This window comes from Nocardia seriolae NBRC 15557 (assembly GCF_007990715.1).
In the GTDB taxonomy this organism is placed as follows: Bacteria; Actinomycetota; Actinomycetes; order Mycobacteriales; family Mycobacteriaceae; genus Nocardia; species Nocardia seriolae.
The window spans coordinates 1-48,311 of the sequence record NZ_BJWY01000045.1; the positions used below are offsets into that span (position 1 = coordinate 1).

At 68.5% G+C, this 48,311-nt stretch carries 46 protein-coding genes and 1 pseudogene; 28 read left to right on the top strand and 19 right to left on the bottom strand.

Annotation, left to right across the window (positions count from 1 at the left end):
- Positions 1-4: 4 nt before the first annotated feature.
- On the bottom strand, positions 5-934 hold the full coding sequence (locus tag NS2_RS15875; protein ID WP_033091042.1) for an AraC family transcriptional regulator: 930 nt from the start codon (positions 932-934) through the stop codon (positions 5-7).
- A gap of 147 nt (positions 935-1,081) precedes the next feature.
- Between NS2_RS15875 and NS2_RS15880 the strand changes: the two genes are divergently transcribed.
- Entirely contained in the window at positions 1,082-2,119 is a 1,038-nt protein-coding gene (locus NS2_RS15880) for a saccharopine dehydrogenase family protein (protein ID WP_033091041.1), read from the top strand.
- Between the two features lie 89 nt (positions 2,120-2,208).
- Here NS2_RS15880 and NS2_RS15885 read toward each other — a convergent pair whose 3' ends face one another.
- From NS2_RS15885 to NS2_RS15895, 3 genes are all read right to left on the bottom strand, one after another.
- Positions 2,209-2,880, bottom strand: a complete 672-nt coding sequence (locus NS2_RS15885) for a TetR/AcrR family transcriptional regulator (protein ID WP_155239566.1) — start codon at positions 2,878-2,880, stop codon at positions 2,209-2,211.
- On the bottom strand, positions 2,864-4,009 hold the full coding sequence (locus NS2_RS15890; protein ID WP_033091036.1) for an acyl-CoA dehydrogenase family protein: 1,146 nt from the start codon (positions 4,007-4,009) through the stop codon (positions 2,864-2,866). Before NS2_RS15890 ends, NS2_RS15885 begins: the two co-directional genes overlap by 17 nt.
- A gap of 85 nt (positions 4,010-4,094) precedes the next feature.
- Positions 4,095-4,790: a TetR/AcrR family transcriptional regulator gene (locus NS2_RS15895; RefSeq protein WP_228102810.1), complete on the bottom strand. Its 696-nt coding sequence runs from the start codon at positions 4,788-4,790 to the stop codon at positions 4,095-4,097.
- Positions 4,791-4,913: 123 nt separating this feature from the next.
- Between NS2_RS15895 and NS2_RS15900 the strand changes: the two genes are divergently transcribed.
- The 6 genes and pseudogenes from NS2_RS15900 (at position 4,914) to NS2_RS15925 (ending at position 10,465) form a co-directional block, all read left to right on the top strand.
- Positions 4,914-5,129 carry a hypothetical protein gene (locus NS2_RS15900; protein WP_033091035.1) on the top strand — a complete coding sequence of 72 codons (216 nt, stop codon included), beginning with the start codon at positions 4,914-4,916 and terminating at the stop codon, positions 5,127-5,129.
- Positions 5,126-6,658 (top strand): hypothetical protein, encoded by a 1,533-nt coding sequence (locus NS2_RS15905; protein WP_096490557.1) that lies wholly within the window; start codon positions 5,126-5,128, stop codon positions 6,656-6,658. Before NS2_RS15900 ends, NS2_RS15905 begins: the two co-directional genes overlap by 4 nt.
- Before the next feature lie 117 nt (positions 6,659-6,775).
- Complete coding sequence (locus NS2_RS15910) at positions 6,776-8,236, top strand: SDR family NAD(P)-dependent oxidoreductase (RefSeq protein ID WP_045437807.1); 1,461 nt, start codon at positions 6,776-6,778, stop codon at positions 8,234-8,236.
- A gap of 196 nt (positions 8,237-8,432) precedes the next feature.
- Positions 8,433-9,209, top strand: a complete 777-nt coding sequence (locus NS2_RS15915; RefSeq protein WP_147207197.1) for an O-methyltransferase — start codon at positions 8,433-8,435, stop codon at positions 9,207-9,209.
- 19 nt (positions 9,210-9,228) lie between these two features.
- Positions 9,229-9,609: a DUF2784 domain-containing protein gene (locus tag NS2_RS15920; protein WP_033091032.1), complete on the top strand. Its 381-nt coding sequence runs from the start codon at positions 9,229-9,231 to the stop codon at positions 9,607-9,609.
- Positions 9,610-9,689: 80 nt separating this feature from the next.
- A pseudogene (locus NS2_RS15925) lies at positions 9,690-10,465 on the top strand (O-methyltransferase).
- 23 nt (positions 10,466-10,488) lie between these two features.
- Here NS2_RS15925 and NS2_RS15930 read toward each other — a convergent pair.
- Together NS2_RS15930 and NS2_RS15935 are read right to left on the bottom strand one after the other, a co-directional pair.
- Positions 10,489-11,850 carry a cytochrome P450 gene (locus NS2_RS15930; protein ID WP_033091031.1) on the bottom strand — a complete coding sequence of 454 codons (1,362 nt, stop codon included), beginning with the start codon at positions 11,848-11,850 and terminating at the stop codon, positions 10,489-10,491.
- A 62-nt stretch (positions 11,851-11,912) separates the two neighbouring features.
- Positions 11,913-12,701 (bottom strand): thioesterase II family protein, encoded by a 789-nt coding sequence (locus tag NS2_RS15935; protein WP_045437810.1) that lies wholly within the window; start codon positions 12,699-12,701, stop codon positions 11,913-11,915.
- 281 nt (positions 12,702-12,982) lie between these two features.
- Here NS2_RS15935 and NS2_RS15940 point away from each other — a divergent pair, with 281 nt between their 5' ends.
- The gene (locus tag NS2_RS15940; protein WP_306455133.1) at positions 12,983-14,137 is read left to right on the top strand and encodes a CoA transferase; all 1,155 of its coding nucleotides are present in this window, start codon (positions 12,983-12,985) and stop codon (positions 14,135-14,137) included.
- Positions 14,138-14,327: 190 nt separating this feature from the next.
- Positions 14,328-15,872 carry an MFS transporter gene (locus tag NS2_RS15945; protein ID WP_235263976.1) on the top strand — a complete coding sequence of 515 codons (1,545 nt, stop codon included), beginning with the start codon at positions 14,328-14,330 and terminating at the stop codon, positions 15,870-15,872.
- Between the two features lie 22 nt (positions 15,873-15,894).
- Here the strand turns inward: NS2_RS15945 and NS2_RS15950 are convergent, their stop codons facing one another.
- Positions 15,895-16,467, bottom strand: a complete 573-nt coding sequence (locus NS2_RS15950) for a TetR/AcrR family transcriptional regulator (RefSeq protein WP_033089522.1) — start codon at positions 16,465-16,467, stop codon at positions 15,895-15,897.
- Positions 16,468-16,571: 104 nt separating this feature from the next.
- On the opposite strand from NS2_RS15950, the gene NS2_RS15955 reads away from it, so the two are divergent.
- From NS2_RS15955 to NS2_RS15965, 3 genes are all read left to right on the top strand, one after another.
- Positions 16,572-17,777, top strand: a complete 1,206-nt coding sequence (locus NS2_RS15955) for an FAD-dependent monooxygenase (RefSeq protein WP_033089521.1) — start codon at positions 16,572-16,574, stop codon at positions 17,775-17,777.
- Positions 17,778-17,869: 92 nt separating this feature from the next.
- Positions 17,870-18,901: a nucleoside hydrolase gene (locus tag NS2_RS15960; RefSeq protein ID WP_033089535.1), complete on the top strand. Its 1,032-nt coding sequence runs from the start codon at positions 17,870-17,872 to the stop codon at positions 18,899-18,901.
- Positions 18,898-19,806 carry an amidohydrolase family protein gene (locus NS2_RS15965; protein WP_033089520.1) on the top strand — a complete coding sequence of 303 codons (909 nt, stop codon included), beginning with the start codon at positions 18,898-18,900 and terminating at the stop codon, positions 19,804-19,806. Before NS2_RS15960 ends, NS2_RS15965 begins: the two co-directional genes overlap by 4 nt.
- Here NS2_RS15965 and NS2_RS15970 read toward each other — a convergent pair.
- Together NS2_RS15970 and NS2_RS15975 are read right to left on the bottom strand one after the other, a co-directional pair.
- A complete protein-coding gene (locus NS2_RS15970; protein ID WP_197707802.1) occupies positions 19,746-20,108 on the bottom strand; it encodes a nitroreductase/quinone reductase family protein in 363 nt (120 codons plus the stop codon). The two genes, NS2_RS15965 and NS2_RS15970, sit on opposite strands and share 61 nt — an antisense overlap.
- Before the next feature lie 324 nt (positions 20,109-20,432).
- Positions 20,433-21,245: a ribosome hibernation promotion factor gene (locus NS2_RS15975; protein ID WP_033089534.1), complete on the bottom strand. Its 813-nt coding sequence runs from the start codon at positions 21,243-21,245 to the stop codon at positions 20,433-20,435.
- A 223-nt stretch (positions 21,246-21,468) separates the two neighbouring features.
- On the opposite strand from NS2_RS15975, the gene NS2_RS15980 reads away from it, so the two are divergent.
- Complete coding sequence (locus NS2_RS15980) at positions 21,469-21,831, top strand: DUF1304 domain-containing protein (protein ID WP_033089519.1); 363 nt, start codon at positions 21,469-21,471, stop codon at positions 21,829-21,831.
- Here the strand turns inward: NS2_RS15980 and NS2_RS15985 are convergent.
- From NS2_RS15985 to NS2_RS15995, 3 genes are read right to left on the bottom strand one after another with little or no spacing between them, the layout of a single operon-like run.
- On the bottom strand, positions 21,817-22,812 hold the full coding sequence (locus NS2_RS15985; protein ID WP_033089533.1) for a zinc-binding dehydrogenase: 996 nt from the start codon (positions 22,810-22,812) through the stop codon (positions 21,817-21,819). The genes NS2_RS15980 and NS2_RS15985 overlap by 15 nt on opposite strands.
- Before the next feature lie 11 nt (positions 22,813-22,823).
- Complete coding sequence (locus tag NS2_RS15990; protein WP_033089518.1) at positions 22,824-23,246, bottom strand: organic hydroperoxide resistance protein; 423 nt, start codon at positions 23,244-23,246, stop codon at positions 22,824-22,826.
- A complete protein-coding gene (locus NS2_RS15995) occupies positions 23,243-23,698 on the bottom strand; it encodes a MarR family winged helix-turn-helix transcriptional regulator (RefSeq protein ID WP_147207198.1) in 456 nt (151 codons plus the stop codon). The genes NS2_RS15990 and NS2_RS15995 overlap by 4 nt, the downstream gene beginning before the upstream one ends.
- A 191-nt stretch (positions 23,699-23,889) precedes the next feature.
- On the opposite strand from NS2_RS15995, the gene NS2_RS16000 reads away from it, so the two are divergent.
- The 4 genes from NS2_RS16000 to NS2_RS16015 all read left to right on the top strand — a co-directional run bounded on the left by NS2_RS16000 (position 23,890) and on the right by NS2_RS16015 (position 30,853).
- Positions 23,890-25,074 carry an acyl-CoA dehydrogenase family protein gene (locus NS2_RS16000; protein WP_033089517.1) on the top strand — a complete coding sequence of 395 codons (1,185 nt, stop codon included), beginning with the start codon at positions 23,890-23,892 and terminating at the stop codon, positions 25,072-25,074.
- Between the two features lie 141 nt (positions 25,075-25,215).
- Complete coding sequence (locus tag NS2_RS16005; RefSeq protein WP_045437812.1) at positions 25,216-29,130, top strand: non-ribosomal peptide synthetase; 3,915 nt, start codon at positions 25,216-25,218, stop codon at positions 29,128-29,130.
- Positions 29,131-29,150: 20 nt separating this feature from the next.
- Complete coding sequence (locus tag NS2_RS16010; protein ID WP_186817597.1) at positions 29,151-29,822, top strand: DUF6875 domain-containing protein; 672 nt, start codon at positions 29,151-29,153, stop codon at positions 29,820-29,822.
- A 92-nt stretch (positions 29,823-29,914) separates the two neighbouring features.
- A complete protein-coding gene (locus NS2_RS16015; protein WP_228102811.1) occupies positions 29,915-30,853 on the top strand; it encodes an alpha/beta hydrolase in 939 nt (312 codons plus the stop codon).
- A 55-nt stretch (positions 30,854-30,908) separates the two neighbouring features.
- Here the strand turns inward: NS2_RS16015 and NS2_RS16020 are convergent, their stop codons facing one another.
- The 4 genes from NS2_RS16020 to NS2_RS16035 all read right to left on the bottom strand — a co-directional run bounded on the left by NS2_RS16020 (position 30,909) and on the right by NS2_RS16035 (position 36,708).
- A complete protein-coding gene (locus NS2_RS16020; RefSeq protein ID WP_033089514.1) occupies positions 30,909-31,415 on the bottom strand; it encodes a GNAT family N-acetyltransferase in 507 nt (168 codons plus the stop codon).
- A 4-nt stretch (positions 31,416-31,419) separates the two neighbouring features.
- A complete protein-coding gene (meaB, locus tag NS2_RS16025) occupies positions 31,420-32,418 on the bottom strand; it encodes a methylmalonyl Co-A mutase-associated GTPase MeaB (protein WP_036547805.1) in 999 nt (332 codons plus the stop codon).
- A 113-nt stretch (positions 32,419-32,531) separates the two neighbouring features.
- Complete coding sequence (scpA, locus tag NS2_RS16030; RefSeq protein WP_147207200.1) at positions 32,532-34,790, bottom strand: methylmalonyl-CoA mutase; 2,259 nt, start codon at positions 34,788-34,790, stop codon at positions 32,532-32,534.
- Positions 34,791-34,860: 70 nt separating this feature from the next.
- The gene (locus NS2_RS16035) at positions 34,861-36,708 is read right to left on the bottom strand and encodes a methylmalonyl-CoA mutase family protein (protein WP_033089512.1); all 1,848 of its coding nucleotides are present in this window, start codon (positions 36,706-36,708) and stop codon (positions 34,861-34,863) included.
- A 169-nt stretch (positions 36,709-36,877) separates the two neighbouring features.
- Between NS2_RS16035 and NS2_RS16040 the strand changes: the two genes are divergently transcribed.
- From NS2_RS16040 to NS2_RS16075, 8 genes are all read left to right on the top strand, one after another.
- Positions 36,878-37,576 carry a TVP38/TMEM64 family protein gene (locus tag NS2_RS16040; protein WP_373456092.1) on the top strand — a complete coding sequence of 233 codons (699 nt, stop codon included), beginning with the start codon at positions 36,878-36,880 and terminating at the stop codon, positions 37,574-37,576.
- 75 nt (positions 37,577-37,651) lie between these two features.
- Complete coding sequence (locus NS2_RS16045) at positions 37,652-38,050, top strand: hypothetical protein (RefSeq protein WP_071811856.1); 399 nt, start codon at positions 37,652-37,654, stop codon at positions 38,048-38,050.
- Between the two features lie 140 nt (positions 38,051-38,190).
- Positions 38,191-38,862 carry a response regulator transcription factor gene (locus tag NS2_RS16050; RefSeq protein WP_071811855.1) on the top strand — a complete coding sequence of 224 codons (672 nt, stop codon included), beginning with the start codon at positions 38,191-38,193 and terminating at the stop codon, positions 38,860-38,862.
- Positions 38,863-38,933: 71 nt separating this feature from the next.
- Positions 38,934-39,308, top strand: coding sequence for a response regulator (locus tag NS2_RS16055; RefSeq protein ID WP_033089527.1), 375 nt, complete (start codon positions 38,934-38,936; stop codon positions 39,306-39,308).
- Positions 39,308-40,555 carry a sensor histidine kinase gene (locus NS2_RS16060; RefSeq protein WP_052086750.1) on the top strand — a complete coding sequence of 416 codons (1,248 nt, stop codon included), beginning with the start codon at positions 39,308-39,310 and terminating at the stop codon, positions 40,553-40,555. The genes NS2_RS16055 and NS2_RS16060 overlap by 1 nt, the downstream gene beginning before the upstream one ends.
- A 161-nt stretch (positions 40,556-40,716) precedes the next feature.
- Entirely contained in the window at positions 40,717-41,589 is an 873-nt protein-coding gene (locus tag NS2_RS16065; protein ID WP_081986124.1) for an ABC transporter permease, read from the top strand.
- Positions 41,586-42,644 carry a taurine ABC transporter substrate-binding protein gene (locus tag NS2_RS16070; protein WP_162836616.1) on the top strand — a complete coding sequence of 353 codons (1,059 nt, stop codon included), beginning with the start codon at positions 41,586-41,588 and terminating at the stop codon, positions 42,642-42,644. The genes NS2_RS16065 and NS2_RS16070 overlap by 4 nt, the downstream gene beginning before the upstream one ends.
- On the top strand, positions 42,641-43,432 hold the full coding sequence (locus NS2_RS16075) for an ABC transporter ATP-binding protein (RefSeq protein ID WP_033089509.1): 792 nt from the start codon (positions 42,641-42,643) through the stop codon (positions 43,430-43,432). Before NS2_RS16070 ends, NS2_RS16075 begins: the two co-directional genes overlap by 4 nt.
- A 79-nt stretch (positions 43,433-43,511) precedes the next feature.
- Here NS2_RS16075 and NS2_RS16080 read toward each other — a convergent pair whose 3' ends face one another.
- From NS2_RS16080 to NS2_RS16090, 3 genes are all read right to left on the bottom strand, one after another.
- Positions 43,512-43,847 carry a transglycosylase family protein gene (locus tag NS2_RS16080; RefSeq protein WP_045437814.1) on the bottom strand — a complete coding sequence of 112 codons (336 nt, stop codon included), beginning with the start codon at positions 43,845-43,847 and terminating at the stop codon, positions 43,512-43,514.
- 426 nt (positions 43,848-44,273) lie between these two features.
- Positions 44,274-45,506 carry an SPFH domain-containing protein gene (locus NS2_RS16085; protein WP_033089508.1) on the bottom strand — a complete coding sequence of 411 codons (1,233 nt, stop codon included), beginning with the start codon at positions 45,504-45,506 and terminating at the stop codon, positions 44,274-44,276.
- The gene (locus tag NS2_RS16090) at positions 45,506-45,937 is read right to left on the bottom strand and encodes an NfeD family protein (RefSeq protein ID WP_033089507.1); all 432 of its coding nucleotides are present in this window, start codon (positions 45,935-45,937) and stop codon (positions 45,506-45,508) included. Before NS2_RS16090 ends, NS2_RS16085 begins: the two co-directional genes overlap by 1 nt.
- 189 nt (positions 45,938-46,126) lie before the next feature.
- Between NS2_RS16090 and NS2_RS16095 the strand changes: the two genes are divergently transcribed.
- Genes NS2_RS16095 through NS2_RS16105 form a run of 3 tightly spaced genes read left to right on the top strand, consistent with a single transcriptional unit; the run spans position 46,127 to position 48,231 of the window.
- Positions 46,127-46,951 carry a DUF3097 domain-containing protein gene (locus tag NS2_RS16095; RefSeq protein WP_033089506.1) on the top strand — a complete coding sequence of 275 codons (825 nt, stop codon included), beginning with the start codon at positions 46,127-46,129 and terminating at the stop codon, positions 46,949-46,951.
- 22 nt (positions 46,952-46,973) lie between these two features.
- Positions 46,974-47,783, top strand: a complete 810-nt coding sequence (locus tag NS2_RS16100; RefSeq protein ID WP_033089505.1) for an Rv1486c family protein — start codon at positions 46,974-46,976, stop codon at positions 47,781-47,783.
- A gap of 55 nt (positions 47,784-47,838) precedes the next feature.
- Positions 47,839-48,231 carry a VOC family protein gene (locus NS2_RS16105; RefSeq protein ID WP_033089504.1) on the top strand — a complete coding sequence of 131 codons (393 nt, stop codon included), beginning with the start codon at positions 47,839-47,841 and terminating at the stop codon, positions 48,229-48,231.
- Positions 48,232-48,311: the final 80 nt, after the last annotated feature.

Consider the following 48,311-nt stretch of genomic DNA (forward strand, 5'->3'; position numbering starts at 1 on the left):
AGTACTAGGCGGCCTCGGCGCGGGACCGGAATCGTCCGGGTGCCAGCCCGAATTCGCGTCTGAACGCCTTGGCGAACGCGTATTCGGAGGTGTACCCGGACTTTTCGGCGATCACCCGCAGCAGGGCGTCGGAGTCGCGCAGCATGCGGGCCGCACAAGTCATGCGCCACCAGGTCAGGTAGGTCAGCGGGCCGGTGCCCAGGGTGGCGGTGAAGCGCTGCGCGAACACCGAACGGGACACACCCGCGCGGGCGGCCAGCGACTGCACCGTCCAGGGTGCGCCCGGCTGCTCGTGAATGGCCGACAGGGCCGCATAGATCACCGGATCCCGCAGCGCCGCAACCCATCCGGAGTCGGCCGGGTGGGCCTCGTGCCAGGCGCGCAGCATGAACAGCAGCAGCACCTCCAGCAGCGGCGCGATCGCCCCGGACCCCTCGCTGGTATCGATCTCGTGGCCGAGCAGATCGATCGCGCCGCGCAGCGGACTGTACTGGCCGACCCGGGCGAGCAGGTGGACCACATCGGGCAGCTCGGCCAGCGCGGGATGGGTGCGCGAGGCGTCGAGAGAGTAGGCACCGCACAGCAAAATCGTCTCGGCCCCCGACTCCCCTGGACGCTGCCCGGACGCGCCGCCCGGGCTGTCGCCGCCGTCGGGGCCGTTGCCACCGAGGGCCGGGCGGTCGCCGAAGGCGTGTGGGCCATCGCCGATGGCGTGCCCGCGGCTGCGCGGCAGGAACGCCACGTCCCCGACTTGGAGGTGGATCGGTTCTCCGTCGTCGGGCCGCAGCCAGCACGAACCTTGCAGCACCACATGGAATCCCGCGCTGTTGCCCGACGCCGGGAAGTGGGTGTACCAGGATCCGCGCTGCACGGTGCGGTTGGAATGCGGAATGCCCATCCGCATCGCGGCGACCGCGTCGCTGAGAATGTCCACCATCTCACGGTACCGGCGTGCGCACCCGCGCCGGACGATCGGACATCGGAACCGGATTTCCGAGCATGGTTCGTCCGGGCAGCAGCTCATAGCGTGAATCGCGAGCCGAGTCCCGGCTCCTGCCCTCACCCGATGGAGTTGTCCCCCATGCGTATTGCCGTTCACGGCGCGAGTGGTTTCACCGGTTCGCTCATCGTCGCCGAACTCGTTCGCCGCGATCTCACCCCGGTCCTGGTCGGCCGCGACGCGGCGCGGTTGCGCCGCGTCGCCGAGCGCACCGGTCGCCCCGACGCCGAGGTCCGGGTGGCCGAGCTCGACGACACCGCCGCTCTGGCCGCCTGTTTCGCCGACTGCGACGCGGTGATCAATGCCGCCGGGCCGTTCACCCTGTGGGGCGAACCGGTGGTGCGCGCCGCCATCGCCGCACGCCGCCCCTACCTCGACACCACCGGCGAGCCCGCCTACCTGCGCACGATCCTCGACACCTACGACGAACCGGCGAAACAGGCCGGGATCACGATCATCCCGGCCGTCACCGACGACGGCGTACCCGGCGACCTGATCGCCGCTCTCGTCGCGGCCCGGCTCACCGCGCCGATCACCGAGGTCAGGGTCGCCGATCTACGCCGCCCCGGCGCGGCCTCGCGCGGGACGGCCCGGTCGATGGCCGCCATCGTGGTGCTCGACCCGGTCGAATACCGCGGCGGGGATTGGCAATCGGTGCGCGGATCGGCCTCCCCCGTGCACGAACCCGGAGAGAGCGAGCCGGTGCCGGTGACCGCGCTGGCGCTGCCCGGGGTGTACACCATCCCCCGTCACCTCGACACCCCGGCCGTGCGCGGTCTGATCCGTGCCGAGATGGGCGAGATCTTCGCGGGACTCAGTGGCGAAGTCGCCGAGACGATTCCGGAGATCCCGGACCCGGCCACCCTCGCCGGGTCACGCTGGTGCATGCTGGCCGAGGCCACCGACGCCGAGGGTCACCGCGCCCGCGGCTGGGTCACCGGATTCGACCCGTACACCTCGACCGCGATCATCGCCGTGGAGGCCGCCCGCCGCCTGATCGCCGACGGCGCACCCGCCGGAACCCTGGCCCCCGCACAGGCTTTCGACCCCGCCGCCTTCCTCGACCACCTGCGCACCGCGGCCATCACCTGGCAGGTCGAACAGCTCGCCGCCGTGTGATCCACCGCCCGAACAAGATCAGGGAGTTCCCACCGGGGAAATCTGTCCGATTCCCCTCGCTGGGAACTCCCTGATCTTGACGCACGGACTCAGGTTGCGGCGTCGACCTTGGGGAAGGTGTCGGTCACCAGGGTGAGCAGGGCGTCGGCAAGCAGGTGGTGGACCTGGCCGCGGGTCAGGCTGCCGCGCACGATCCACTCGCGGCCGGCCGCCTTGACCAGGCCGCCGTAACAGCGCACCAGCGCCCGCAATTCGGCCGAATGCAGCGAATCCGACAGGCCCATCATCTGGACCATGCGGTCGGCGGCGGCGTAGTCGGCCTCGTCGAGGATGCGCTGCACCTCCGGATCGTCGCCCACGCCCTCGTGGCCGGTGACCTTGACCCAGGTGCTGCCGTGCTCGCCGATGGTGTCGAGCAGCCAGGCCACACTCGCGTCCACCCGCTCCCGGATGGTGCCGCCGGGCACGACCATGCGCTCGGGGCGCGGCAGGGTCACCATGCGCCGCACCACCGCCAGATACAGGTCGCGCTTGTTGCCGAAGTAGTGGTTGATCAGCCCGCGCGCCACCCCGGCCCGCTGGGCCAGCTCGGCGGTGGACACCGCGGCATACGGGCGTTCGCCGAACATGTCGATGGCGCAGGACAGGATCTGCGCCCGGCGTTCGTCGGGTTCGAGCCGGCGGCGCCGCGACGGCGCGTCCGAGGGGTCCTCGGACGCGGTCGGCTCGATGGTGGTCTCGACTTCAGAGTGAGCGGGCAATGAGATCCTTCATCACCTCGTTGGCTCCCGCGAGGATTCGCAGGACCCGAGCGCCGGTGTACAGCTGGGAGATCGGGTATTCGGTCATGTATCCATAGCCGCCGAAGAACTGCAGGCAGCGATCCACCACATTACCGAGCTGATCGGTCAACCAGTATTTCGACATGGCCGCGGTCGGAATATCGAGCTCACCGCGCAGGTGCTTGGTGATGCAATCGTCGAGGAACACCCGGGCGACCTTGGCGATGGTCGCGCACTCGGCCAGCTCGAACCGCGTGTTCTGCATGGCGAACAGCGGCTTGCCGAACGCCTCGCGGCCCTTGGTGTAGTCGACGGTCAGCTGCACGGCCTTCTCGGTCATGGCAACCGCGAGGATCGCGGTGACCAGGCGCTCCTGGGCCAGCATCTGCATCATCTGATAGAACCCCTGGCCCTCGGCCTGCCCCAGCAGATTCGAGGCCGGCACCCGCAGCCCGTCGAAGAACAGCTCCGCGGTGTCCTGCGCCTTGCCGCCGATCTTGGACAGAATGCGGCCGCGCTTGAAACCGGGCGTCTCGTCCGACACCTCGGCGAAGATCAGCGAGACACCCGAGGCGCCCTGGGTGGGGTCGGTCTTGCAGGCGAGGATGATGCCGTCGCACAACCAGCCGTTGGAGATGAAGATCTTCGAGCCGGTGATCACGTACTCGTCGCCCTCGCGCACCGCGCGCGTCTTGATGTTCTGCAGATCCGAGCCGGTACCCGGCTCGGTCATGCCGATCGAGAGCACCATCTCACCGCTGGCCGCCTTGGGCAGCACGCGCCGCTTGAGCTCCTCGGACCCGAACTCGTGGATGTAGGGCGCGATGATCGAGGAGTGCACCGACATGCCCAGCGAGCCGTCCCCGGCATGGGTCTGGGCCTCGATGATGGCCGCCTCGTGGGCGAAAGTGCCGCCGCCGCCCCCGTATTCGGTCGGGATGGCCGCGCACAGCAGGCCCAGTTCACCGGCACGGTTGTAGAGCTTGCGGTCGGGATGGCCCTGCGCGATGAACTTCTCGGTGTGCGGAATCACCTCCTTCTCGAAGAAGGTGCTCGCCAGTCCTCGTACCGCCTCGACCTCGTCGTCGCTCCATGCGGGGCGTGCCATCGTGTGCTTCCTTCGCTCGCGTGAGGGTGCGCGTCAGCGCCTCGCCCCCAGCCTGCACGCCTATTGGCGGTGTGTCAACAATGTGTCAACGATCGGCCGACCGCGCCTGACCCAGCTCCGCGAAGGCCGTGAAGATCGGCGATTCCCCATCCGCCTCGATACCCTGGCGACGCAGAAACCCATCGATCAAACCCCACACCAGCTCGGCCGCCTGATCGATGAACTCCGCCGTCCGCTCCGGCGAGGGCGCATCCGAATCCGACAGCCACAGATCGGTGATCGACACCACCGCCCCGATCAACGCCCGCGACAGATAATCCAGACCCCGCGTATCCAGGGGCACCGCCTCGGCCACCGAACGCGCCAGCTTCTCCAACCGCCGCGCCGCATCCCGGCCCAGATCCAGTTGCAGCACACCGGCACCCGACTGCTGCAACACCGGAGCCTGCCCCAGATACCGGAACACATTGGGATGCTCCAGAATCCCGTTCGCATACTCGGTGAAGATGCGCCGCAACGCCTGCCGCGGCGGCTGCAACATCAAAGTCATATCCGCGCCCGCCGCCGCGAACGCCTGCCGCGACATCCGCGCCGCGATCTCGGTGAACAGATCACCCTTGTCGGCGAACTGTCGATACAGCCGCGGCTTGGTGATCTGCGCTTCCCTGGCGATGTCGTCCATGCTCGGGCGCGGGCCAGCCCGATCGATCACCCGGATCGCCGCGTCCACGATCTCCTCACGGGTCACCATCCGCGCCGTCCCGGCACTGCTACGAGCCACCCGCGCAGCATACACGTACCGTCGGTACGGCTCGTTTCGACGACAATGCCACTTGATTTCCGACAGAACGTACTGCCAGTATCAATCAACGTACCGGCAGTACGCACAACCGGAAAGCAGCCGATGTCAGACGCAGCACGCCAACTCAGCGACACCCTGCGAGCACCCCTGCCCGCAGCATTCGACCAGCTCAGCGACACCGCACTGGCCGAACTCGACCGCCTCCTCAACGACGCGCTCGTGCGCCACGGCGCAAACCTCGACACCGCCATCGGCCACTCCCTCGAGATCGTCCCGCGCCTCATGCGCCCGGCCATCAAGAAAGCCCTGGGACTATGAGCGACCACCTCGCCGCCGTCGCGGAAACCACCAAACTCGCACGCGTCCTGGGCATCTCCGACCCCATCGAACTCGACTTCCTCGTCGACCTGCCACCCGCGGCCATCCGCGAATACCGCGAACGCGTCACCGACCGGCTCTTCGACCGCGACACCAAACGCCTGCGCGGCATCGCCGCCGCCAGCAAGATCGTCCCCGTCGCCCTCAGCTCCAAAATGGCCGAACGTGCCTTCGGACCCGTCCTGTGCGCCGCCGTCGCCAGCGCCGTCGAACCCCACCGCGCCGTCGACATCGCCAAACACCTCAACGCGACCTTCCTGGCCGAATGCGCCGTCCAACTCGACCCCCGCCGCACCGCCGACATCATCGCCGCCGTCCCGGCCAAAATGGTCACCGACGTTGCGCGCGAACTACTCTCACGCGGCGACCACATCACCATGGGCCGCTTCGTCCACGTCGTCCCCGAACCCGCCCTGCGCGCCGCCGCCCCCGTCATGAGCGACCCCGACCTGCTCCGCATCGGCTTCCTGCTCGAAGACAAAACCGCCATCGACCGCGTCCTGCACATCGTCGCCGACCGCGTCGCCGGCGTCATCCGCTCGGCCTACGACCAGAACATGTGGGCCGAAGGCATCGACCTGCTCGACTCCATCGCACCCCACAACCGCGCCTGGATCGGCGACATCACCGCCGGACTCGGCGGCGAAGTCCTCGACGCCCTCATCAACGCCGTCGCCGAACTCGACGCCTGGGCCACCCTGCTGCCCATCACCAGCGCCATGAGCCACGACAGCCTGCGCCTGTTCGCCGAACGACCCGCCGTCCACGGCGAAACCACCCTCGCCGCCATCATGGACGCCGCCCTCGACGGCGGCCAATGGGTCAACCTGCTACCGCTGGCCTCCCTGCTCCCGCCCGCACAACTCGCCTTCATCGCCGCCCGCGTCGGCGACCAGAACGACGACCGCCTCGGCGAACTCATCCGCGACGCCCACGCCGCCGCCCTCTGGGCCGCCATGATCCCGGTCGCCCTCGCCCTCACCGACGACAACCGCCGCCGCTTCGCCGGACTGCCCATCATGACCGAACCCGAAGTCCTCACCGCGATCATCACCGCCACCGCCGACCACGACCTCTGGTCACAGGCCCTGCCCCTGGTCGACGCACTGCCCGAGGACACCAAACCCACCCTCGCCGCCCTCATCGGCGACCTCACCCGCGAGCAACTGCTCGCCGCCGTCCTCACCGCCTCCCGCGGCGACAACATCCACACCCTCGTCGACATCGCCCTGGCCCAGGACCAGCCCGGCCGCGCCCGCATCCTCCAACTCATCGACGGCATGGACGACATCGAGGAATTCCTCTCCGCCCTCACCACCGACACCCCGGACGTGGTGTGGCAGGCCCTCATTCAGGTCCACGACGAAATCCCCGCCCGCCTGCTCGCACAGCTCGCCGAACGCGCCCGCGAACTCGGACGCGACGACGACGCCAACAAACTCGAACCCGTCCCGGCCACAACGCAATAAGGGGTTCCGACCCAACGCGCGCTCTCGGGGGCTTCACCCCTGAAACCCCCGAGAGCCGCGCAATGGGAGAATGGGCCGGTCCAAACACCCCCGCACGAAGGATCGACACCCTCCCCGATGGCCGACCAGACCACCCCGGCACCACCGACCGACACCCCGGCCATCGACCCCGACGAGCTGGCCATCTGTCTGCGCGTACTCGAGCAGGCCGGACAACTCGACAAGCAACACCCCGACTCCCTCACCGTGCAGCGCGCCGTCGGGCACATGTTCAAGAAGTTCAAGCAGACCAAGCGCCTCGCCGCCCGCGACGCCGTCTCCGCCGCCGACCGCGAAGTCGTCGCCGCCACCGCTACCGGCTCGCCCAATCGCATCGACGACGAAACCGCCGGGATTCCGATCAGCTCCACCACCGCCGACGGCAGCGCCGGTACCCTGCTGCGACCGCGCCCCTGCTACATATGCAAACAGCGCTATACCCGCGTGGACGCCTTCTATCACCAGCTCTGCCCCGAATGCGCGGCCAAGAGCCACGCCAAACGCGATGCCCGCACCGACCTCACCGGACGCCGCGCCCTGCTCACCGGCGGCCGCGCCAAGATCGGCATGTACATCGCGCTGCGCCTGCTGCGCGACGGCGCACACCTGACCATCACCACGCGCTTCCCCAATGACGCCATCCGCCGCTTCGCCGCCCAGCCCGACAGCGCCGACTGGCTGCACCGACTACGCATCGTCGGCATCGACCTGCGCGACCCCGCCCAGGTCGTCGCACTCGCCGATGACGTTGCCGCACAAGGCCCGCTCGACATCCTGATCAACAACGCCGCCCAGACCGTGCGCCGCAGCACCGGCGCCTACAGCGCCCTGGTGGAAGCCGAGAACGGGCCGCTGCCCGCGGGCGAACTGCCCGACGTGATCAGTTTCGGCAAGACCATGCAGGCCCACCCGACCGCGCTCACCGCCTCGCTCACCCCCGACCTCACCGCCGCCGACATCACCGACCTCGCTCTGGTCGCGGGATCGGCCACGCCCGAACGCATTTCGCGCGGCGTCGCCATCGACGCCGGCGGCCTGGTCCCCGATCTCGCGCACACCAACAGCTGGGTGCAGAACGTCGGCGAGGTCGACGCCACCGAGCTGCTCGAAGTCCAGCTGTGCAACTCGGTCGCCCCGTTCATCCTGATCTCGCGGCTGCGCCCGGCCATGGCCGCCGCGGCCGCACCCCGCAAGTACGTCGTGAACGTCTCGGCCATGGAAGGCGTCTTCGCGCGCGGCTACAAGGGCGCGGGCCACCCGCACACCAATATGGCCAAGGCCGCGCTGAACATGCTGACCCGCACCAGCGCCCGCGAAATGTTCGAGTCCGACAAGATCCTGATGACCGCCGTGGACACCGGCTGGATCACCGACGAACGCCCGCACTACACCAAGATCCGCCTCGCCGAGGAGGGCTTCCACGCACCCCTCGATCTGGTCGACGGCGCGGCCCGGGTGTACGACCCCATCGTCCGCGGCGAAGCCGGAGACGACCTCTTCGGCTGCTTCCTCAAGGACTACGAACCCTCCAACTGGTAACCGAACCTTCCGAACCCTGCTCCCTCCCCTCTATGTGGTTTTTGAGGTGAGGGAGCAGGGTCGTAATAATGTCTGAAATAGGTGACTCATGTTTAGATGCGCATATCTGCGTACCAGTATGTTTGTTTCTGCTTTCCCTGGCTCCGAAGCGGGCCCATAATCGACCCACCCCCAACACCGAGGACAGGGGAATCCAATGGCAACCAGATCACTCGCCACGACCTTGCGGGACCGACTCCCCTTCCTGCGCTGGTCGATGCTCCGATTCCTGCTCAGCGGGCGGACCTTCAACCGGACCGGGCAGGTCGGCGACGGACGGGAAAGGGCGGCACGGGATTTCGTGCTCGCAAACTCCCCCGCCGGCGATCCGGACAAGGTGCTCGCGGCCTTCGACGACTTCGCCCGCAACCACAGCATCCTGGTGAACATCGGCGACGAGAAGGTCCTGATTCTCGATGCCGCGCTACGCAAGACCGCGCCGAAGCTGCTGCTCGAACTGGGCGGCTACTGCGGATACAGCGCGATCCGCACCGCCCGGCTGCTCGGCGACGACGCCCACCTGGTCTCGGTCGACATGAATCCCGACAATGCCGATATCGCACGCTCCCTGCTGGCCCATGCGGGTCTGGCCGACCGGGTGACCGTGGTGGTCGGAACCATCGGCGACGGCGGCCAGACCGTCAAACTCCTGGCCGACCAGCACGGATTCGGCCCCGGCACACTCGATTTCATCTTCCTCGACCACGACAAGAGCGCCTACCTCCCGGACCTGAAGACCATCGCGGACGCGGGCTGGCTGCATCCGGGCAGTGTCGTGGTCGCCGACAATGTCGGCATCCCCGGCGCCCCGGCCTACCACGCCTACATGCGCGAATCCGAGGGCACCACCTGGCGCACCACCGAGCACCGCACCCACACCGAATACCAGTCGCTGTTCAAGGATCTGGTCCTGGAATCGGAATACCTGGGCTGATCGCTCCTATCCTGGGTGCATGGGATACCGGCTGCTCGCCGATGCGACCGCGGTCGTGCATTTCGCGTTCGTGGCCTATGTCGTGCTGGGCGGATTCCTGGCCTGGCGGTGGCGGCGGACGATCTGGCTGCATGTGCTGGCGTTCGGGTGGGGGTTCAGCACGGTGCTCTTCAAGGTGGAGTGCCCGCTGACGAATCTGGAGAACTGGGCGCGGCACCGGGCGGGTGAGGCGGGGCTGCCGTCGAGCGGGTTCATCGACCACTACATCACCGGCGTGCTCTACCCGCGCAGCGCGCTCGAGGAAGTGCGGGTGCTGGTGGTGGTGTGCGTCGTGGTGTCGTGGGTGGGGTGGTATCTGCTCGAGCGGCGGCGCGCCGCCAAATCCACTGCCGCCAGCTGATTTTCAGCGAACACCGAGTGGCACCCGCGGTGCGGGGCGGGCATAATCGCGTAGCTGTCAATGCGATTGAAGGGGTATTCATGGGTGGCACATCGATCGGTGCGGTCCTGCTCGAGCGGGTGGTTTATCCGGTGCGCGCGGCCATAAGCACCGTCCGGGGTATCGGGAACTTCACCCGCACCGGGCAATTCGGTGACGGTCGCGAGGCCGCGGTCCGCGACCACGTGCTGGCCGATGCCGAGCAGGGCGATCCCCAGAGCGTGCTGGACGCCATCGACCGATTCGCTCGCACGCGCAGCAATCTGGTGAACGTGGGCGACGAGAAGGGCCTGCTGCTCGATGCGGCCGTGCGCCGGGCGAACCCGAAGCTGGCGCTGGAGCTGGGCACCTATGTCGGGTACAGCGCGGTGCGCACGGCGCGCGCCCTGCCCGAGGGCGCGCGGCTGATCTCGGTCGAATTCAGCGCTGCCAATGCCGAGGTCGCGCGCGCGATCATCGCGCACGCCGGGTTCGCCGATCGGGTGACCGTCGTGGTCGGGACCATCGGGGACGGCGGTGAGACCGTCGAGCGTCTCGCGGAAGAGTACGGAATCACTGCGGGCTCGGTCGATTTCATCTTCGTCGACCACGACAAGTCCGCCTACCTGGCCGACCTGAAGACCATCCTGGAAGCGGGCTGGCTGCACCCCGGCACCCTCGTGGTCGCCGACAATATGCGCATCCCGGGCGCGCCGACTACCTGGCGTACATGCGCGAGGCCGAGGGCAAGACCTGGCGCACCATCGAGCACGACACCCACATCGAGTACCAGTCCCTGCTCAAGGACCGGGTACTCGAGTCGGAATACCTCGGCTGAGACTCGGCTCGGGGCAGAGCGTTTCAGCGACGCCGCAGAGTCAGGGGCAGATCGTCCTTCGGCAGCGGCGTCGCACTCATGTCCAGGGGCATCACGTAGTCCTGCGGCACCTCCCACTCGTAGGCGCGCAGCAGCTGGTGCACGATCGTCTTGATCTCGAGGCCCGCGAAATGCTGGCCGATGCACTTGTGCGCGCCCGCCCCGAAGGGGGCCCAGGCCACCCGGTGGTTCTTGTGCTCGGCGCGCTCGTCGGAGAACCGCTCGGGATCGAATTCGTCGGGCTGCGACCAGATGTCGGGGCGGCGGTGGTTGACGCTGATGGGCACCACCACGAACGATCCCTTGGGCACGAAGTACCCGCACACCTCGGTGTCCTGCTGCACGGCGCGCGGGAAGATCTGCACCGGCGTGCACAGCCGGGTGGTCTCCTTGATGATCCAGTCCAGCTCGGTCAGCTCGGCGAGCTCGTCGTAGCCGAGTTCGAAGGGCAGCTCCAGGGACCGCTCTCGGGCGCGCTTCTGCCATTCCGGGTATTTCGCCAGGTTGTAGACGACGCCGGAGAGCGTGGTCGTGGTGGTGTCGTGGGCCGCGGCCAGCAGGAAGATCATGTGGTTCACGATGTCCTGATCGGTGAACTTCTCACCGTCCTCGCTCGCGGCCTGGCACAGCATGGACAGCAGGTCCGTGCCCGGGTTCGCACGGGACTCGGTAATGCGCTCGGCGAGGAAGGCCGCCATGGTCTTGCGCGCCCGCATGCCCCGCCACCACCGATTGCCCGGAATCGCGACGCGCACCATCGCGCCGCCGGCATGGAGAATGTCCATGGTCGCGCCGCAGATGCGTTCGGCCTCCGCGCGCGGCAGCCGTGCGCCCATGAACACCTCGAGCACGATGTCGAGGGTCAGGCGCTGCAGGTGCCGGTGCACGAGCACCGGATTGCCCGCGGCCACACTACCTTCGGGCAGCTTGCTCAGGTGCCGGTCGGCGATCTCGTGCATATCCTTCAGATACGAGACGAGCGCGCCGCGGCCGAAGGCCTGCTGCATGATCGACCGGTGCGCCCGGTGCTCGTCGAAATCCAGCCGGACCAGACCGCGATCGAAGAACGGTCCCTGCAGCGGGGCCCAGGCCGGACCGTTGGCGAACACCCGGTCCTTGTTCATCAGGATCCGCTGGGCGGCTTCGGGACCATTGGCGATGATCCACTTGTCGCCGAACATGTTCAGCACGTACAGCGGACCGTAGGCCGCCTCGTCCTCGCGGGCCGCGCCGCTGGGGTCCTTGCGCTGCCGCAGCAACTGGCCGACCCAGTGCGTCGCCGGTCCGCTGATCCGCTTCAGCTCGCTGCCCGGCGGCGGCGCGGCGACGAATTGTGTTCTGGGCATGGGAAACCCCCTCCTGCTACGAAGACGCAACGGAGGAAGCTACCCGCACGCACGCGAGGTCCTCAACTCGAGCGGCCCGGCACCGTCCCTGCCAGCGTGCGAGTGATCAAATCGACTATCGCCGTCAGGTTTTCGGGCAGATCCAGGTAGAAGTGGCCGCCCGGGAAGGTGGCCAGGTCGAATCCGGCCGCGGTGTAGTCGCGCCACTCCCCCGCCTGCGCGGCCGACGTGGTGGGATCCGAGCTTCTGACCAGCGCGGTGATCGCGGTCCGCAGGGGCGCGCCCGGCGCGTGGCGGTAGGTCTCCACCGCGCGATAGTCGTTGCGCACGGCGGGCAGCACCAGTTCGGCCAGGCCCGGCTCGTCGCGCAGGATGCGCACCGATTCCGGATCGTTCGACAGCCGTTCGAGTTCGGCGATGAGCCCGGCGTCGGGCCCCTCGTGCACCCGCGAGGTCTCCTCGAAAGCCGGTGCGGGACGGCCGGACACGAACAGGTGGCTGACCGCGCGCCCGCCCGCCTCCACCCGGCGCGCGGTCTCGTAGGCGACGGTCGCGCCCATGCTGTGCCCGAAGATGGCCAGGCGCACATCCCGCGGCCAGGCCAGCAGATCCGCCGCGGCCCGCTCGGCCAGTTCGGTGAGCACCGGCACCGGCGCGTCGGCGAGGCGATCCAGACGCCCCGGATACTGGACGCCGAATACCGCGGCGCCCGAACCGAAACGCTGGGCCAATGCCCGATAGGCGGTGACCGAGCCGCCGCCGGGCGGGAAGCACACCAGCACGGTGCGTGCGGCGGGATCGGACTTCAGGGCTCGCAGCCAGGCGGTTCCGGGGAGATCGGTGACGGTCACCCGAACGAGTATGCCGTGAGAAATGCCACCGCGGTCGGTCCCCGCCCCGGTATTAGAGTCGGACGGTGGCTACCTACGACGAGCTGGTCCGCGACTACGAAGCCGGTATCGGGGTGCGCGGCGAGCCGCTGCCACCGGTGGATCCGGGCGCGAATCTGGCTGCGGCGCTGCCGGTCTGAGCGCTGGCGGGCGGCGCGGTCGCCGCCTTCGCCACCGCCGCGGACCGCTGGCGCGCGAGCCTCGGCCTGCCGCCGGAACGCAGCCGGATCGAGCCGGGCCGGGTGGCGGCCGCCTTCGCCAGCGAACGCCTGTTCCGCCTGGATGGGCAACGGCCCGACGTCTTCGCAGAGCTGTCCGGCTTCTTCAGGACTGCGGACGCATGGGTGCGCACGCACGCGAACTATTCGCACCACCGCGCGCGGCTCCTCGCAGCATTGGATCTCTCCGCCGAAACCGCCCGCGACGAATTCGCCCGCCGCGCGGCCACTCTCGGCGCGGCGGATATCGAACAGCGCGCCGCCGAACACGGCGCCATCGCGGTCCGGGTGCGCACCGAGGGAGAATGGGCCGACAGTCCACAGGGCAAAGCGGCGGCATCCGGCCCGCTGGTCGCCATCGAGCCGCGCGGCGATCGGGGTGAGGTCCGATCACCCGGTGCCGCAACCCGGCCGCTTCCGCTGCGCGGGGTGCGCGTACTCGATCTGACCCGGGTGATCGCGGGGCCGGTGGCAACGCGGGCATTGGCCCTGCTCGGGGCCGATGTGCTGCGCGTCGACCCGCCACGGCTACCCGAAATCGGCTGGCAGTTCCTGGACACCTGTCAGGGGAAGCGCTCCACTGTAGTCGATTTGCGTACCGATCTTCCTGTTTTACGCGAATTGATCAGCAATGCAGACATAATCATCTCGGGTTACCGACCGGGCAGCTTGGAACGCCTCGGAGTACGGCCGGGTGAAATTCGGCCGGGAATTGTGCACGGGCGAGTTTCGGCCTGGGGTGAATCCGGGCCGTGGGGCGATCGGCGAGGTTTCGACAGCATCGTACAGGCAGCTTCGGGAATTTCGCTCATCGAAGGCACACAACAAAATTCGCACGATCAACTGCCGGTCGGCGCGCTCCCGGTACAGGCCCTCGATCACGCGAGCGGGTATCTGCTCGCGGCGGGTGCATTGGACGCACTGCGGGACGCCAGGGCCGACAGCCAGGGGCGCGATGTCCGGGTCGCCCTGGCCCGCACGGGATCCTGGCTGCTCAGGGCTCCGGGACGGACCCCGGATCACCCCCCGGCACCGGCTCCCGCGGCCGGATATGCCGTGACTCACGGTGCCGTGACGACCGCCGCGCCCGCGCTGGCCGAGTATTCGGATCATCCTTGGCCCGCTCCGGATTACGGTTCGGGCACCGCCGAGTGGGAAGTCCGACCAGACGGTTCGTAGCGCGCTCGAATGTATACAACCCGATGCACGTACACCCGTAAGCACATCCGCGAAAAAGGCCAATTCGCCATGTAATTAAGACCTTTCGACACGCCGCGCTTGTCCCCCGCGTTGCGTTAATAAATGAGACCCTGAAAACGACACCAATATTGTCGGCTCCTATGTCGACATGCGGATGGAGGACGTCATCGTGGACACACCTGCTCCCTTGCTCACCGCCGCCGACGATGCCGGTACCGCGGTAGGGCGCAGGGAATGGGCCGGATTGGCTGTGCTGGCGCTCGCCTGCCTGGTGTATTCGATGGACCTCACCGTGCTACATCTGGCGGTGCCGCAGATCAGCGAGGTGCTGCGCCCCACCAGCTCCCAATTGCTCTGGATCATCGACGTCTACGGGTTTCTGGTGGCCGGGTTGTTGCTCACCATGGGCACCATCGGCGATCGGATCGGCCGCAGACGACTATTGATGGTCGGGGCCGCCGCCTTCGCCGCGATCTCGGTGATCGCCGCCTTCGCTCCCTCGGCCCCGGTCCTGATCGGCTGCCGCGCCCTGCTGGGCGTTGCCGGAGCAACCCTCGCACCCTCCACACTCTCGTTGATATTCACCATGTTTCGCGATCCGGGCCAGCGTTCGGTCGCGGTCGGGGTCTGGGTGGGGTCCTATTCGGTGGGCGGTTCGATCGGGCCGCTGGCGGGCGGGATCATGCTCGAGCACTTCTGGTGGGGTTCGGTGTTCCTGCTGGCCGTGCCGGTCATGGTGCTGCTGATCGTGCTGGCCCCGCGGGTGCTGCCGGAGTTCCGCGATCCCGACGCCGGGCGACTGGACCTGGTCAGCGCGGCGCTGTGCACGACCGCGGTGCTGCTGGTGGTCTTCGGCATGAAGAAGGCGGCCCAGGACGGACCCGGGCCGGCCGCGCTCTCGGCCTTGACGGCGGGTCTCGGCATCGGCGCGGTCTTCGTGAAACGCCAGCTCGATACGCCCGAGCCGATGCTGGATCTGCGGCTGTTCCGGCTGGGCAGCTTCCGCACCGCGCTGACCATCAATATGGTCGCCATCTTCGTGGCGTTCGGGTACGCGCTGTTCGTCGGCCAGTATTTCCAACTGGTGCTGGGCATGTCGCCGCTGCGGGCCGGGATCGCCACCATCCCGGCCGGATTGGGCTTCATGGTCGGCTCGCAGCTGGGGCCGCGGATCATGAAGGTGATGCGGCCCGCGTACATGATCGGCGTGGGCATGGCCATGGCGGCGGCCGGGCTGCTGCTGCTGACCCGGATCACCGCCACCGGGGGCGTGGAACTCACCATCGCCGCCTCGCTGCTGGTGTCCTTCGGTCTGGCACCGGTTTTCGGCATCACCACCGAGCTCATCGTCGGCACCGCGCCGCCGGAGCAGGCCGGGGCGGCCTCGGGGCTCGCGGAGACCGGCGCCGAATTCGGGGGCGCGCTCGGCATTTCCATTCTGGGCAGCATCAGCATCGCCATCTACCGCAGCCAGCTCGACAGCCATCTGCCCTGCGGACTGGAGGACGGCGACGCTCACGCCGCGCGCGACACGCTCGGTGCGGCAATGCAAGTCGCCAAGACCCTGCCCGGCAAGGTGGGCGGGGCGGTGGCGGAGGCGGCCAAGCACGCCTTTCTCGCGGGAATGCATCTCACCGCTGCCATTGCCGCCGGGGCCGCGCTGCTGCTGGCCGTCATCGCCATGACCCGGCTGCGCCACGTGCCGCCGGGCTGAGTTCGGTTGCCGCGCAGGGGGTTCACTTACCGCGCAGGGTCGCCACTGCCGTCCGCAGCGCATCGCCGTCCAGCAGTTCGGCGGTGGGCGCGATCAGCTTCTGCACCGCGAGCCCCTGGAACAGCAGGAACAGCAGCTGCCCGACCGCGGCCGCCTCGTCCTCGCTCAGCTCCGGATGGGACTGCCGGACGGTCGCGGCGATATCGCGGTGCGCGATCGCGCTGGCCTGGGCCATGAAAACCTGTTGCTCGGGATCGCGGGCGATCTGTATACCGTTCTCGGTGCTGAGCAGTATTCCGTCCCGATTGCGGTGCACCACTTCGACGAATCCGTTCCACGTATCGGCCAGCGACTCCCACAGGGTCCGGCCCTCCCCCGCGTCCCGGATGGCCGCCTCCATACCGTCACCGATCTCCGAGCCGACCCCGATGGTGATGGCCTCGGTGACCAATTTGTCCTTCGAGCCGAAGTGGTAGCCGATTGCGGCCAGGCTCACCCCGGCGGCCGAGGCGATGTCACGGGCGGTCACCTTGGCGAGACCGCGGGCCAGCACGGCCCGGCGAGCACCCTCCAGCAGGTCTTCTCGATTTCCCATAACCCCACCCTACCTGTGTATTAGACATTTGTTCTAGACAGTCGTGTCAAAGTCTGTTAGACATATGTCTTAGACGGACGTACACGCCTCAACCGGGAGTTCCCATGACCACCACCCCCCGCATCCTCGTCGTCGGCGGCGGCATCGCCGGCAATACCGTTGCCCTGCAGCTGCTTCGGGCCGGCATCTCCACCACCGTCGTCGAGCGGGCCACCGCTCCCCGGCCGGGCGGTCAGGCGGTCGATCTGCGCACCGCCAGCCGTGAGGTCGCCGAGCGCATGGGCCTCATGCCCGGCATCCGCAAGCTGCAGGTGCACGAGCACGGCTGGGCCTATGTCACCGAGAGCGGCAAAACCTACGCCCGCATCGATGTCGCCATGTTCGACGGCGAGGGCCCCGCGGCCGAGATCGAGATCTCCCGCGGTGACCTCAACCAGGTGCTGCTGGATCAGATCGCCGAGGTCGGCGGGCCGCTGGACTATCGCTACGGCGACTGGGTCGAGCACATCGACCAGGACGCCACGGGCGCCGAGGTCACCTTCGCCTCCGGCAGCACCGAGCGCTTCGAACTGGTCATCGCCGCCGACGGCGTGCACTCGGCCACCCGGCGCATGGTCTTCGGTCCCGAGGAACAGTTCACCTCGCACCTGGGCGGCTACATGGCCTTCTTCACCATGTCCACCCCCGCCGACGCCGAGCAGGGCTGGCTGACCGGATGCTCGATTCCCAGCGCCTCCTTCGCGATTCGCCCCGATCGAGACCCGGCCACCGCCAAGGCCATCATCACGCTGCGCCAGGACTACGACCCGGCGCTGCGCCGCGACCCGGCCGCCCAGCAGGCCCGGATTCGCGAAACGCTCACCGGCGCGGGCTGGAAGGCCTCGACCATCCTCGCGGCCATGACCACCACGCCCGACTTCTACTTCGATCAGCTCGCCCGCGTCGACGTGCCGGACCTGTCCGCGGGCCGCGTCACCCTGCTCGGGGACGCCGGGTACTGCGGTTCCCCGCTGACCGGCATGGGCACCGCCATGGCCATCGTCGGCGCGTACGTGCTGGCCGGCGAAATCGCCGCCAGCCCGGGCGATCTCGGGCGCGCCCAGGCCCGTTATCAGGAGCTGGTCACGCCGTTCCTGGACAAGGCCAAGGAGCTGCCCGGCGGCGGCATCAAGATGATGCTGCCGACCTCCAAGCTGGGCACCGCCATGGCGCGGGTGAACTGGCGGGTCATGACTTCCAAGGTGATGCTCCCGCTCACCAAGAAGCTCTTCGCGCCCGGCACGGCCGACTACGTCCTGCCGAACTACTGAGACCGGGTGTGCCGCCGATGCCGCTGGCACCCTCTGGAGTCGGTGCCAGCACCGTGCCGGTTACCCTCGAACCCGTGCGGCAGAAGATCCTGATGGACAACGACACCGGCATCGATGACTCCCTCGGCCTGCTCTACCTGCTCGCCTCCCCCGAGGCCGAGATCGTCGGAATCGCCTCCAGCGCGGGCAATGTGCCCGCGCCGCAGGTGGCCTCCAACAATCTCGCGCTGCTGGACCTGGTGCGGGCCCCGGACCTCGAGGTGGCCCAGGGCGCGCTGACCCCGCTGGCGGTGCCGCTGCGCACCACCGAGGACACCCACGGACCCCAGGGCGTGGGCTACGCCGAATTGCCGCCGACCGCCCGGACCCTGTCCGACCGGTCGGCGGCACAACTGTGGGTGGACCTGGCCCGCGCGCACCCCGGCGAGATCGTCGGCCTGTGCACCGGCCCGCTCACCAATCTCGCGCTGGCGCTGCGGATGGAACCGCAACTGCCGCAACTGCTCCGGCGGCTGGTCATCATGGGCGGCGCGTTCAACCATCCGGGCAATACCACCCCCACCAACGAGTGGAACGTGCACGTGGATCCCGAGGCGGCCAAGGAGGTCTTCGACGCCTTCTCCGCCGCCCCCGCGGACCGGCGGCCCATCGTGTGCGCGCTCGACATCACCGAGACCATCGAGATGAAGCCCAAACACCTGGCGTTACTGGCCGAACGGGCCGAGAGCACGCCGGTGGAGCTGGTCACCGAGAACGATCCGCCACACGCGCGCTCGGCGGCGAGCAATCCGCTGGTGCGGTTCCTGACCGATGCGGTGCGGTTCTACTTCGACTTCCACAAGCTCTACGACCAGGGCTATCTCGCGCACATGCACGACCCGTTCGCGGCCGCGGTGGCGCTGGATCCGAGCCTGGCCGTCACCAAACCGGCAACGGTCGACGTAGAGCTGACCGGCACCCTCACCCGCGCCACCACGGTCGCCGACTGGGCGGGCATGTGGGGGCGCGAACCCAATGCCGACATCGTGGTCGCCACCGACCCCGAACAGTTCTTCGAGCGGTTGATCGGCCGGGTCGGGGATTACGCGCGAACGGTGTTCGCGGAAGGGGATGCCGAGCGGTGAGCGGTGCGCACGATATCGACTACGTGACCGCTTTCCGTGATCGCCTCGGTCTGCCCGGGATCATCGATGTCCATACGCATTTCATGCCCGAGCAGGTGCTGCGCAAGGTGTGGGGCTACTTCGACGCGGCCGGGCCGCTGATCGGCAATCGGGAGTGGCCGATCGCCTACCGCGACGAGGAGCAGGTGCGGCTGAAGACCCTGCGCGGCTTCGGTGTTCGCGCGTTCACCTCGATGGTCTACCCGCACCAGCCCGACATGGCCGCCTGGCTCAATGCCTGGTCCGCCGATTTCGCCGCCCGCACCCCCGACTGCCTGCACACCTCGACCTTCTATCCCGAGCCGACCGCGCCCGCCTACGTGCGCGCCGCGATCGAGGGCGGTACCCGGATCTTCAAGCTGCACATCCAGGTCGGCGGCTATCACCCGGCCGATCCACGGCTGGCCGAGGTGTGGGGCATGGTGCAGGACGCAGGCGTGCCGGTCGTCATCCACTGCGGATCCGGTCCCGCCGCCGGGGAATTCACCGGCCCCGAACCCATTCGGACATTGCTGCACAGATTCCCGCGACTACGCCTGATCATCGCTCACATGGGCGCACCCGAATACAGCGAATTCCTCGACATCGCCGAGTCCTTCGACGACGCGCGTCTCGACACCACGATGAACTTCACCGACTTCTTCGACGCCGGTGACTTCCCGGCCGCCGAACTCCCCCGTGTCCGTGATCTCGGCGACCGCATCCTGTTCGGCAGCGACTTCCCCAACATCCCGTACCCGTACGGTCATGCCCTGCACGCCCTGGAACGCCTGGATCTCGGCGACGACTGGCTGCGCCGGGTCTGTCACGACAATGCGGCCGACTTGTTCGACATCGGGTCGGGCTCGATCCGGAATACCGGGTAATCGGCCGCGATTCGCTCGTAGTCGGCCGGAGCCGCGTCGAGTCCCACCGGGAAATGCGGCCGCGCGCCGGGCGCGACACGCAGGTACTGCCACAGGATGGGTGCGCGCTGCTCGGTCGCGACCTCGGTCAGACGCACCTGCTCGCGACGCCCGTGCCGCAGCACGGCCTGTCCCTGGGCGGCCTTCAGATTGCGCACCCAGTTGGTGTGCGGCCCGAGCATCGACACCAGGTAGCGGCGGTCCTCGAATTCGGTGAGCACCACCGGAAACCAGATGGTGCGGCCGGTGCGCCGGCCGCGCACCCCGAGGGCGGCGGCGCGCCGGGGCTAGAGGCCGACGGCGAACATGGCCGCGCCGAGCCGATTCTGCAAGCGCGCGAACAGGTTCGGCCGTCCGGTGCGGTACATCCAGCGTATGTAATCGTCATAGGCCCGCATGCCGGCCGCCTTCCGATGAGCTGAGCGAACTGATTCCGACACAGTAGATTTCACTCCGCGCCGGAGATCGATTCCAGAGCCTCGGGTCCGCACCCGACGGGACCGCGGTCCCCGGGTCGGGGTCCGAAGTCCCCTTGTCTCCCGAATCGGGCGGGCGGCAGGGTCCTGAGACCCTGCCGCCGAGCCGATTCAGGCCGCCGGGGTCACCAGGCCGTAGTGGCCGTCGTAGCGGTGGTAGAGCACCCGGCCACCACCCTGTTCGCTCTCGCGGAAGAAGACGAACGGCCAGCGGGTCAGCTCGAGACGGCTGATCGCCTCGTCCACGTCGAGGACGGGCGCGCCGAGCGGGCTCACCGTGACGGCCAGCGCGCCGTGGGTGACCGCGTCCGGGTGCGGATCGATCTGCGCCAACCGGAATTCGCCGTTGCCGGTACGGTAGAGCACGTTGTCGATGCCGCTGCCGGACTCGGTGAACAGCTGGAACCCGTAGTCCATCACCTCCATGTCGAAGGCCGCTTCGTCGCAGTTCGCCCCGGCCAGCGCATAGGACTTGTGGCGCAACACCTCACGCTGTTCGACCGGGCGCGGGAAGTACGGCACCCGCTCACGCGGCGCCGAACCGTGATGCCATTCGTGTGCGCGCGACTCGCTGCGGCCGCCGCCGCGCAGCGCCTCCCAGTGCCGCGACAGCCGCTCCAGCCGGGTCCGCAGCCGCGCCGCCAGCAGATCGATGGCCTCGCGGGTGCTCGCGGCCGAGACCTGGGCCCGGACCGGGCGGCCCGCCATATTGATATTCGCCTGCGCCACGATCGGTTTCACCACGGCCGGGTCGCGATGCCCGGTCAGGCGCACGCGCGCGGAGAGTATCGGTTCCGGGGCATGATCCAACGCCTGGCCGATCTTCGTGCGGGCGTATTCGGCGCCGGCGCCCGAAACGTGGTGGCCCACCGAGATCTCGAGCACCGAATCGGCCGTAGGCGGGTGCGGTGTGTGCGTAGTCATGGTCATGACACTCATGTCACGCGTTCGGCTCGGCTCCGGCCAGGGCCGGAGATCCTCGTTCCCGGAGGCCCATCGGCACTCACCGGAAGGGACCGGGCAACGGCCTCGGCCGCGACACGGAAGCGCCGAATCCGGGATCGCGGTCGCGACGCGCCGGGGTCTGTCACGATGAAACGCCGCGGTGTTCGCCGGCGGCTCGGACCCCAGGGAAGGCGGATTCGTCATGCGGTTGGTCGCGGAGATCCTCGTCGGGCTGCTCGCCGCGTTGCACGTCTACATCATGGTGATGGAGATGTTCCTGTGGACCACGCCGCGCGTGCGCGCGAGCTTCGGCTCCACGGCCGAGTTCGCCGAGGCGACCAAGGTGCTGGCCGCGAATCAGGGCCTCTACAACGGCTTTCTGGCCGCGGGCCTGGTCTGGGCGCTGATCGCGTCGGATCCGGTCGGGCAGGCCGCGAAGATCTTCTTCGCGGCCTGCGTGGTGGTGGCCGGGCTCTACGGCGCGGCCACCGCCAGCCGCCGGATCCTGTTCGCCCAGGCGTTGCCGGGCGCGATCACGCTGGCCGCGGTCCTACTCGCCGGATAGCGCCGGCGCGCTGAGCGCGATCTTGGCATTGCGGCCCGGGCGCTCGCTGGCCGCTGCGGCCTCGGCCGCCTGCTCGAGCGGGTAGGCGGTCTCGACCGCGAGGTCCAGCACGCCCTGCGCGGCCAGGGTGACCAGCTCGGTGATGAGGCGGCGGCGTTCCTCGCCGCCGATCTCCTCGGCCCGCTTGGAGCCCCAGAAGCCCTTCACCACGGCCTGTTTGAAGATGATCGGCCCCGGATTGAGCACCAGCGGCTGACCCGAGAGCGCGCCGAAGGTGATCAGCTCACCGCGCGGTCCCAGCACCGCCAGCAGGTCGTCGGCCGCCTTGCCGCTGACCTGGTCGACGGCCCGCACAATGGGTTCGCCGCCGGTGACCTCGGCCGCCCGCTGCTGCCAATCGCCGGACTCGGTGTCGAGCACCGGCTCGAAACCCAGCTCCCGCAACGACTTCGCCGCCGCCTCGCTGCGCACCAGGTTCAGCACCTTCACCCCGCGGGCCCGGGCCAGCAGGTTCAGCAGCCGTCCGACCGCGCCATTGGCGGCATTGATCGTGATCCACTGGCCCGCTTCGACATTCAGATCCTCGAGCAGCATGAGCGCGCTCAGCGGCATGGCCAGCAACTGGCTCGCGGTGGCGTCGGATACCGAGTCCGGCACCGGCACCACCCCGGCCGCCTTGGCCACGAAGTACTCCGCCCACGCGCCCTGCACACCCGAAACGGTCACGCGCTGACCGACTTCCAGCCCGGTGACGCCCTCTCCGAGGGCATCGATGCGGCCGACGGCCTCGGTGCCAGGGACCGCGGGCAGTTCCGGCCGGTATCCGTAGACGCCGCGAATGATCGCCAGATCGTGGTTGTGGATCGGGGCCAGTGTGGTCGCGACCCGCACCTCACCCGGACCGGGCTCGGGCACCGGCCGCTCACCGGCCGTCAGCACATCGCGGGGCTCGCCGAACGCTTCGATGACTACCGCACGCATGTTCATTCCTCTCAGTCCTCGACCACGATCACGTCGACATCGATGTTTCCGCGGGTGGCATTGGAGTACGGGCACACCTGGTGCGCTTTGTCCGCCAGCGCCCGCGCCTCGTCCGGGGACACGTGCGGCAGCGACACCTCGAGGGTGACGGTCAGGCCGAAGCCGCCGGTCTCATTGGGGCCGATGCCGACCTTCGCGCCCACGGCCGAATCGGCCACATTCGCCTTCACGCTGCGCGCGACCAGTTGCAGCGCGGAGTGGAAGCAGGCCGCGTATCCGGCGGCGAAGAGCTGCTCGGGGTTGGTGCCGATCCCGTTGCCGCCCATCTCCTTCGGAATCGACAGGTCGAATTCGACCTTGCCGTCGTCGGTGCGGACATGCCCGTTGCGGCCTTCGCCGGTCGCGAGGGCTTCGGCGGTATAGAGCACGCTCATGCGGGGTTCTCCTTCGATCGAGTGTGGTGGGTCAGCGCCGCGGTGAGGCGGTGCAGCGTCTCCCGGAGTTCGGACAGTTCGGTCAGGGACATGCCGGTGATCTCGGCCGACTGTCCCGGGATGTGGCATGCGGCGGAGCGCAATTCGCGTCCGCGGTCGGTCAGGGTGATCTCCACGCGCCGCTCGTCGGCGGCCGAGCGGCGGCGAGCCACGAAGCCCGCGGACTCGAGCCGCTTGAGCAGCGGTGAGAGCGTGCCGGAGTCCAGCTCCAGCGCCGCGCACAGATCGCCTACGGTGCGCCCGTCGCGCTGCCAGCGCGCGAGCAGGACCAGGTACTGCGGATAGGTGACGCCGAGCGCGTCGAGTTTAGGCCGGTACATGCCCGTCATCGCCCGCGAGGCCGCGTAGAGCGCGAAGCACAGCTGGTTCTCCAGCGCCTGCTCATCTGTCACGTACAACACGGTAGCCAACAATTAGATTGTGCACAATCTATCGCCGAGTCTGCTCCGTCACACCGGGGTTTCGGCGACGGCAAGCCCCGGTACCGATGATTGGGAATTTCCCTCGCGGACAGCCGAATCGGCGATACGTTCGACTAGAACCCGTTCCAATAGGGGCCACATCGACGCAGTGGGAGTTGCCAATGACGCACGAGGTAGTGAGCCGGGTTCAGGAATTGTCGGGACAGCTGGCGGCGACCGCTGACGAGACCGAGCGGCTGGGGAAACTGTCCGACGAGAGCGTGAAGCTGATCCGCCAGGCCGGGGTGATGCGGCTGCTGCAACCCACCGATTTCGGCGGCTACGCCGCGCATCCGCGGGACTTCGCCGAGGCGGTCATGGCCGTGGCCCAGCACTGCGGGTCGACCGGGTGGGTGTGCGGGGTCGGCGGGGTGCACCCGTGGGAGATGGCGCTCATGGATCGGCGGTTGCAGAACGAGGTATGGGGCGAGAATCCCGACACCTGGATCGCCTCGCCGTACGCGGCCCAGGGCGTCGCGACCCCGGTCGACGGCGGGTACACGCTGCGCGGGCGGTGGCAGTTCTCCTCGGGCACCGACCACTGCGATTGGATCTTCCTGGGCGCGCTGACCGGTGACGCCGAGGGCAATCCGATCATGCCGCCGAAGGTGCTGCACGTGGTGCTGCCGCGCAAGGACTACACGATCGTGGACGACTCGTGGGACGTGATCGGGCTACAGGGCACCGGCCGCAAGGACATCATCGTCGACGGCGCGTTCATCCCGGCCTATCGGACCATCGAATTCGAGGCCGTCGCCGAGGGCGAGATCGCCGCCGAACGCGCGGGCCGCACCGAGACCGTCTACAAGCTGCCGTTCTGGGCAATGTTCCCGCTGGGCATCACCGCCGCCGTGGTCGGCATCGCCGAGGGCGCGCTCGCCGCGCACCTGGACTACCAGCGCGACCGGGTCACCGCCATGGGCACCCGGATCAAGGACGACCCGTACGTGCTGTCGGCCATTTCCGAGGCGGCCGCCGATATCGCCGCCTCGCGCACCCAGCTGCTGGACGGCGTGAGCCGCCTCTACGACCTGTCCGAGGCGGGCAAGGAGATCACCTTCGCCGACCGTTCCCTGGTGCGCCGCAATCAGGTTCGCTGCGCCTGGCGGGCGGTATCGGCGGTGGACGAGATCTTCGCCCGCTCGGGCGGCAACGCGGTGCGGCGGCAGAATGTCATGCAGCGGTTCTGGCGCGATGCCCACGTGGGATTGCAGCACGCCATCCACACCCCCGGATCGCTGTACCACTCAACGGCATTGACCATCATGGGCGTGGAGCCGGAGGGCCCGCTGCGCGCCATGATCTGAAACGCCCCCGGGTCGCCCGTATTCGTTCCGATACCTCCTGCCATGCCGATCGGCCCTGCTTACGGGCCGTGCCGGAGGGTGATGCCGTAGGTTTGCCTGCGGACGATTCCTGGCAGGCGGTTCGGGAGGCGAGGAGGCGCGGTGACGCGGGCCGACGACGGCGGTACGGCGGTCTGCACTGACCTGCCATTGTCAACGGCCCAATTGCGATGGTGGGTGGCACAGCAGCTGTTCCCGGCTGTGCCGAACACCGTTGCCATGTATCTGGAGATCACCGGTTCGCTCGAGCGAGAGCTGCTGCAGGAGCGCGGGGCGCGGGCGGCCCGGGAGCTCGAATCGCCGCTGCTGCGCTTCCGGTTGGCCGAGGGGTATCCCCGGCAGTATCGGGATCCGGACGCGTTCCGGCCCGCGCCGTTCGTGGACCTGACCGATCGGGCCGATCCACTTGCGGCAGCGGTGGAATTGATGGACCGCGACCACGCCACACCGCTGGACCTCCTCGAGGATCCGCTGACCGTCGCAACGGTCTACCGGCTCGGACCGCAATGGCATCTGCTGTACCTGCGCAGCCACCACATCGTTCTGGACGGGCTCGGGGCGGCGGCGTTACTGCGACGCACCACCGAGCTGTACAGCGCCACACTGGATTCGAACACCTCCGCCCATGTCGATCCGGTCTTCCTGACCGTCGCGGACATGCTCGACGACGAGCGCGCGTACCTGACCTCCACCCGGGCCCGCGGCGATCGCGAGTACTGGTCGCTCGAACTCGCGGGAATGGGCGAACCCGCCCGGCTGGCCGGACCACCCGCCGCACCCGCGCCGCGGCCGCATCGGGTGGCGGCGGAGGTGCCCGAGGCCGTCGCGGCCCGGCTGCGAGAGTTGCGGCAGGACCCCGGAATCGCGTTTCCCGAGGTCACCATCGCGGCATTCGCCTGCTATCTGGCCGGGATGACCGGGGCCGAGGAGATCGTGCTGTCGCTGCCGGTGCCCGCACGGCCGACCGCGGCGCTGCGGCGTTCGGCCGGAACGGTGTCGAATGTGGTGCCGTTGCGGCTGTCCGGGATTCGCGCCGCCACCGGCGCCGAGGTGATCGAGCGGGTCCGGGCCAAGGTGGTCGGGGCGCTGCGGCACCAGCGCTACCGCTACGAGGACATGCTGCGTGACAGCGGCGAAAACCTCACGGTGCGGGGCAGTTTCGGCCCGGTGGTGAACATGCTGCAGTTCGTCGAGCAGCCGCGGGTGGGGCCGCTGAGCGCCGAGGTGCGGCTGCTGTCGCTGGGGCCGGTGGAGGATCTGCTGGTCAACGGCTATCAGCTCGGGCCCGACGAGCGCACGATCACCATTGATATGCAGGCGAATCCGGAGTTGTACAGCCGAGAGACGCTGGCCTGGCACCACGGGCGGTTCCTGGAATACCTGGAACGGTTCCTGACCGAACCGCAGCGGCAGGTGCCCGGCATCGAGTTGCCACCGGCCCGGCCCGCCGAGTCGAGCGCCGGGACCTACCGACTCCTGCCTGACCTGTTGCGTACCGGTCTCGTTCGCGCGTCCGGTGATCCCGGGGCGGTGGCCCTCCAGGACGGAGCCCGCGCCCTGACCTATCGGGAACTCGACGAGCTGTCCTCGCGGTGGGCGCGCGTGCTGATCGAATCCGGTGTCGGGCCCGGCGATTTCGTCCTGGTGGCGGTGCCACGCTCGGCCGAATCGGTGCTGGCGGTGTGGGCGGTCGCCAAGTCCGGGGCCGCGTTCGTGCCGGTGGATCCGACCGATCCGGCGCGGCGGTTGCAGACGGTCGCGGCGGATTCCGGTGCGCGGGTGGGGATCACCGTGTCATCGGTGCACGCCGATCTGCCTGACGGGCCGATCTGGCTGGAGCTCGACGACCCGCGCCTGGGCGCTCCGGTCGCGCAGCGGTCCGCGGCACCGATCGTCGACGGCGATCGAACGGGCCGGTTGCGGGCCGAGCATCCGGCGTACCTGATCTACACCTCCGGGACCACCGGGACAGCGAAGGGCGTCGTGGTGACCCATCGCGGGCTCGGCTCGCTCACCGATTACATTGTCGAACACTATGGGGTGGACGCGGATTCGCGTGTCCTGCACGCGCACGCGCCTTCGTTCGACGCGCATCTGCTGGAGCTGCTGGCCGCCTTCGCGGCCGGAGCGCGACTGGTGGTCGAACCGCCCGGCGTCGTCGCCGGTCCGGACCTGGCGAAACTGCTGAATGCCACCCGGATCACCCATTTCCTCACCACACCGGCTGTCTTGGCGACGCTGTCCCCCACCGAGGTCCCGACCTTGCGGGTCGCGGTGGTCGGCGGGGAGACCTGCCCGTCCGACTTGGTTCGCCGCTGGTCGCCGACGCTGCGGCTGTGCAACGGTTACGGCCCGACCGAAACCACCGTCATGGCAACACAATCGGATGCCTTGGCCCCCGGCCGCCCGGTCACGATCGGCCCGCCCCTGCCCGGTGTGCGGGCCCTCGTGCTGGACGCCCGGTTGCACCCGGTGCCGCCCGGTGGCCCCGGCGAGCTGTATCTGGGTGGCCCCGGCGTGGCCCAGGGCTATCTGCATCGGCCCGGACCCACCGCCGAACGATTCATCGCCGATCCGTTCGGGTCCGGCGAGAGGATCTACCGCACCGGCGATCTCGTGAGCGCCGAGGTCGAAGGGTCCCTGGAATTCCTGGGTCGGGCCGACGATCAGCTGGCCGTGCGCGGGCGGCGGGTGGAAGCGGGCGAGATCGCGGCGGCACTGCTGACACTCCCGGAGATCGCGCAGGCCGTCGTCACCGCCGAGGACGCACCGACCGGGGTGCGCCTCATCGGCTATGTCGTTGCCGCACCGGATGTTCGGCTCGACACCACCGCGCTGGTCCGGCGATTGCGCACGCTGCTGCCCGCCGCACTGGTGCCCGCGCAGCTGGTCGAGCTGGAGCGTCTCCCCATCACCGCGCACGGCAAGGTCGACCGTGCCGCCCTCCCGCCGCCGCCCGCCGTGCACCGCCCGTACCGAGCTCCCGAGGGCGAGTGGCAGCGTCTGGTCGCCGAGCAATTCGCCGCAGCCACCGAGACCGAGCAGGTCGGACTGGACGACGACTTCTTCGAGCTGGGCGGTAATTCGCTACTGGGCGTCGCGGTTTCGGCCGAACTCTCGGCGGCGACCGGCGTGCCGGTGACGGTCCGCTGGCTCTACACCGCGCCCACCGTCGCCGAACTCGCGCAGCGACTGTCCGACCACGATGGCCACACCGCCACCGATGACGCCCTGGGTGCGGTGCTCACCCTGCGGCGCAACGGTTCTCGCACTCCCCTGTTCTGCGTGCATTCGGCGTTTCCGCTGGCCTGGTGTTACGCGGGGCTCGCACGGTATGTGCGGGACCGGCCGGTCTTCGGCTTGCAGGCCCTCACTCCCGCCGGTGATCCGCAGGCCGCCCGCAGCATCGACGAACTCGCGGCCGGCTACGTCGAGGAGATGCTGACGGTGCAGCCCGAGGGGCCCTATCACCTGCTGGGCTGGTCGCTCGGCGGGCAGATCGCGCACGCGATCGCGGTGCGGCTACGCGCCCGCGGCGCGCAGGTCACGACGCTGGCCATGCTGGACAGCATCGTGTTCCCCGACGACATGCCCCCACCGCCCAGCCCGCGCATGCGTGATCTGCTGACCCACCTGCTCGGCGACGAACCCGAGGACGCCGACCAGCTCCCGGAGGTGACCGCCGACCAGGCCGCCGCCGAATTGGCCACGGCGGCAGCCTCGTTCGGCACCGGCCTGACCGCCGAGCAGCTGACCAGGCTGCATCGCGGTTACGTCGACGGCGTGCTGCTCTCCGCCCGATACCGCCCCGCGGTCTTCGACGGGGACCTGCTCTACTTCTCGGCCACCCGCGGCATGACCGAGTCCCTCGACGCCGGACTGTGGCGGCCCTACGTCACCGGCGCACTCGTCGAGCACCCGGTCGCCGCCACCCACGCCCAGCTCACCAATGCCGATGTCGTCGCGGTCATCGGCCCGATCCTCGCCGCGCACCTCGACCGTGAGGGCAGCGAATGAGGGCTGGATCGCGCACGGGTGTGCGATGGTTCAACGTCTACCAGGATGAGCGGCAATGGGAGTCGCAAGGCGATGCGGCCGGAGTTCTCACGCGGTGGGTGCGCGATCACCTCATGCGCCCGCACCCGGACCTCGGACGACCCGGACCGGTCTGTCCCTTCGTTCGGCACGGGGTGACAAGGCAGCTGATCTGGGCCGGGCTGGCCGACGGGGACGACATTTCCGCCGAGCGAATGAATCTGATCGTCGATGACGCCTTCGAGCTGTATCGCGGGTTGCGGCAGGAATTTCCGGCGGAGGCGCGCGGATCGACATTGGTCACCGTGTTTCCCGGCCTCACCCGCTACGACGTGGTCGACGCCGTGCACCGGGAGCGCAATCCCGAGGTGGTGTCCCAGGGCCTGATGCTCGGCCAGTTCTATCCCGGCTGCACGGTTCCGGGTCTGTGGGACAGCGACTTCCCTCCCCTGGATTCGCCGCTGCCCATGCTGGTCCTGCGGTCGATGATGAGCACCGACTTCCCGTTCCTGGCCGCCGAGGCCGACTGGCTCTACGCCTACTTCACCCAGCTCGCGCCCGACCTGCCCCGCAACCTCCGCCGATCGATAGCCGAGAGGATGCGGGTGTCCGAAGCGGAGGCGGGTGAGATCACCGCACTGCGGGCACATTCCGCCGACGAACACGCGCGGTGATAACCGAAAAAGCACCCCGACGGCGAGATACTCCAGTAATGCATCGGCTATCACGCTCCCTCGTTGCCCTGATCGCCACATTTGCTGCCCTTGTGCCAACCGCCGCCCTGGTGCCCGCGACCGCCTCCGCGGAGGGTGGACCATCCGCCATCCTGGACGTGCGGCCCCTCGGCGGCCGCCAATACGAGGTCACCGTTTACTCCGCGGCCATGAACAAGACCATCCCCGTGTGGGTTTCCCACCCCGACTTCGCCGCCCCCGCCCTGTACCTCCTCAATGCGGTCGACGGCGGCGAATCCGGCGGGCCCTGGACCGGCCGCACCGACGTGGCCCAGTTCTTCGCCGACAAGCCGGTGAACGTCATCACCCCGATCGGCGGCCGGGCCAGCTTCTACACCGACTGGGTTTCCGACGACCCCCCCTTGGGCCGGAACAAATGGTCCACCTTCCTGATTCACGAATTGCCGTCACTGCTCGAGCCCCGATTCCAGATGACCGGACGAAACGCGGTAGCGGGCGCATCGATGTCGGCGACCTCGGCACTGGATCTCGCGATCGACGCACCCGGCATGTACCAAGCGGTCGGCTCCTATAGCGGCTGCCCGCGCACCAGCGACCCGGTCGCTCGCAGTTACGTACGGTCCGAGTTGGGGTTGTTCGGCGGGAATGCCGCCAATATGTGGGGCGGCGACGACAATCCGGCCTGGAATGCCCATGATCCGGTGCTGAACGCGGATCGCCTGCGTGGCGTGGCCCTCTACCTTTCGGCCGGAAACGGCGCGCCGGGAGTGCACGAAGGTCTGGGCGACCCGTCCATCGCCGGGGATGCCGCCCGGTTGGCGGATCGCATCGCGGTCGGCGGGGCCATGGAGTCGGTGGTACGAAGCTGCACGGATTCCCTTGTCGGACAATTGGGATCATTAGGAATTCCCGCACAGGTGGCCTACCGCAACGGAACTCACGCCTGGCCCTATTGGCAGGATGACGTTCACGATTCCTGGCCACTATTCGCAGCAGCTCTCGGCGTCTGATCTGAACTTGTTGTAGACACGCCTGCAATGCGTCAGCCTGGGCGCGGCATCGACATCACGCCTGTGACCAGGCAATTTCCAGCTCGGGAAGTTCGAATCCCTGGGGGAAGCGGGCGATTCGGGGTCGGCTGGGCCGTCCACCATGGCGCTCATAGAAGGCGATTGCGGGTGTGTTGGCCTGTAGCACTTCCAGGTATACGGGGCGGCCCGGGTATTCGGTGGCGGCCCAGTCGAATCCGTGGCGAAGCAGCGTCCCGCCGATTCCGCCGCGTTTGAGGTTGGGCCGGACGTGCAGGTTGTCGATCAGGATACGGCCGTCCGGCTGTGGCGCGAGGTAGATGAATCCGACCATTTCATCTTCGGATTCGGCGATGAACAGGCTGCCCGGGGAGACGTCGCCGGAAAAGCGTGTGTGCCAGAGGATCTTGTGATCATCTGCCAGCGAGCCTTCGAGGTATTCGGCGGGCATGATGCCCGCGTAGGCGGTGCGCCAGCTGGCGGTGTGCAGCGTGGCGACCGCTTCCACGTCGGATTCGGTGCCGGGGCGGATTCGGACGGTCATGGGGTCAGTCCCGTTCGTCGAAGGCCCGGAGGATTTCCTCGGCGGCCAGGGCCGGGGTCAGGGAGCCGTCGCGGACCTGCTCTTCCACCTGGGTGCGCAGGGATTTGACGTGCGGGTTGTCGGTGAGGCGGCGGAGCAGGTTGTCGTGGACCATGGTCCAGGTCCAGTCGACCTGCTGGCGGCGGCGCTTCTCGGCGAATTCGCCGGCCTCGGTCAGGACACGGCGGTGGGTGAGGACCGTGTCCCAGAAGGTATCGAGGCCGGTGCCGTTGAGGCCCGACATGGTGAGAACCGGTGGACGCCAGAGGGATTCGCGGGGGTGGATGAGGCGCATCGCACCCTGGAGTTCGCGGGCGGCGGCCTTGGCTTCCAGTTCGTGCCTGCCGTCGGCCTTGTTCACGGCCACCAGGTCGGCGAGTTCGAGCACGCCCTTCTTGATGCCCTGCAACTGATCACCGGTACGAGCCAGGGTGAGGAAGCAGAAGACGTCGACCATATCGGCGACGGTGACCTCGGACTGGCCGACACCGACCGTCTCCACCAGGATCACGTCGTAGCCCGCCGCCTCCAGCAGCACGATGGTCTCGCGCGTCGCTTTCGCCACGCCGCCGAGGGTTCCCGCGGTCGGTGACGGGCGGATGAAGGCATCACGCTCCACCGACAGTCGCGCCATGCGGGTCTTGTCGCCGAGAATCGATCCACCGGTGCGGGTCGAGGACGGGTCCACCGCCAGCACGGCCACACGATGGCCCTGTCCGATCAGGTACATGCCCAGCGCGTCGATGAACGTCGACTTGCCGACGCCCGGAACACCGGTGATGCCAACCCGATTCGACACCACCTTGCCCGCTTCGGGGGTCAGCTTCAGCAGCAGCCGCTGCGCCAGCTCCCGATGGTCCGCGCGGGTGGATTCGACGAGGGTGATGGCGCGGGCCAGTCCGGCCCGCTCCCCCGCCCGCACCTGCGCGGCCAGCTGGTCGACGTCGATCACCCGGCGCGCCACCGGGGTGGCGGGCCGGGCGCCGGGGGTGGCCGCGTCGGCGGGCAGTCCGACCCCGGCGGTGGTGCCGAGCCGAGGGTGGGTTCCGCCACCCTCGGTCGCGCGTGCGGCGTCGCTCATTCCGTTGCGCCGGTGCCGATCTCGTGGCCCAGCTGTGCGGCCAGCTTCTGGATCAGATCGATGGCGGCGTCGGCGATGATGGTGCCGGGGCCGAAGATGCCCGCGGCACCGGCCGCGTACAGCTCGTCGTAGTCACCGGGCGGGATGACGCCGCCGACGGTGACCATGATGTCGGGTCGCCCGACATCGGCCAGTGCCTGCCGCAGGGCGGGCACCAGCGTGAGGTGGCCAGCGGCCAGCGACGAGACGCCGACGACGTGCACGTCGTTGTCGGCCGCCTGCTGCGCCACCTCTTCCGGCGTCTGGAACAGCGGGCCCACATCGACGTCCATGCCGAGGTCGGCGAAGGCGGTCGCGATCACCTTCTGGCCTCGGTCGTGGCCGTCCTGGCCCATCTTGGCGATCAGGATGCGCGGGCGGCGGCCCTCGGCCTCACCGAACGCCTCGACCAGCTCGATGGCCTTGCTGATGTTGCTCACCTTGCCGGCCTCCTCCCGGTAAACGCCGGAGAGCGTGCGGATCTCGGCCTGGTGGCGGCCGTAGACCTTCTCCAGCGCGTCGGAGATCTCACCCACGGTGGCCTTGGCGCGCGCGGCATTGATGGCCAGGGCGAGCAGGTTGTTGTCCATGCCGCCCTCGGAAGACGCGGCGGCCCGGGTCAATTCGGCCAGCGCCTCCTCGACCTCGGCCGAATCGCGTTCCGCCCGCCGCTTTTCCAGCTTGGCGTTCTGCTCGGCGCGCACGCGCGAGTTCTCGACCTTGAGCACCTCGATCGGGGTGTCTTCCTCGACCAGGTACTTGTTGACGCCGATCACCGGCTGCTGCCCGGTGTCGATGCGCGCCTGGGTGCGGGCCGCGGCCTCTTCGATGCGCAGCTTCGGGATGCCCTCCGAAATCGCCTGCGCCATTCCACCGTGCGCCTCGATCTCGGCGATGTGGGCGCGGGCGCGCTCGGCCAGCTGGTGGGTCAGCCACTCCACGTAGTACGAGCCGCCCCACGGGTCGGCCGGACGGGTGGTGTTGGACTCCTGCTGGATGAGCAGCTGGGTGTTGCGGGCGATGCGCGCGGAGAAGTCGGTCGGCAGGGCCAGTGCCTCGTCGAGGGCGTTGGTGTGCAGCGACTGGGTGTGGCCCTGGGTGGCGGCCATGGCCTCGACGCAGGTGCGCGCGACATTGTTGAACACGTCCTGCGCGGTCAGCGACCAGCCGGAGGTCTGCGAATGTGTGCGCAGCGCAAGCGACTTGGTGTTCTTGGGCTCGAACTTGGCGACCAGCTCGCTCCAGAGCAGTCGTCCGGCCCGCAGCTTGGCGACCTCCATGAAGAAGTTCATGCCGATCGCCCAGAAGAACGACAGTCGAGGCGCGAACTTGTCGACCTCCATGCCCGCGTCCAGACCGGCCTTGATGTACTCCACGCCGTCGGCGAGGGTGTAGGCCAGCTCCAGGTCGGCCGTGGCTCCGGCCTCCTGAATGTGGTAGCCGGAGATGGAGATCGAGTTGAACTTCGGCATCTTCGCGGAGGTGTAGGCGAAGATGTCGGAGATGATCCGCATCGAGGGCTTGGGCGGGTAGATGTAGGTGTTGCGGACCATGAACTCCTTCAGAATGTCGTTCTGAATGGTTCCGGCCAGCTGCTCGGGCTTGACGCCCTGCTCCTCGGCGGCGACGACGTACAAAGCCAGGATCGGCAGCACCGCGCCGTTCATGGTCATCGACACCGAAACCTGGTCCAGCGGAATCTGATCGAACAGCTCCCGCATGTCGAGGATGGAGTCGATGGCGACACCGGCCATGCCGACGTCACCGGTGACGCGCGGGTGATCGGAGTCGTAGCCGCGGTGGGTCGCCAGGTCGAAGGCGACCGACAGGCCCTTCTGACCCGCCTGGAGATTACGGCGGTAGAAGGCGTTGGAGTCCGCGGCGGTGGAGAAGCCCGCGTACTGGCGGATCGTCCACGGCTGGTTCACGTACATGGTCGGGTACGGGCCACGCACGAACGGGACCACACCCGGCACGCTGTCGAGGGGGTAGCCCGCGGCGGCGATGGCGTCCCGGTCGGCCTTGGTGAACACCGGCGGCACATCGATGCCCTCCGGCGTCGACCAGGTGAGCTGTTCGGGCGCATAGTGATTGGCGCTCGCGGCCTCGGCGACGAACTCCTCGACCTGCGCGGCGCCGACCTCGGCGGGCGCGGTCGCGCCCTCGCTCAGCGGCACCTCGGCGAAATTGCCGATGCGATGCTTGATATCGCTCATCTCTGTGTCCTCTCCGCACGACCGCGGCCCTGCGTGGTTACGCTTCGCTGCCGCCTCCGGGCCTGACCGTTCATGCGGGGGCTCCCAGCTTTTCGAGCAGGCCGGTCAGCGCCGCCACGGCATCCATGCGCGCGGTCACGAAACCATCCGGGCGATCCGCCCCGGAAAGCTCCGCGACCGCCTTCTCGGGTCCGGCCAGCAGCACGGTGGTCACCCCGGCCGCCCGCAATTCCGCCACCGCCGCGGCGGCATCGCTGCCGTAGCGGGTGTCGGAGCCACACAGCACGGCGATCGACGGACCGGCCTCGGTGACCGCTTCGATGCCGCCGGAGGCCAGCAGATTGGTGGTGAAGGTGACACGAACATTGTTCTCCGACACCGGGCCCAGCGGAACCAGCCGCACCCGCGGGCGCGCGCCCTGGGCGGCCAGGTAGGCGTCGGACCGGTTGCGCAGCGCCTCGAAGGCCGCGCCGTAGCGGACCTCGGACGCGGCGGCGCGCGCGGCCTCCGACAGCGGCTTCTCGCCCAGGTGCGGGAACTCGTTGACGCCGGTGACGGCCGTCTTACGGTGCGCCACATCGGAATCGCGCGCGGCCTTGGTCGCACCGATGCGCTCGGCGAGCAGGCCCGCCTGCAGCGCGGCCAGGTAACCGCCCGCCGTCTCGATCTCCTGCATGAACTCCCACGCCTTGGCGGCGAGCTCATCGGTGAGCGAGTCGATGTACCAGGAGCCCGCACCCGGGTCCTGCACATGGCCGAGGCGCGATTCCTCGAGCAGCAGCAGCTGGGTATTGCGAGCCATGCGCTCGGAGAACGCCTTCGACACCTCGAGCTCCCCGCCGGGCAGCGCGGCGTCGAACGGCAGCACCGTGACGATGTCCGCGCCGCCGACACCCGCGCCGAACGCGGCCAGGGTGGTGCGCAACATGTTCACCCACGGATCCCGCTGGCTCATCATGGCCGCGGAGGTCACCGCCTGCTGCGGCGCATTGCCGAAGGCCGGGGCCCCGCACACCTGCGCCACCCGCGCCCAGAGCTTGCGCCCGGCACGGAATTTGGCGATGGTCTCGAACTGGTCGTCGGTGGCGGCGAAGCGGAACTCCAGCTGGCCCAGCGCATCCGCGATGTCGGCACCGGCGTCGGTGAGAGCGCGCAGGTACTCGAGACCGGCGGCCACGGCCGCGCCCAGCTCCTGGGCATCGGAGGCGCCCGAGTTGTGGAAGGCCACGCCGCACACGGTGATCGCCCGCACGGTCTCGGTCCGGGCCACCGCCTGCTGGGCCAGCGCGACCGCGCCGTCCAGATCGATGGCCTCCGAACCGGCGAACAGGCTCGTCAGCGGGGTCGCGCCCAGCGAAACGCGAATATCCTTGCGCTCCGGGGCCGAATAGCCGTCGAGCAGCGAGAACAGCTGAGCGGCAGCCTCGTTGGCGGCCGGACCGGCGTCCAGGGTCAGGGGGGCGAGTTCGTAGAGGAAGCCCTTCAGCGCGGCACCCAGCCCCTCGACCGGCACGCCGCGCTCGGCGACGCCCAGCCACACCGCGCTCACGCCGTTGTCCAGCGCGAACAGGATGTCCTCGTTGACAGCCTCGGCGTCCGAGCCGCCACGGTGCTGAATATCGGCTCCGCCGAAGCGCTGGCTGACGAACCAGCCGCGATGCACGTCGCGGGTGGCGTCGCCACCGCGCACGTAGGGGAACTGCCCGGGCAGAGGCTGCTCGGGCAGTTCGTCGCGGCGCGTGTAGAGCGGGTTGACGGTCAGGCCGTCGTAGGTGGTGACCGCGAGCAGCTTCTCCGGCTCATCCGGCAGTTCGCTCGCATCCACCCTGCGGGCCTTGGCCAGCACCCCGGCGACACCCTTGCGCCAGGTGGCAAACTCGGGCACCGGTTCGGTGTCCGAGTCGGAAGCAATCGGCATAGCTGCTGTTCCTTCTTCCACTCCCTGACCGGATGGTCGTTTTTTCGGGGAATCCCCCAGGTCAACGGCCACTTTGGTTAACGAGCATTCATGGTCTTTCCCCTGATGCTAGCGGGAGGCATTCGATTACCTGCTCCGGAGTCTCACTACCAGCGGGTAACCTGGCGCGGTGCCAACAACCCTGCGCGCACCGCGAGAGCGGGTATCCGCGCTGCTCAACCGCCTTCGCCAACCTCGGAATCTGGCCCTGCTGATCGCTTGCGGGCTGCTGTTCGCGCTCGCGGCGTTCGCGCCGCACCCGGCACCCCAGCAGATCCGGCAGTGGGCGGACTCGGTCGGCCCGATGCTGCCGCTGGTGTTCTTCGCGGTGCACGCACTGGTCTGCGTCGCGCCCTTCCCGCGCACCGTCTTCACGCTCAGCGCGGGCCTGCTGTTCGGGTCGCCGGAGGGTCTGACACTGGCGATCACGGCCACGACCGTCAGTGCGGTGCTGGCGCTCTGGCTGGTCCGAGCATTGGATCACGAACGGGTGCGGGCGCGGCTCACACATCCGAGCGTGCAGGCCGTCGACGCGCGCCTGGCGCGGCGCGGGTGGCTGGCCATCGGGTCGCTGCGGCTCATCGCATTCGCCCCGTTCTCGATCGTGAACTATTGCGCGGCACTGTCTTCGATCCGGTTCACGCCGTACCTGATCGCCACCTTCGTCGGCATCATGCCCGGAACCGTGGGCACGGTCCTGCTCGGTGACGCCCTCACCAACCGCACCTCGGCGGCGCAGTGGATCGTCACGGGAGTCTGCCTGGCGGTGGGCGTGACCTGTCTGGTGGTGGACACGCGCATGGCGGTGGACCGCACCTCCCAGATTTGAAATGCCCAGTGTTCTAATCTCTTGGTCGATCAGACAGGCAGGAGCACTTATTCGACCATCGGAGGTGTGAGCGCTTTGAGCGATCCAGCGTCACGAGCGGGCGGAAACAACCACGTCAGCGCCTGGTTGGCACTGATCAGACAGCCGCTGCCCACACCCTGCCTGGTGGCGATCGGCCTGATATCGCTGCTGCCCGCCCTCCTCACCGGCGGCCCGATCGTGGCCGCGGTGGCCATCTGGTACCGCGGCGGCGGCCGGGACGGCTGGTGGTTTCCCCTGTTCCTGGCGGTCATGGTAGTGATCGGCATGTTCGCCTCCGCCGCGATCTCGCTCGGCACCGCATGGCGACGCTCGCGTGCAGACCAGGTCACCGTTGCACAGCGGACGTCGGTGGCCGCCCCTGATCCCCGCAGCCCGGCGTCGGACGGCGGAATCCCCTCCGTCCCACCGTCCGACCATTCGATACTCGGCTAGCACCCCACCCGCGAGGCAGCCTGCCCATACCACTCCTGGACGTGGTGTGTACACCCCCCGCTCCCGATTTGCGGGACAGCGGAATTCGGGTAGCCCGGTACCCGTGCGAACCCGGCGGGTGCGGAGGATCCTCTAGAACTGTGAGTACCACGGGGGTCACGGTCGTGGTGGCCGAGGACTCGATGCTGATCCGCGACAGCGTATTACGGGTCCTGGCGACCGATGACACCATCGAGGTGGTCGGCATCGCCACCGACTACGACGCCACGGTCGAACTGGTGCACCGGCACGAGCCGAATGTGCTGATCACCGATATCCGCATGCCGCCCACCGGAACCGACGAGGGCATCCGGCTGGCCCGGCAACTGCGCGCCACCCAGCCGCGCACCGGTGTCATCGCGCTGTCGCACTACGCCGAACCCGCGTATGCCACCGGGCTGCTGCACGGCGGCTCGGCCGGGCGCGGGTATCTGCTCAAGGAGCACATCGCGCGATTCGACCAATTGCTCAGCGCCGTGCACGTGGTCGCGGGCGGCGGGTCGGTACTCGATCCGGTGATCGTCGAAACCCTGCTGAACCGGCGGCGCGACGACGATATGGTCGGGCGGCTCACCGCCCGCGAACGGCAGGTGCTGGCCGAGATCGCCGGGGGCGGCAGCAATCGCGTGGTGGCGCAGCGGCTTTCGCTCACCCAGCGGGCGGTCGAGAAACACATCAACTCGATTTTCGCCAAGTTCGGTCTCACCTCCGATCCGACACTGGATCAGCGGGTCACCGCGGTGCTGATGTTCCTTGCGGCACATCCCGACTGACCACGATCGAGACCCAGCTCGGGGTGTGTGCACCCTTTCCGGATCCGGGCCGGGGTCGCACCATGACATTCATGACGGGACAGGTGCAGGTGTGGATCGTCGACGACCGGCCCGCCTTCCGCCGTGCGGCCGCCGCCATGGTCGCGGCCAGCGCCGGATTCGTGCTCGCGGGCGAGGCCGACAGCGGCGAGGCGGCCGTCGAGTTGACCCGCGACGCCGGCATCGGACTGGTGCTCATGGACATCAATATGCCCGGCATCGGCGGCATCGAGGCCACCCGCCGCATCCGCTCCGGCCATCCCGGCGTGGCGGTGCTGCTCATGTCGACCTATGACACATCCGATCTTCCCCGCGAGGTATCACAGTGCGGCGCAGCAGGTTACGTGCACAAGGAGACGCTGAGTCCACAGCTGCTGCGGAGAATCTGGAGCGAGCTGACACCGTAGTGAACGCGGACGGGACGGGCTCGCTGGCCCGTCACCGGCTGCGCCAGCTGATCTTCGCGCTGCTGATCGGGAACTCGGTTCTGATCGGATTGAATCTCGCCGCCGCCTGGTGGCGGCCCACGGTGTGGGTCTTCTCGATGCTCGGCCTGCTGATGCTCGAGACGCTGGTCTTCGGGGTGGCATTGCGATCCTCGGCGCGCGATCCGCTGGAGCGGCCGGTCGCAATCATCTCGGTGGTGATCTGGTCGGGCGCGATGATCGCGTCCTGGCTGTCACCGTTCACCCTGCCGATTCATGTGGTGGCGGTGCTCATTCCGGCGATCAGCGCGGTGCCCTACGTGCCCCGCCATCATCTGCCGCGCTACTTCCTCGCCACCCTGGTCAGCGCCTTCGTCTGCGCCGCGCTGGCACTACCGCTGATCGCCTCGGTGTCCGCGCCGACCCCCGTGAAATACCTTGCCACCCTGGGTCTCCCGGCTGTCACCACGCCGATTCTGCTGGTCGTCTGGCACACCGCCGCCACCATGCGCGATATGACGGTCATCGCCCGCCGCAATGCCGATGCGCTGCGGTCCTCGCAGCGGCTGCTCGCCGAGCGCGCCGACCAACTCACCTCCTCCCGCGCCCGCCTGGTGGCCGCCACCGACGCCGAACGCCGCCGCCTGGAACAGGATCTGCACGACGGCGCGCAACAGCATCTGGTGGCCATCGCCGTCACGCTCGGGCTGGCCCGCCAGACCGCGGACTCGGATCCGGGCACCTGCGCCGAATTGATCGGTGAGGCAGGCGAACTGCTACAGACCGCCATCGCCGAGATTCGACGGCTCGCCCAGGGCATCTACCCGCCGCTGCTGGCCCGCGACGGGCTCCTCGCCGCGCTGCCCGCCGCGGCCGCGCGCGCCACCGTGCCCGTCCGGGTGCGGGTCGACCGCGTCGGCCGCTACCGGCCCGATATCGAAACCGCGCTCTACTACTGCTGTCTCGAAGCGATCCAGAACAGCGCCAAACACGGCGGGCCGGGCACCGCGGTCACCATTGCCGCCAATCAGTACGGTTCCACCCTGCTGCTCACCATTACCGATACCGGCTGCGGGTTCGATTCGGCCACGGCCACCGAGGGTTCCGGGCTCACCAATATGAAGGACCGCCGGTCGGTGATCGGCGGCACCCTCACCGTCGACTCCGCGCCCGGCATGGGGACCCGGCTCACCGCCGCCGTGGCCACCCGGCCGCTGCCGGTGAGTTAGCCCGGGCGCCTTCGAATCACGCTGATCGTGGCGCTGTTCGGGAACGCGCGCCCGCGACAGGATCTGGCCGGACGGTCTCGGTTTCGCACCGGGCCGCCGGTTCATCCGTCGAGAGGAAAGGCACTTCGCGTGAGTCCCCACCGCGTGCTCGGAACCACCACATGATCAATATCGGCGCGACCCGCACGGCGAACGCCACCGCAGACCGGGCCCGATTCATCCTGCCCGCCGGGCCTGTGCGCGGACTCGCGGTGCGGGTGCTGTCGCTGGCGGGAGCCCTGGCGCTGTGGTGGGCGATGGCCGCCGCGCGAGTGGTCGACCCGCAGTTCCTGCCGGGGCCGCACGCGGTGTGGAATGCGTTCGTGCGGGCCAACAGCTGGCATCAGCTCGCGCCGGGCGTGCCGCGCCGGGTGCCCGGGGAACAGAACTACTTCCTCTGGGAACACCTGGTGGCGAGCCTGCAACGCATCGCCGTCGGTGCGGGCGCGGCCGTAATCCTCGGTCCCCTAGTGGGTTTCGCGCTCGGCACCTCGAAAACCCTCGCCGCCGTCGTCGGCCCCTACCTGAACTTCCTGCGCACCCTGCCGCCGCTGGGCTATATCGGATTGCTCATCGTGTGGTTCGGCATCGGCGACACCTCCAAGATCTGGCTGCTGTTCCTGGCCGCGTTCCCGCCGGTCATGGTCGCCACCATCGCTGGTGTGCAAGGGGTTTCGGCCGACCGCGTCAACGCTGCCCGATCCCTCGGCGCGAACCGGATCCAGGTCGTCACCCGCGTGCTGCTGCCCGCCACCCTGCCCGAGGTGATCGGCGGCATCCGGGTGGCGGTCGGATTCGCCTGGACCACCGTGGTCGCCGCCGAACTCGACAATGGCACCCCCGGCATCGGCGGGCTCGCCTTCCTGGCCGGTCAGCAGCTCAATACGCCGCTGACCATGGCCTGCATCATCGTCATCGGTCTCACCGCGCTCGCTCTGGACGCGGTCATCAGCTGGATCGGCACGCTGGCCGTGCCATGGAAAGGCAAGGCATGAAACGCGCTTTCGCGGCGGCGGCACTGGCCGGACTGCTCACCGCGTCCCTGACCGCCTGCGTCCGATCGGGGCGCACCGATCAATCGCGAGCGGGCGGGGACAAGCCCTCGTGCCCGGTCGCGGTGGACGAAAGCTTCACCGGGACGGTGCGACTCGGGTATCAGGACATTCCGAACGGCGACCTCGTCGTGAAGGATGCCGGACTGCTCGAGACCTGCCTGCCCGAGGCCACCATCACCTGGAGCAAGTTCGCGTCCGGGGCCACGGTGATCCAGGCCTTCGGATCCAATTCCCTCGATCTGGGCCTGCTCGGCAGCGCGGCCGCCGCCCGCGCGCTGTCCGCGCCGCTGAACATCGGCATGACGGCGGTGTGGGTGCACGATGTGATCGGGACGGCCGAGTCGCTGGCGGTCAAGGATCCGGCCATCACCACGGTGGCGGGATTGCGCGGCAAGAAGATCGCCGTGCCCTTCGCGAGCACCTCGCACTACAGTCTGCTCGCCGCGCTCACGGCCGCGGGCATCGAACGCGACGTGAACCTGATCAATATGCAACCCGACGCCATCGCGGCGGCCTGGCGCGGCGGCGATATCGACGCGGCCTTCATCTGGGAACCGACACTGTCGGAGCTGCTGAAGAACGGGCACGTGGTGACCACCGCCGCCGAGACGGCCAAGGCGGGTAAGCCGACCTACGACCTGGAAGGGGCGCGCGCGGACTTCGTCTCGAGCAACCCGAGGTTCCTCGCGGTGTGGACGGCGGCGCAGAACTGGGCCGTCAACCTCATCAAGACCGACCCCGACACCGCGGCCACCCGCATCTCCGCGCAGCTGGGCGTCCCGGTCGCAGACATCCGCAAGCAGCTCGGCGAATACGCCTACCTGAACGCGGCCACCCAGGCCGGGCCGGGATATCTGGGCAGGCAGCTGGGCGCGGCTCTGAAGTCCTCGGCCGATTTCCTGTTGAGCCAGGGCGAGATTCAGGGTCTTGCCACCCCCGAGATCTACGCGGGGGCGGTGTACGCCGAGGCCGCGGGCACGGTGGCCGCGAAATGACCGTGGCCCTGCGCGACCGCGTGGTGCTGACCGAGGTGTCCAAGACCTATGACACCCCGACCGGCAGCACGGTCGCGCTCTCCCCTACCGATCTGGTCATCGAACCCGGCGAGTTCGTCAGCGTCGTCGGGCCCTCCGGCTGCGGCAAAACCACACTGCTGCAACTGCTCGGCGGGTTCCTGCCGCCCAGCAGCGGCTCCCTGCTGGTCGGGCAGGACCACATCGACGGGCCCGGTCCCGAGCGCGGCGTGGTCTTCCAGACCCCGACCCTCTACCCGTGGCTGTCGGTGCGCGGAAATATCGAGTTCGGTCCGAAATGTCGTGGTGTGGACCGCAAGACGCGGCGGGCGGCGGCCGAGCGAATGCTCGCACTGGTCGGGCTCGTCGAGTTCGGGGGCAAGCGGCCCTACGAGCTGTCCGGCGGCATGCAGCAGCGGGCGCAGATCGCCCGGGTGCTGGTCAACGATCCACGCATCATCCTCATGGACGAGCCGTTCGGGGCGCTGGATCAGCTCACCCGCGAGCGCCTGCAGGTGGAACTGCTGCGGGTGTGGCGGGAGGCGGGCAAAACCATTGTGTTCGTGACTCATTCGGTGGAGGAAGCGGTATTCCTGTCCACCCGGGTACTGGTCATGAGCGCCCGTCCGGGCCGCAGAATCCTCGACCGGCGGATCCGATTACCGGATGATGACGACGCGGGGGTGCGGGAGCTCGCCGTCACCGCCACGCCCGAATTCCAGGCGCTGAAAACCGAATTGGCGAAGGCGATCTACGAGGCACACAGCTGATTCCGGAAATACGACAATGGCCCTTGCCGCTCATTAGCGGAAAGGGCCATCGTTATGTTCTCGCGGACGCGGAACCTGATTACAGGTAGGCGCCACACACGGGCCAGGCGCCCGCGCCCTGACCGGCGAGCACGTTCTCCGCGACGCGGATCTGCTCCTCGCGGCTGGCGTTGGCGGCATTGCCCGCGCCACCGTAGGCGTTCCAGGTGCTCTGGGTGAACTGCAGACCGCCGTAGAAGCCGTTGCCGGTGTTGGCGGCCCAGTTTCCGCTGGCCTCGCAGTTGGCGACGGCATCCCAGTTGTGCCCGGCGGCCGACGCGGTCGCGGTGGACAGCGCGAACGGGACGGACACGAACGCGCCGATGGCCGCGGTGGCGGCGAGCATGCGGGTGGTGAGCTTCCGGTTGCGATGCATAGGTTGTTTCCCTGCCTGCGCCCACCGTTCCGCGCTGTCAGCTGCGGTGCCCCGTCCCCAGGGTTCTCGGTTGCCCTCGGATCGCGGGACGGGTTTCCGGTGTTCGGCGATTCGAGCGGGGGACCGGTCGAATCCGAGCCGAGAACGACGGTAACGGATCAATCACGGTGAATCACGTGCTGATCACGGGCAGTTGACAAAACAATATCGACGGTACTCGAAACGTTTTCGCAGATAGCATCGGAGTGTCGCCGAATTACATATTCGATATTTACGCGCTAAATTGTGACCGAGGTCACGCAAAAATGGTGACCCCGATCGCGTAATACAAGCTCGACACAAAACGATGTGGGCCGGGACAGGTCGAAACAGCACGAGGCCCTCTCGACGTCGGTCGAGAGGGCCTCGTTCGCGCTTACGACGCGGTCAGCGTCCCAGGGGGCGGGGCGGGGGCGGGTTCTGCCAGCGCTGGTCCGGCGGTTCCTGGCGGTACTGCGGCTGCGCGGGCGGTTGCTGCGGGTGCTGTTCCAGGTGCGGCCGCGAGGTGGGCGGGAGACCCACCGGCTCGACCGGGGTCCGAGCATCGGCCTCCGCGGCGCGCACCGCGCGCTGGGTGGCCGGGTCGGTGGCGGTGTCGAACCAGTCGGCGACCTCGTCGGAATCGTCGTCCGGCGCTTCGGCCGCACCGCCGTCCTCGGCCGGTTCGTAGCGGAATACGCCGTCCGCGCCCTGCTTGGCGAAGCCGCGGGCGAAGCCCTCGAGGGCCTTGCCGAAATCGCTGGGCACCAGCCACACCTTGTTGGCGTCGCCCTTGGCCACCTGGGGCAGGGTCTGCATGTACTGGTAGGCCAGCAGCTCGGGGGTGGGCTTGCCGTTCTTGATGGCGGCGAAGACCTTCTCGATCGCCTTGGCCTGGCCCTGCGCCTGGAGATACGCGGCGGCGCGCTCACCCTGGGCGCGCAGGATGCGGGACTGGCGCTCACCCTCGGCGGACAGGATCGAGGCCTGTTTAGAGCCCTCGGCCGCCAGGATCTGCGCTTGCTTCTGGCCCTCGGCGGTCTTGATCGACGCCTCGCGCTGGCCCTCGGCGGTGAGGATCATGGCGCGTTTCTCACGGTCGGCCTTCATCTGCTTCTCCATCGACTCCTGGATCGACGGCGGCGGATCGATGGCCTTGAGTTCGACCCGCGAGACGCGCAGACCCCAGCGGCCGGTGGCCTCATCGAGGACGCCGCGCAACTGGGAGTTGATCTGGTCGCGCGAGGTCAGGGTCTCCTCCAGGGTCATGCCGCCGACCACGTTGCGCAGCGTGGTGATCGTCAACTGTTCAACGGCGGCAATGTAATTGGAGATCTCGTAGACCGCGGCCTGCGGACTGGTGACCTGGAAGTAGACCACCGAGTCGATCTGCACGGTCAGGTTGTCCTGGGTGATCACCGGCTGCGGCGGGAAGGACACCACGCGCTCGCGTAGGTCCACCTTGGCGCGCACCCGGTCGGCGAACGGCACCAGGAAGGTCAGCTGACCCGACACGGTGCGCGAATACCGGCCCAGGCGCTCGATTACTGCGGCCTCCGCCTGCGGCACCAGCGCCACCGACTTGAAGGTCACCACTATGGCCAACAGCACGATAACGACGGCGACTATTGCTACTGCCATCACGGCCCTTTCATGACGACGGCGTGGGCGCCGTCGATCCTCATGATGTACACGGTCGAACCGACGGGGTAGGACTCCGACGCGTCATAGGGGCGCGCGCTCCATACCTCGCCGCCGAGCTTCACCCGGCCGCCGTGCTCATCGACGGTCTCGAGCACCTTGGCGGTCTTGCCGGGCAGGGCGTCGACCCCGGTCTGATGCGGCGGTGGAATCGCATAGCGCCGCAACAGGAATGGACGCACCAGCGCCAGCAGGGCAATCGAGGTGACACCGAACACCACCGCGTCGAGAACGACCGACTGCCCGGTGAGCGCGCTGACGCCCGCGGTGATCAGAGCGGCGACACCCAGCATGATCAGGACGAGACTGCCCGTGAGTATCTCGGCCGCCGCGAGCAGGATGCCCGCGACCAGCCAGACTATTGCGGCCACGAAAACAACAGTAGTCGTTCAACGGCCCCGAGACCCGATATCCCGCGCGGACCAAGGTCATCGAAAGCCGCCGGATCGCTCGCCCGACCACGGCCGAAGGACCCTTGCCGAGGTGACCTCCGCCGCAAACTGCGCCGTCGGCCGCGTGGTGCCGCCGGATTCCGCTGTGGCGGCGGTACCTTCGTTCGCGTGAGCGGGCGTGAGCGATACGGCGACATCTATTCCGGGCACCCGAGGACTCGCAAACGGGAGATACCGCGTGTGGTCGCCGAACGGGACCTCGTCGCCGAGGACGCCGCCACCGGATTCTGCGGTGCCGTAGTGGGATTCGACCGGAGTTACGACGGGGAGTTCGTCAAGCTCGAGGATCGCGGCGGGCGGGTGCGGCTGTTCGCCTTGCGGGAAGCCGCGTTTCTGATCGACGGGCAGCCGGTGACCTTGGTGAAGCCGGCCGCTGACGCACCGAAGAAGGAGATCCGATCGGCGTCGGGGTCGACTCGCGTCGAGGGCCTGAAGGCTCGGGTCGCGCGGGCCAGCCGGATCTGGGTCGAGGGTGTGCACGACGCGGCCTTGGTGGAACGCGTGTGGGGGCACGATCTTCGGGTCGAGGGGGTGGTGGTCGAGCAGCTCGAGGGGCTCGACCATCTGGGAGCCAAGCTCGCGGAGTTCCAGCCGGGGCCGACTCGGCGGGTCGGGGTGCTCGTCGATCACCTGGTCACCGGGTCGAAGGAGACCGGGCTTACGCAGGGGCTCGGGGCGCACGTCCTGGTCACCGGTCACCCGTACATCGACGTGTGGCAGGCGGTTCGGCCCGCCGCCGTCGGCATTGCCGCCTGGCCCGACGTGCCGCGCGGGGAAGACTGGAAAACCGGCATCTGCCAGCGGCTTCGGTGGGGTACACCGCAGGACGGGTGGCGGCGGGTCTACAACTCCGTCAACTCCTACCGGGATCTCGAGACACCGCTCATCGGCGCGGTCGAACGACTGATCGATTTCGTCACCGAGCAGGAGTAGACCTCCAGTTATCCTCGAATGCATGAGTTCCCCGAGTGCATCGTTGACGGTCTGGGCCGGGTCATGGCTGGCCGGGCGCAGCGCCCCCGACGACGTGTTGGACGCGCTGCGTGCCTGGGCTCCCCGCCAGACGGTGGCCGCGGGAGATCCTGTCACCGGAGGGCACACCGGGTTGCCGTGGGCGTCGGATGACGAGCCGGACGCGGTGGCCGGGGCGGGGATCATGGTGCTGCTCAAGCTCATTCGCGAGGCGATGAATGGGCCCGAGGCGCAGGTTCGCCTGGTCCTGCCGATACCGGGCGACGTGCGCGGCGTGCCGGTGGGGACCGAATTCGCTGTTGCCGCAACCGAAGCCGAGGAAGGGTTGCTGATCGGAACGCCCGGTTCCGACGGCACGGGGCTGGTCCCGGTCTGGACCGACGACGACGCCTTGCAGTGGCGCGTCTACTCGACTCCTATCCCTCTGACCCTGGCGCCCGAAATGCCTCTGGGCGAAGCCGAATACACGATGCGCGAGGCCGTTCGTGACGCCGCGGACGCGTTGCAGCAGTTGCAGACCACGCGGCTCGGGTCCGGGGGTGTCGGACCACGCGAACTCGTCGAAGCCGAACTGGCCGGACACACTCGTCACAAATACCCGGAATCGATGCCGCTGCGAGCTCGGCGGATCCTCGACACCGCGGACCAGGTGGCGGCAATCCTCACCGTCGCCGAGCGCGAACCGGCTTCCGCGCCCACCTCCGCAACCGCCGTCGCGGCGCAGGAGGCATTGTTGCGCCCCCTCTGGAACGCGATTCGAGCCGCCAGGCTGGCGGCCGTGCACGCCCGGTGACCACTGTCCGATTTCTTCAAGACGTTCCGACCGGCGTGCTCCTACCGTTCTCCCCATGATTATTCGACTGAACGTCATCGGGATCGTGGTCTCCGACATGGCCGCTTCCCTCCGGTTCTATCGGCGATTGGGCATCGACTTCGCCGACGGTGCCGAGCAGCAGCCGCACGTCGATGCCGACCTCGGCGGAGGTATCAAACTGATGCTCGACACCGAGGACACAGTTCGATCCTTCCGCCCGGACTGGGCCGCACCCCGCTCACCCGGCCGCCTGGGGCTCGCCTGCGAATGCTCCTCACCCGCCGCCGTTGACGAGAAGTTCGAAGAGTTGGTCGCCGCCGGGCACCCCGCGGAAATGAAACCGTTCGACGCCTTCTGGGGCCAGCGCTATGCGGTAGTACTGGATCCGGACGGCAACAGCGTCGACCTCTACGCCACATCGAACTGATCCAAGACCAAGAACTCGAAAAACGAAGAGCCAAAAGAAGAAAAGACAAGGATGCCTGGATGAGGGAGAGGGGGGCTGGG

Coding starts and splice junctions, on each gene's coding strand:
- NS2_RS15985 (WP_033089533.1), bottom strand. CDS start 22,812: ATGCGTGCGGTAGTCATCGAAGCGTTCGGCGAGCCCCGCGATGTGCTG.
- NS2_RS15890 (WP_033091036.1), bottom strand. CDS start 4,009: ATGGCACGCCCCGCATGGAGCGACGACGAGGTCGAGGCGGTACGAGGA.
- NS2_RS16075 (WP_033089509.1), top strand. CDS start 42,641: ATGACCGTGGCCCTGCGCGACCGCGTGGTGCTGACCGAGGTGTCCAAG.
- NS2_RS15980 (WP_033089519.1), top strand. CDS start 21,469: ATGCGGTTGGTCGCGGAGATCCTCGTCGGGCTGCTCGCCGCGTTGCAC.
- NS2_RS16070 (WP_162836616.1), top strand. CDS start 41,586: ATGAAACGCGCTTTCGCGGCGGCGGCACTGGCCGGACTGCTCACCGCG.
- NS2_RS16100 (WP_033089505.1), top strand. CDS start 46,974: ATGAGTTCCCCGAGTGCATCGTTGACGGTCTGGGCCGGGTCATGGCTG.
- NS2_RS15910 (WP_045437807.1), top strand. CDS start 6,776: ATGGCCGACCAGACCACCCCGGCACCACCGACCGACACCCCGGCCATC.
- NS2_RS15950 (WP_033089522.1), bottom strand. CDS start 16,467: ATGGGAAATCGAGAAGACCTGCTGGAGGGTGCTCGCCGGGCCGTGCTG.
- NS2_RS16080 (WP_045437814.1), bottom strand. CDS start 43,847: ATGCATCGCAACCGGAAGCTCACCACCCGCATGCTCGCCGCCACCGCG.
- NS2_RS15990 (WP_033089518.1), bottom strand. CDS start 23,246: ATGAGCGTGCTCTATACCGCCGAAGCCCTCGCGACCGGCGAAGGCCGC.
- scpA (WP_147207200.1), bottom strand. CDS start 34,790: ATGAGCGATATCAAGCATCGCATCGGCAATTTCGCCGAGGTGCCGCTG.
- NS2_RS15900 (WP_033091035.1), top strand. CDS start 4,914: ATGTCAGACGCAGCACGCCAACTCAGCGACACCCTGCGAGCACCCCTG.
- NS2_RS15920 (WP_033091032.1), top strand. CDS start 9,229: ATGGGATACCGGCTGCTCGCCGATGCGACCGCGGTCGTGCATTTCGCG.
- NS2_RS15930 (WP_033091031.1), bottom strand. CDS start 11,850: ATGCCCAGAACACAATTCGTCGCCGCGCCGCCGCCGGGCAGCGAGCTG.
- NS2_RS16035 (WP_033089512.1), bottom strand. CDS start 36,708: ATGCCGATTGCTTCCGACTCGGACACCGAACCGGTGCCCGAGTTTGCC.
- NS2_RS16085 (WP_033089508.1), bottom strand. CDS start 45,506: ATGGCAGTAGCAATAGTCGCCGTCGTTATCGTGCTGTTGGCCATAGTG.
- NS2_RS16105 (WP_033089504.1), top strand. CDS start 47,839: ATGATTATTCGACTGAACGTCATCGGGATCGTGGTCTCCGACATGGCC.
- NS2_RS16065 (WP_081986124.1), top strand. CDS start 40,717: ATGATCAATATCGGCGCGACCCGCACGGCGAACGCCACCGCAGACCGG.
- NS2_RS16000 (WP_033089517.1), top strand. CDS start 23,890: ATGACGCACGAGGTAGTGAGCCGGGTTCAGGAATTGTCGGGACAGCTG.
- NS2_RS15975 (WP_033089534.1), bottom strand. CDS start 21,245: ATGACTACGCACACACCGCACCCGCCTACGGCCGATTCGGTGCTCGAG.
- NS2_RS15955 (WP_033089521.1), top strand. CDS start 16,572: ATGACCACCACCCCCCGCATCCTCGTCGTCGGCGGCGGCATCGCCGGC.
- NS2_RS16020 (WP_033089514.1), bottom strand. CDS start 31,415: ATGACCGTCCGAATCCGCCCCGGCACCGAATCCGACGTGGAAGCGGTC.
- NS2_RS15915 (WP_147207197.1), top strand. CDS start 8,433: ATGGCAACCAGATCACTCGCCACGACCTTGCGGGACCGACTCCCCTTC.
- NS2_RS15880 (WP_033091041.1), top strand. CDS start 1,082: ATGCGTATTGCCGTTCACGGCGCGAGTGGTTTCACCGGTTCGCTCATC.
- NS2_RS16055 (WP_033089527.1), top strand. CDS start 38,934: ATGACGGGACAGGTGCAGGTGTGGATCGTCGACGACCGGCCCGCCTTC.
- NS2_RS15905 (WP_096490557.1), top strand. CDS start 5,126: ATGAGCGACCACCTCGCCGCCGTCGCGGAAACCACCAAACTCGCACGC.
- NS2_RS15960 (WP_033089535.1), top strand. CDS start 17,870: ATGGACAACGACACCGGCATCGATGACTCCCTCGGCCTGCTCTACCTG.